The sequence below is a fragment of the Kitasatospora sp. NPDC059648 genome (genome assembly GCF_042734825.1).
Taxonomy (GTDB): Bacteria; Actinomycetota; Actinomycetes; order Streptomycetales; family Streptomycetaceae; genus Kitasatospora.
In genome coordinates, this window is the sequence record NZ_JBHWDU010000075.1 from 1 (window position 1) to 42,024 (window position 42,024).

General features: G+C 70.1%; 34 protein-coding genes and 7 pseudogenes. 23 read left to right on the forward strand and 18 right to left on the reverse strand.

Translation table 11 applies throughout. From position 1 onward, the window contains the following. Positions 1-187 precede the first annotated feature (187 nt). The 3 genes and pseudogenes from ACFV1W_RS31265 to ACFV1W_RS31275 form a co-directional block, all read left to right on the forward strand. The gene (locus ACFV1W_RS31265) at positions 188-718 is read left to right on the forward strand and encodes an RICIN domain-containing protein (protein WP_380420622.1); all 531 of its coding nucleotides are present in this window, start codon (positions 188-190) and stop codon (positions 716-718) included. Positions 719-932: 214 nt separating this feature from the next. Then, positions 933-1,247: a hypothetical protein gene (locus tag ACFV1W_RS31270; RefSeq protein WP_380420623.1), complete on the forward strand. Its 315-nt coding sequence runs from the start codon at positions 933-935 to the stop codon at positions 1,245-1,247. Positions 1,248-1,643: 396 nt separating this feature from the next. Next, a pseudogene (locus ACFV1W_RS31275) lies at positions 1,644-2,795 on the forward strand (IS1380 family transposase); the annotation flags it as partial. A 365-nt stretch (positions 2,796-3,160) separates the two neighbouring features. On the opposite strand, the gene ACFV1W_RS31280 reads toward ACFV1W_RS31275, so the two are convergent. Continuing rightward, positions 3,161-3,532, reverse strand: coding sequence for a hypothetical protein (locus ACFV1W_RS31280; protein WP_380420624.1), 372 nt, complete (start codon positions 3,530-3,532; stop codon positions 3,161-3,163). Positions 3,533-3,575: 43 nt separating this feature from the next. After that, positions 3,576-4,238, reverse strand: a complete 663-nt coding sequence (locus ACFV1W_RS31285; protein WP_380420625.1) for a restriction endonuclease fold toxin-2 domain-containing protein — start codon at positions 4,236-4,238, stop codon at positions 3,576-3,578. A 159-nt stretch (positions 4,239-4,397) separates the two neighbouring features. Between ACFV1W_RS31285 and ACFV1W_RS31290 the strand changes: the two genes are divergently transcribed. Further along, entirely contained in the window at positions 4,398-4,814 is a 417-nt protein-coding gene (locus tag ACFV1W_RS31290) for a hypothetical protein (RefSeq protein WP_380420626.1), read from the forward strand. Here the strand turns inward: ACFV1W_RS31290 and ACFV1W_RS31295 are convergent. Both ACFV1W_RS31295 and ACFV1W_RS31300 read right to left on the reverse strand, forming a co-directional pair. Next, positions 4,778-6,055: pseudogene (locus ACFV1W_RS31295) on the reverse strand (IS1380 family transposase). The gene ACFV1W_RS31290 and the pseudogene ACFV1W_RS31295 sit on opposite strands and share 37 nt — an antisense overlap. Positions 6,056-6,273: 218 nt before the next feature. Beyond that, positions 6,274-6,972 (reverse strand): DUF1062 domain-containing protein, encoded by a 699-nt coding sequence (locus tag ACFV1W_RS31300; RefSeq protein ID WP_380420627.1) that lies wholly within the window; start codon positions 6,970-6,972, stop codon positions 6,274-6,276. Between the two features lie 960 nt (positions 6,973-7,932). Between ACFV1W_RS31300 and ACFV1W_RS31305 the strand changes: the two genes are divergently transcribed. Then, positions 7,933-8,844: an aminoglycoside phosphotransferase family protein gene (locus ACFV1W_RS31305; protein ID WP_380420628.1), complete on the forward strand. Its 912-nt coding sequence runs from the start codon at positions 7,933-7,935 to the stop codon at positions 8,842-8,844. Between the two features lie 290 nt (positions 8,845-9,134). On the opposite strand, the gene ACFV1W_RS31310 is transcribed toward ACFV1W_RS31305, so the two are convergent. Next, complete coding sequence (locus ACFV1W_RS31310; RefSeq protein ID WP_380420629.1) at positions 9,135-9,728, reverse strand: hypothetical protein; 594 nt, start codon at positions 9,726-9,728, stop codon at positions 9,135-9,137. A gap of 814 nt (positions 9,729-10,542) precedes the next feature. Here ACFV1W_RS31310 and ACFV1W_RS31315 point away from each other — a divergent pair. Continuing rightward, complete coding sequence (locus ACFV1W_RS31315; RefSeq protein WP_380420630.1) at positions 10,543-11,070, forward strand: hypothetical protein; 528 nt, start codon at positions 10,543-10,545, stop codon at positions 11,068-11,070. A 185-nt stretch (positions 11,071-11,255) separates the two neighbouring features. Here ACFV1W_RS31315 and ACFV1W_RS31320 read toward each other — a convergent pair whose 3' ends face one another. Further along, on the reverse strand, positions 11,256-11,627 hold the full coding sequence (locus tag ACFV1W_RS31320) for a hypothetical protein (RefSeq protein WP_380420654.1): 372 nt from the start codon (positions 11,625-11,627) through the stop codon (positions 11,256-11,258). On the opposite strand from ACFV1W_RS31320, the pseudogene ACFV1W_RS31325 reads away from it, so the two are divergent. From ACFV1W_RS31325 to ACFV1W_RS31345, 5 genes and pseudogenes are all read left to right on the forward strand, one after another. Then, positions 11,608-11,748, forward strand: a pseudogene (locus tag ACFV1W_RS31325) (hypothetical protein); the annotation flags it as partial. The gene ACFV1W_RS31320 and the pseudogene ACFV1W_RS31325 sit on opposite strands and share 20 nt — an antisense overlap. Positions 11,749-11,815: 67 nt before the next feature. Then, positions 11,816-11,998, forward strand: a pseudogene (locus tag ACFV1W_RS31330) (helicase associated domain-containing protein); the annotation flags it as partial. Between the two features lie 25 nt (positions 11,999-12,023). Then, positions 12,024-12,404, forward strand: a complete 381-nt coding sequence (locus ACFV1W_RS31335; RefSeq protein WP_380420631.1) for an ArsR/SmtB family transcription factor — start codon at positions 12,024-12,026, stop codon at positions 12,402-12,404. 145 nt (positions 12,405-12,549) lie between these two features. Further along, positions 12,550-12,879: a trypco2 family protein gene (locus tag ACFV1W_RS31340; protein WP_380420632.1), complete on the forward strand. Its 330-nt coding sequence runs from the start codon at positions 12,550-12,552 to the stop codon at positions 12,877-12,879. A gap of 51 nt (positions 12,880-12,930) precedes the next feature. Then, positions 12,931-16,527 (forward strand): tetratricopeptide repeat protein, encoded by a 3,597-nt coding sequence (locus ACFV1W_RS31345; RefSeq protein ID WP_380420633.1) that lies wholly within the window; start codon positions 12,931-12,933, stop codon positions 16,525-16,527. Between the two features lie 37 nt (positions 16,528-16,564). Here the strand turns inward: ACFV1W_RS31345 and ACFV1W_RS31350 are convergent. Then, positions 16,565-16,765 (reverse strand): annotated as a pseudogene (locus ACFV1W_RS31350) (DUF4343 domain-containing protein); the annotation flags it as partial. Between the two features lie 423 nt (positions 16,766-17,188). Here ACFV1W_RS31350 and ACFV1W_RS31355 point away from each other — a divergent pair. After that, a complete protein-coding gene (locus ACFV1W_RS31355) occupies positions 17,189-17,605 on the forward strand; it encodes a hypothetical protein (RefSeq protein ID WP_380420634.1) in 417 nt (138 codons plus the stop codon). A gap of 3 nt (positions 17,606-17,608) precedes the next feature. Here ACFV1W_RS31355 and ACFV1W_RS31360 read toward each other — a convergent pair whose 3' ends face one another. Next, positions 17,609-17,995 (reverse strand): hypothetical protein, encoded by a 387-nt coding sequence (locus tag ACFV1W_RS31360; protein WP_380420635.1) that lies wholly within the window; start codon positions 17,993-17,995, stop codon positions 17,609-17,611. A gap of 463 nt (positions 17,996-18,458) precedes the next feature. Between ACFV1W_RS31360 and ACFV1W_RS31365 the strand changes: the two genes are divergently transcribed. After that, positions 18,459-18,686, forward strand: a complete 228-nt coding sequence (locus ACFV1W_RS31365; RefSeq protein WP_380420636.1) for a hypothetical protein — start codon at positions 18,459-18,461, stop codon at positions 18,684-18,686. A gap of 885 nt (positions 18,687-19,571) precedes the next feature. Continuing rightward, positions 19,572-20,099, forward strand: coding sequence for a hypothetical protein (locus ACFV1W_RS31370; protein ID WP_380420637.1), 528 nt, complete (start codon positions 19,572-19,574; stop codon positions 20,097-20,099). 690 nt (positions 20,100-20,789) lie between these two features. On the opposite strand, the gene ACFV1W_RS31375 is transcribed toward ACFV1W_RS31370, so the two are convergent. The 5 genes and pseudogenes from ACFV1W_RS31375 to ACFV1W_RS31395 form a co-directional block, all read right to left on the reverse strand. After that, positions 20,790-21,875 carry a hypothetical protein gene (locus tag ACFV1W_RS31375; RefSeq protein WP_380420638.1) on the reverse strand — a complete coding sequence of 362 codons (1,086 nt, stop codon included), beginning with the start codon at positions 21,873-21,875 and terminating at the stop codon, positions 20,790-20,792. Beyond that, positions 21,872-23,956: a hypothetical protein gene (locus ACFV1W_RS31380; RefSeq protein ID WP_380420639.1), complete on the reverse strand. Its 2,085-nt coding sequence runs from the start codon at positions 23,954-23,956 to the stop codon at positions 21,872-21,874. The genes ACFV1W_RS31375 and ACFV1W_RS31380 overlap by 4 nt, the downstream gene beginning before the upstream one ends. A gap of 15 nt (positions 23,957-23,971) precedes the next feature. Further along, the gene (locus ACFV1W_RS31385; protein WP_380420655.1) at positions 23,972-24,436 is read right to left on the reverse strand and encodes a hypothetical protein; all 465 of its coding nucleotides are present in this window, start codon (positions 24,434-24,436) and stop codon (positions 23,972-23,974) included. Positions 24,437-24,584: 148 nt separating this feature from the next. Continuing rightward, positions 24,585-25,163 (reverse strand): annotated as a pseudogene (locus ACFV1W_RS31390) (IS701 family transposase); the annotation flags it as partial. 165 nt (positions 25,164-25,328) lie between these two features. Then, complete coding sequence (locus ACFV1W_RS31395; protein ID WP_380420640.1) at positions 25,329-25,733, reverse strand: winged helix-turn-helix transcriptional regulator; 405 nt, start codon at positions 25,731-25,733, stop codon at positions 25,329-25,331. A gap of 144 nt (positions 25,734-25,877) precedes the next feature. On the opposite strand from ACFV1W_RS31395, the gene ACFV1W_RS31400 reads away from it, so the two are divergent. Then, complete coding sequence (locus tag ACFV1W_RS31400) at positions 25,878-26,750, forward strand: SDR family oxidoreductase (RefSeq protein ID WP_380420641.1); 873 nt, start codon at positions 25,878-25,880, stop codon at positions 26,748-26,750. A gap of 248 nt (positions 26,751-26,998) precedes the next feature. On the opposite strand, the gene ACFV1W_RS31405 is transcribed toward ACFV1W_RS31400, so the two are convergent. Beyond that, the gene (locus ACFV1W_RS31405; RefSeq protein ID WP_380420642.1) at positions 26,999-27,304 is read right to left on the reverse strand and encodes a hypothetical protein; all 306 of its coding nucleotides are present in this window, start codon (positions 27,302-27,304) and stop codon (positions 26,999-27,001) included. 303 nt (positions 27,305-27,607) lie between these two features. On the opposite strand from ACFV1W_RS31405, the pseudogene ACFV1W_RS31410 reads away from it, so the two are divergent. Next, a pseudogene (locus ACFV1W_RS31410) lies at positions 27,608-28,704 on the forward strand (integrase core domain-containing protein). Positions 28,705-28,815: 111 nt separating this feature from the next. Here ACFV1W_RS31410 and ACFV1W_RS31415 read toward each other — a convergent pair. Together ACFV1W_RS31415 and ACFV1W_RS31420 are read right to left on the reverse strand one after the other, a co-directional pair. Beyond that, positions 28,816-33,135, reverse strand: a complete 4,320-nt coding sequence (locus ACFV1W_RS31415) for an AAA family ATPase (RefSeq protein ID WP_380420643.1) — start codon at positions 33,133-33,135, stop codon at positions 28,816-28,818. A 134-nt stretch (positions 33,136-33,269) separates the two neighbouring features. Then, on the reverse strand, positions 33,270-33,665 hold the full coding sequence (locus ACFV1W_RS31420) for a hypothetical protein (RefSeq protein ID WP_380420644.1): 396 nt from the start codon (positions 33,663-33,665) through the stop codon (positions 33,270-33,272). Between the two features lie 489 nt (positions 33,666-34,154). Between ACFV1W_RS31420 and ACFV1W_RS31425 the strand changes: the two genes are divergently transcribed. The 6 genes from ACFV1W_RS31425 to ACFV1W_RS31450 all read left to right on the forward strand — a co-directional run bounded on the left by ACFV1W_RS31425 (position 34,155) and on the right by ACFV1W_RS31450 (position 38,083). Then, positions 34,155-34,604 (forward strand): hypothetical protein, encoded by a 450-nt coding sequence (locus ACFV1W_RS31425; RefSeq protein WP_380420645.1) that lies wholly within the window; start codon positions 34,155-34,157, stop codon positions 34,602-34,604. Between the two features lie 79 nt (positions 34,605-34,683). Next, complete coding sequence (locus ACFV1W_RS31430; protein WP_380420646.1) at positions 34,684-35,220, forward strand: hypothetical protein; 537 nt, start codon at positions 34,684-34,686, stop codon at positions 35,218-35,220. Between the two features lie 331 nt (positions 35,221-35,551). Then, positions 35,552-35,788 (forward strand): helicase associated domain-containing protein, encoded by a 237-nt coding sequence (locus ACFV1W_RS31435; RefSeq protein WP_380420647.1) that lies wholly within the window; start codon positions 35,552-35,554, stop codon positions 35,786-35,788. Positions 35,789-35,971: 183 nt separating this feature from the next. Beyond that, entirely contained in the window at positions 35,972-36,964 is a 993-nt protein-coding gene (locus tag ACFV1W_RS31440; RefSeq protein WP_380420648.1) for a hypothetical protein, read from the forward strand. Between the two features lie 112 nt (positions 36,965-37,076). Next, entirely contained in the window at positions 37,077-37,493 is a 417-nt protein-coding gene (locus ACFV1W_RS31445) for a hypothetical protein (protein ID WP_380420649.1), read from the forward strand. Between the two features lie 269 nt (positions 37,494-37,762). Next, positions 37,763-38,083 carry a hypothetical protein gene (locus tag ACFV1W_RS31450; RefSeq protein ID WP_380420650.1) on the forward strand — a complete coding sequence of 107 codons (321 nt, stop codon included), beginning with the start codon at positions 37,763-37,765 and terminating at the stop codon, positions 38,081-38,083. Positions 38,084-38,330: 247 nt separating this feature from the next. On the opposite strand, the gene ACFV1W_RS31455 is transcribed toward ACFV1W_RS31450, so the two are convergent. Both ACFV1W_RS31455 and ACFV1W_RS31460 read right to left on the reverse strand, forming a co-directional pair. Continuing rightward, entirely contained in the window at positions 38,331-39,179 is an 849-nt protein-coding gene (locus tag ACFV1W_RS31455; protein WP_380420651.1) for an inositol monophosphatase family protein, read from the reverse strand. A 427-nt stretch (positions 39,180-39,606) separates the two neighbouring features. After that, positions 39,607-40,578 (reverse strand): helix-turn-helix transcriptional regulator, encoded by a 972-nt coding sequence (locus ACFV1W_RS31460; RefSeq protein WP_380420652.1) that lies wholly within the window; start codon positions 40,576-40,578, stop codon positions 39,607-39,609. Positions 40,579-40,658: 80 nt separating this feature from the next. On the opposite strand from ACFV1W_RS31460, the gene ACFV1W_RS31465 reads away from it, so the two are divergent. After that, complete coding sequence (locus ACFV1W_RS31465) at positions 40,659-41,393, forward strand: alpha/beta fold hydrolase (protein ID WP_380420653.1); 735 nt, start codon at positions 40,659-40,661, stop codon at positions 41,391-41,393. The last annotated feature ends 631 nt before the right edge of the window (positions 41,394-42,024 follow it).

The following is a 42,024-nucleotide window of genomic DNA, read 5'->3' on the forward strand; positions in this document are numbered from 1 at the left end:
CGCCTACACCCGCTCGGACCCGGTCAGCATGGCATCCAACCTGATCGGCTACTACCACTACACGCTCTGACAGCAGGCCCTTTCAGGTTCCCGTGGCGCGCGCAGCATGGATACCTCAACGAGAACATCTACGGCCCCGCCGTCTGAATCCGCCCATTCAACACCCGATCAAAGGAACGCATACACGATGGCCAACCGTAAGCGCATAGCCGCACTGGCCACAGCAACCGCCCCCCTCCTCCTCGCCCTCACCGTCACCACCCCCGTCCACGCCGATGGCTACACCGAGATCAGGTTCAACGGTGGGTACTGCCTGGACGTCCAGAACGGGGACTTCTCTCCCGGCACTCCCGTGCAGATCTGGGGCTGCAACGACACCAACGCCCAGAACTGGTCGATCGAATCGGCAGACGCCACCCACTTCTACATCGTCGCCTCGCACTACTCGGGCGACAAGCAGCCGCTGTGCCTGAACAACTGGGAGGGCGGCGACAGCCAGGGCAACCACCTCAAGCTCTACTACTGCAACCAGTCCAACGCCGGTGACGTCCTGTGGAACAAGACGTACTACGGCGGGAAGGTCCAGCTCCAGCCGAAGGTGGCTTCCAACAACTGCCTGGACGCCTGGGGCGGCCTGTCCCAGGGGGCCGCGGCGCGCCTGTACGGCTGCACCGACGCCGCCGGAGAGAACGTCTGGTCCCCCACCGGCGCCTTCTAGCGCCCAGCCCCGATCAGCGACACGCACTCCAGAGCCCGGACGACGCCGCGCACCAGGCGGACGTCCGGGCGGCACGGCTGCGCATCGACAAACGCAGCCATGCCGATCGATCGACGACCTGCGTCGATTCCACCCATCACTGCTGGCTGTTCGCGCGCACAGCACCTGTCTATTGAAGAGGTACATGATGAAGCGATCCATCACTGCCATTGCCATGGCCGCTGGACTGGGTCTGGGCGCTCTCGCAGCCGCCACCGTCACCGCCACCCCGGCCTTCGCGGCGGACTCGTGCCCCTGGCCGTACGTGTGCTTCGAGGACGGGAACGGCAACATCCTCACCATGTACCGGGACCAGGGCTGGCAGAACACCAGCTCACTGACCCGGTCCGCCTCCTACGTCACCGACGCCCGCCACGACGACTGCGCCCAGCTGAAGTACTCCGACGGCTACATCGACCAGATCTACCCCGGACAGGGATGGACCGTGCACTCGCCGATCGTCGCGATCAACATCCTCAGCGGCTGCTGACCCACCACCGGACAACCTGGCGTCACCACGGATCAGGTCGGATGCCAACTGCATGACGGCCCCGCCCTGATCAAGCAAGTCCAGAAGCGCCTGACCAGCCTCCACACCGATGGCCTGGCGGAGTTCGTGACCCTGCCGCTCGGACGTCCAGACGCCGGACGCTGAGCAGCTCGCCGTCCGGCACGGACCGCGGAACACGGAGCAGATTGCGGGGCGGGCAACGGGCGGATTCAGCGGCCCGGGTGCTCGATGAGGGTGCGCAGCACGGCGAGGACGAACTCGACGGGCGTGTGGCGGTCGAAGCGCGCCCGGTGAGGTCGGTCCAGGGCGCCCTGCCGACGTTGCCGTCGGTGGGCTTCCCCGGACCGCCTCCCGAACCGGACGTGTCGTCCGGGCATCCGGCAGCGTACCGGGCTGTATCCGCGTGTCCGCGTCGAGGGCGGTGGTCGCGGGGTGGTCTCGCAATCCGGCGCCGTGCTGCTTGTCGAGACGGCCCGCAAGGCGGGGCTGGATGTCGCGTTGTCAGCGGCTCTCGCGCCGTGGCGCAAGGAGCGGGCGCTCCATGATCCCGGCAGGATCCTGCTGGACGTCGCGCTCGCCGTGGCCCTGGGCGGTGATTGCCTGGCCGATGTCGCGACACGGCGGGCCGAGCCCGCAGTGTTCGGCCCGGTCGCCTCCGCCCCGACCGTCTCCTGCCTGGTCGACACCCTGGCCGCGGCCGGACCCAAGGCGCTGACGGCGATCCGCCGGGCACGGGCCGAAGTCCGCGAACGGGTCTGGCGGTTGGCCCGCGAGGCGGCCCCGGACGCGGGCGGCGAGGTGATCGTGGACATCGACGGCGTGCTGGTCCTGGCGCACTCCGAGAAGGAGCACGCCGCCAAGACCTGGAAGAAGACGTTCGGCCATCACCCACTGTTCGCGTTCGTCGACCACGGCCGAGACGGATCCGGAGAGCCGGTCGCCGGCTTGCTGCGACCGGGGAGTGCGGGCAGCAACACCGCCGCCGACCACATCGAGGCCGCCCGCCTGGCCCTGGCCCAGCTACCCAACAAGTACCGGCGCGGACGCCGCACCCTGATCCGCACCGACTCCGGCGGCGGCGCCCACAAGTTCCTCAACAGGCTCACCGCACGCGGAAGGTGGCTTTCGTACTCGGTGGGGATGACCATCACGGACGCCATCCACGCCGCTGTGCTCCTCATCCCGGCCTCGGCCTGGACCCCAGCCGTCGAGCCGGGCGCCGAGGTCCGCGACGGCGCCTGGGTCGCCGAGCTTGCCGGGGAAGTCCTCAAGGGCTGGCCGAAGGGGATACGGCTGATCGTCCGCAAGGAACGGCCCCACCCTGGCGCCCAGTTGCGCTTCACCGACGCCGACGGCATGCGGCTGACCTGCTTTGCCACCAACGCCACCCGCACTCCGATCGCGCACTTGGAGCTGCGGCACCGCCAGCGGGCCCGCGCCGAGGATCGCATCCGCGCCGCCCGCGACACCGGCCTGCGCAACCTGCCCCTGCACGACGCCGCGCAGAACCAGATCTGGCTGGAGATCGCGTCCTGCAGCTGCCGGACGAGCATGGCGGCGTCAGCACGGCCGTTCCCGTGCCCGTTGCGGTGGGTGAGGACGGAGTGGACGTCCTGGTCGGCGCGGTGAAAGCGGCCTCCCTCGCCCTGGGGGTGGAGCGCGGTGCCTGGGGTCGGGACGACGTCCTGCTGGTGACCGGCGGCGAGCACCAGGGGCGGGCCGGGCTGGTGGACGTGCCGGTGTGGGAGCCGGACGACGACGCCCGGGACGTCGCACCGGGCCTGCCCCGAGCCTTCAGGTTCACCTGGACCGCAGCAGGCCGGTGGCGGTGCCAGCCGAGCATCTGCGGCCGGGCAGGTCTTCCCCAGGTCACGGACGGGGTCCAGGGCCATCTAGGCGAGTCCGCGGGTGAAGCCTTGCAGTCCGTCGTTCAGGTTCATCCGTGTCAGCTCTGCGTCGTAGTCGATCCACCGCACGACGGGCACCTCAGGTGCAAGGTCGCGCAGTACTTCGTAGATGACGGTCAGCGGCGCGGACAGCGGTTCCCGGTCCTCGAACGAGAAGGCGCGGTGCCGGTGGTTGAACGAGAGTTCCGCCCGCTGGCCGGGTGCGATCTCCGCTTCGATCTCCAGGAAGTCCTCGAACGCGCTGCTCATGATGGCGTCTGGCCAGTGGCGTCGGACGGACTCCTCCACCTGCTCGCCGGTGAAGGTCCACGGCCCGACGTGTTCCTGGTCGGCGGTGACGTAGAAGCTGGATCCCACGGGGTGCTCGTTTCTGTCGGTGGTGCGGGCTCGGCGTGCCTGGTCAGGGTTCGATGCGGACACGGCCGGTGACTTTCTGGGCCGTCATGAGGGCCTGGAAGTAGCTGCTGGTCTTGGCGTCGCTCGTGATGAGTTCGAGGTGGTTGACCTTGTTGCGGGGGTCCTTCAGGGCCGACGCGTACTTCTCCAGTTTCTTCGATTCCCCGGTCATGGTGTTCTCGTAGGCGAACTGGAAGATGCCGTCCTCGTTGTCCAGGCGGAACGGGGACTTGCAGCTCTTCTGCTGGCCGATGTACTTGGCGTCGATCGCCGCCCCGTCCTCCGGACGGACGCCGTCGGCGTCCATGCCCAGCTCGCTCCCGTCCTTCGGGTCCGTGACCGTGGTGTACAGGCGGTACTCCGTCGACCCCGCCACCCTCACCTGGTAGGCACGCCTGGCGTTGATCTTCGGATCGGGCTTCTCAGGAGACGCCGGCGCATGCGGGCCGTCGGCCGGGAACGTACGCCCGTCCTGTTCCATCTGCGCCATCCACGCCCGGATCGCGGCCTGCTGCGCCGCGGGAAGTACCGGGAAGGGGCTGGTCGGGTCGTGTGGCAGCGGCGGCATGCCGGGGGTGACGGTGAACGGCGGGGGCTTGGGGCCAGGTGCTGCCGCCGTGTCTCCCGCTCCCGCCAGCACGACGGCCGCGGTGGCCGTGACGGCCACTCCCGCTCCACGGGGACCACGCTCGCTGCCGCGCTGTCGACCACGGCCGCTGCCTCGGCCAGCACAGCGAGTTCCGCTCTGCCCTCCACCGTCGCAGCCCGGGACCGCACGCTGCGCCGGACCCAGCCGCGCTCGGCGTGGACGAGGAGGACCGAACCCGTGACCACGACCGATGAGACGCTGCGGTCCTGGCCGCCGTCGAGGCCGCGTGGCTGGGTGACACGGCCGGAAAGCCTGGCCGCTACCGCACCGGGCGAGCGTTCCCTGCCTGAGGCGATCGCCGCCTACGCCGACACCGCGATGCGGGAGCTGCTCGCCGCCTCCTACGGAATCCACGACGGCATGCCGGCCGACACCCTGGCGGCCGCCGCGCAGCGGATGCACGCCGATGTCGGCGCCCGCATGACGAAGATCTGGACCCAGACCCTCGCAGTGTGGGCCGTCGGCCCCACCGACCTGCGCACGATCGACGGCATATGCCACGCCCTGATCACCATCACCGCGGACGGCACCGCCGACGACGTCCTGCCTCTCCTCGTTCAGCTGCGCGCGGCCGCCCTGGCCGACGGGCTGTGATGGACGGCCGTTCGAAGGTGCGTGCGGCGGTCGCGCGCGGGCCCGTCCAGGGCGAGCACGGGCATCCAGGCGCAGCAGGTCGAGCGCGAGCTGGACGATCTCCAGCCAGACCTGGTTCTGGGCGGTGTCGTGCAGGGGCAGGTTGCGCAGGCCGGTGTCGTGGGCGGCGCGGATGCAGTCCTCGGCGCGGGCGCGCTGGCGGTGCCGCAGCTCCAAGTGCGCGATCGGAGTGCGGGTGGTGTTGGTGGCGAAGCAGGTCAGCCGCATGCCGTCGGCATCGGTGAAGCGCAACTGTGCTCCGGGGTGCGGCCGTTCCTTGCGCACATCAGCCGCATGCCCTTCGGCCAGTCCTTGAGGACGTCGCCGGCGAGCTCAGCGACCCAGGCACCGTCGCGGATCGCACCGTCGGTCTCCACAGCCGGAGTCCAGGCCGAGGCGGGCACCGGCAGCACGGCCTGGTGGATCGCCTCCGTGATGGTCATCCCGACCGAGTAGGACAGCCACCGGCCGCGCGCTGCGAGCCAGTTGAGGAACTCGTGGGTGCCGCCGCCGGAGTCGGTGCGGATAAGAGTGCGCCGCCCGCGCCGGTACTTCTTCGGCAGCTGGGCCAGGGCCAGGCGGGCGGCGGCGATGTGGTCGGCGGCGGTGTTGCTGCCCGCGTTCCCCGGCCGCAGCAGACCGGCGACCGGCTCTCCGGAGCCCTCGCTGCGGTGGTCGACGAACGCGAACAGCGGGTGGTGGCCGAACGTCTTCTTCCACGTCGAGGCCGCGTCCTGCTTCTCGGAGTGAGTCAGGACCAGCCCACCGTCGATATCCACGACCACGTCGCCGCCCGCGTCCGGTGCGGCCTGGCCGGCCAACCGCCAGACCCGCTCGCGGACTTCGGCCCGTGCCTGCCGGACGGCCGCCAGTGCCCTTGGGCCGGCCGCGGCAAGGGTGTCGGCCAGCCGGGAGACCGTCGGATCCGAGGCCACCGGCCCGAACACACCCGGCTCGGCCCGAAGCATCGCCACGTCCGCCAAGCAGTCCCCGCCCAGCGCCACGGCGAGCGCGAGATCCAGCAGGATCTTGCCGGGGTCGTGCACCGCTCTCGGCTTGCGCCACGGCGCGAGCGCCGCAGACAACGTGGAGGCCAGGCCGGTGCGGCGCGCTGTCAACAGAACCCCGCCGGCCTGCGAGACGACCCTGCTGCCGCCACCCGACACCCACACACGCGGGTACGACCCGACACGCTCACTCACCTGGGAAGTGCCTCCGACGGGCGCGGGAACAAGGGCCTAGACAATCATCATTCTCGCAGGTCAGAGGCATTTTCTGCTTTGCTGATCACCTACCGGACAGCCCGCTTCGTGAAAGCGCGAGGCTAGGCCGTTCCTGCCGGCGACGCGACCACATAGCCCCGGGAGAGGCTGTCCCCAAGCGGGACAGCCTCTCCATCAGCAAGATCTACATCAGGCTTCTACGCGTGCGCCGTGGCCCGGTGTGGGAGCTCCCGGCCGGGTGCGGGCGGCAGCCCGATCCGAGCCAGGCCGGGGTGGTCGGCGTCGGGCGCATCGAGGGACTTCGCGTGCTTGGCCACATCGACGAAACCGGGTCCGTGGATGGTGAGTTCGAAGTCCTGATGCGCCTTGGCGTCCGGAGCGAACGGCAGACGGATCCGCTCGTCCGCGATTAGACGGCGCACCTCGGCCCGGCTCAGGCCGAGGCCGAGCTGGAGCAGCCGCTCCACCCGGACCGGCGCGGGCAGCTCGAAGCGCACCTGCACCGAAAGCGGGTTCGGGTCGTCGAGCGCGTACAGCGGCGTGCGGGTCTCCAGCTCCCACGTCCCGGTCCAGTCGAGCCGGTACCGGTTCTTCGCCGCGAGCGACGCGCTCATCACCAACTCCCGTACCGCTGCCGGGTCGTTGTTCTCGTACGCCACCAGCCGAGCCGGCTCCAGCGTCGAGACGTGGACGCGTTCGTGGACGGGCACCTTCGAGGTCCGGTCGCACGTCGCGCAGCTCAGCAGCAGCCAGACGTCGAGCAGCTTGCCGTTCGCGTTGGCGCGGATCTTCCCCGAGGCGCGGTGCCGCATGCCGGGACAGTCCGGGCAGGACCGGACGACGGTGGGCAGGGCGGACTGACGCACGGCCCACAGGGCCTTGCGGTCGGTATTCATGTGTGTTGGATGCTTTCAGGACTCAGCAGGAGGGCATGCCGAACTCACTCGGCGGCTCCCGCTCTCTGACGGGTGCTCACGAGGGGCGCGACCCATCACCCCGGGGCCGGGTCTTCAGGCTCCGAGGTCGATCGCGCGACAGGTACGTACTACGTGGCAGTCATCAAAAGTCCATGGGGGTGATCATGATCGAGACGGCGGCCCGCGGCAACCGAATTTCCCCGTGCCCTCCGCCGGTGGTCGCGCGCCGCTCATCTCATGGAACTCCAGCCGCTGCCCGTCCATCCCGGTCGGACTCCCAGACGCTCTGCCGGGGGTTCGGCTCGTGGTTCGGCACGGGGGCCCGGGGCGGGTTCGGTCCGCGGTGCGGTTCGGCGCCCGACGCCGTCTCCGCTTACCACCTGTTTGCGCTGCTCATCGGGGTGACGGGCCGAACTCACCACCTCGACTTACCTTCCTTGGCCCCTGCCTGCTGGTTGTGGTGGGTGGGTTGGGGCGTTGGTCGGTGTGGCCGGGCGCTGCGCTGTGCTCTGGTTCTCGCGTCCGGCTGGTGCCGGCCGCTCGTGTGGGTGGGGTGAGGCGGGCGGCGGTGGCGGTCAGGCGGCCTCTGGGGGTGGTGGCCACAGGAGACGGACCTTGCCGTAACGGGCGCGGGCGGCGTCCGCGCTGAGTCCGAGCGCCTCGCCGATCGTGGCCCAGGTGACAGCGGAGACGGGAGAGCCCGACCCTGCAGGGTCCTGACACCCGAACTGTGGAGGGCTTACATGCCCACGGACCGTCCGCCGTGACGCGGCGGACCATCCCGGCGGGCATCGGGCTGGTCTGCGGCCCGCGCCGTCCCGGGTGCTGTGGCGTGCGGTGTGACCTCCGGCCGCCCGGTGTGCTGTTCGGCTGCCAGAACTGGCGGGCGAGGAAGGAGGAGGTCAGCTCACACTGGAGGCTGGACAAGGGGGGTACCTGTTGAACGACGTTCCAGAGCTTGGGCCCATGCCCCGGCGGGTCACCGTCAGTGCCGAGCAGGCAGGGCGGCTCGTGGCCGAACAGTTCCCGCAGTGGGCCGCGTTACCGGTGACGGCTGTGGAGAACGGCGGCTGGGACAACCGGACCTTCCGCCTGGGCGACACCATGGTGCTGCGCCTGCCCAGCGCGCAGGAGTACGCCTTGGCGGTGGAGAAGGAGCACCGTTGGCTGCCCGAGCTGGCACCGGCTCTCCCGCTGCCGATCCCGGTGCCGCTGGCGAAGGGGAGTCCTGGCGCGGCCTACCCGTTCGCGTGGTCGGTCTACGGGTGGATCGACGGCACGCCCGTGACGTTCGAGGCAGTCGTCGATCCGATCCGCTTCGCCGAGGGCCTGGCCGGCTTCGTCGCCGCGTTGCAGAGCGTCGACGCCTCGCAAGGGCCGCAGCCCGGCAAGCACAACTGGTTCCGTGGAGCGACGCTGCGGACCTATGAGGCGCAGGCGCTCGGTGCGCTGGACGGGCTGCGCGGCCACGTCGGCGTCGCGCCGGCACATGAGTTGTGGGCTCAGGCGCTCGAGGCGCGGTGGGACGGGACCGACGTCTGGTTCCACGGCGACCTTGCCAAGGGGAACCTGCTCCTTGAGGACGGGCAGCTCGCCGCCGTCATCGATTTCGGTACGTGTGGCGTGGGGGATCCCGCGTGCGACCTCGCGATCGCGTGGACCCTGCTCTCGGCCGACGGCCGCGACGTGTTCCGGCAGCGGCTGGGCGTCGACGACGCGACCTGGGCGCGCGGACGCGGCTGGGCGCTGTGGAAGACGCTCGTCTCGTGCGCCGACAGCCTGGGCCAGGACGGCGCTGACGCCCGTGACGCGCGACGCGTGCTCTCCGCAATCCTCACTGATCGAGGCTGAGGGTCGCCGGGGCGCGTGGACCCACACCTATCCGCTCCCGCGCGTCGGCGCCCTGGGCGCCGTCCCCGCCGCGCCCCTGGGTGTGACCTGCGTGAGATCGGCTTGGCATGCTTTGGATCTTTAGCCCGGCTTCGTTGGACCAATGTGGGCCGGTCCAGGTGTCGGGTTCCGCTCGTTTCGCCCGTGTCGGGTGGCGCCCGGTCGGGTTGCTCTGTGTGTTCGCCGTGGGCATGCCATGCGAGTGGGATGGAGGGCAGGGCTTCGGCGTAGTCGGATGGCGTCCGGTTCGCTCAGCCCGAGAGCGGTTGGGCGGCTGAGACAGTGACCCGGTCGCCGAAGCGGCCGCGCAGGTCTGCCTGGGCGCTGGACAGATTTCCGCTGACGCCGACCTCCACCACGCCGCGGGCGAAGCTCACCTCCGAACCGTCGCCCACCATGACGATGCTGTAGTCGCTCGTGTGCCCTATCAGTGCCGTTACCCGGTTTCGGGTGGCGGCCAGCTCGCTGATCGAGCGCGGCGCATCGCGCAGGTCCACGCGCACGCTTAGACCCAGGTGAGCGAGGGCGGCGTCGAAACCGCCACCGCCCGGCTTCCGGTAGACGATGACGCAACCGTCCGGAACGTCCACCGTCAGGCCCGCGAAGACATCCTGGTAGGAGCCGCTGAGGCGTGAGACCGCGTCCGCGGCCGTGTCCAGCTGCTGCTGGTCCGGTCGGCCCGAACTCGGCGGAGGGCTTGCGGTGACGCTCGGCGGAGGGCTTGCGGTGACGCTCGGCGTAGGGCTTACGGCGACGGCAGGCGCGGCGGCACTTGTCGGCACAGGAGCGGACGGCGCGACATTGGTCTGTCCAGCACAGGCTGCGCAAGCCAGCAGAGCGGTCAAGGCCACGGTGACAGCGGTCAGGTGTATCGGCGTTGGGGTACGGGGCATCGGTCCAGCCTCACTTCATCGGCGACGGCTGGTGATCGTACGCGGGCGCGAAGCGACGTGCGTGCAGAAGGCAGGCACGGCTTCCAAGATCACGGAGTTCTCTGCGCCCCGTGACCCGAGTGGAATCCCGTGCCTGCCGACGCATCATCCCCGATTCCGGCTGCCCTCGACCAGCTCCACGAGTAGCCCGAGGCGGCTGCTGGGGAGGTGCCTGGTCTGCTGGAGCGGTTAGCGCAGGTGCCGGACCCCCGTGATCCGCGTGGAGTGCGGCACGCGCTGGCCGTGGTCCTCGCTCTGACGGCTGTGCAGTGCTGGCCGGGGCGACCTCGCTGCTGGCGGTCGGCGAGTGGATCGCGGACGCCCCGCCGCACGTGCTGGAGCGGCTCGGAGTGCGTCCCGATCCGGTGCTGCCCAGGCGGCTGGTGCCGGCCGAGGCGACGGTCCGCCGGCTGCTCGCGCGCATCGACGCCGACGCCCTGGACCGGGGCGGTGGGCGGATGGCTCGCCGACCGCCGACCCGCGGGCTCCGGGCGGCCCACAGGGCCAGCCCGCCGCAGGCGCCGCAACCTTGCCGCACACGCCCACCCGCCACCCACCAAGACGGGAAGGGCGTCAGAAGAGGTTGTCAGGGGTCTTCGGGACGCTTGATAGGTGCTCTGACCTGCGCACGAAACTCCTGGCCGAGCACGGCCCGCTCCTGGACAACGACTCCTTCTACGTCACGATCGTCCCGTGAGCCGTACTCGCCAAGGCCGGAGGACAACCAGTGCCGATCCTGTTCGAGTTCTGCACCGAAGCCAGGCCCGACAACGGTCTCATCGAGGTGTACGACTCCGACGCCTACCTCACCAACTCCGAGGCCGTCAGGCAGAGCTGGGACACGGTGGTGGCGGGCACCGGTACCCAGATCTATCTCCGCAGCCTCCAGAGCATCGCACCTGCCGAGATCCTGGTACGGGTGTGGGACGGCCCTGCGCCGGCCGACAGCACCTGGATCGCCGACGGCGAGCGCTTGACAATGCTCGACAGCCCCACCGGCGAAGTGGTCATCCGCGCGTTTGCCCCGGACATCGCTGGTCACTTCCAACTGCCCCGCCCGGGCGTCTACGAAGGCCGCGTGTCCTGGAAGGGGCGACATGAGGCCGCCGCGCAGGAGGCGGGCCTTCACACCGCACTCGGCGCGGCGGAACCGCGGTCGCAGGCGGATACCGACGCGATCTGGGCAGCCCACCGGGATGTTTTGGAGAGCTACCGGATCGACCTGTGGTGGACCTCCGAGACCGTGCACTACTAAGACTAAGAATAGAAGCCCTGGTACCAACGCCACGGGTGTGGCACCGCCCTCACGGCGGTGCCACACCCGTTGGAACAGAACAACTTCCGCTTGCCGGGCGGTGTTCGCTAGGTTCAAGGCCCACACCGGCGGGCGCTGCGCCAGTCCTACCGGCAGGGCAGGGTGTCCTGGGTCATCATCCCGGTCTACCTCCCGACGCCGCTGGTCGGCGACGACGGCACGGCGGCCGCCGACCCGGCCGAGGTGAAGGACGCCGGCGCGGCGGTAAAGGCCGAGGCTGACGCCGAGATGGAGGCCTCCAGCTTCCGCACGATCTGGCGGGTCCTGCGCGCCCTGGCCGCGCACGACGCCCGGGTGGTCGGCCGGATCACCGAGCTGCGCGTCCACCGCGCCCAGTCCGCCCCGCTCACCACCGAGGCCTCGGCCGCCGACGGCGCGGCCGGGGCGGGTGAGCAGCAGCCGGCGGCGCCGGTGGAGTCGCCGGTGGACTGGTTGCGGATCGACGCCCGGCGGCACGCGGCGCGGATCCTCCAGACGGTGAAGCTGCGGGCGTTCAACCCGCGGGCGGTCGAGTGGCAGCGCATGCACGCCGTCGCCGCCGCCTTTCACCTCGAGCACGGCCACCTCGACCCCACCGACAAGACGGAGCAGGGCGAGCTGATCTCCTGGCTCGACCGGCAGCGCTACCTGAACGGCCAAAGCCCTGCTCGACCCGGCCCGGATCAGCGAGTTGGACGCGCTCGGCATGATCTGGTCCAAGCACGCCAACGCCTGGGAACGCGGCTACGCCTACGCCCGTGCCTGGGCCGCCCACCACGGCCACCTCGCGATCCCCGCGACCGAGAAGCTGGACGGCTACGCGGTCGGGGCGTGGATGCGCCGTCAGCGCAAGGCCGCGGGCCTCACTGGCGACCAGGTGGCGAAGCTGGAGGCGCTGGACGGGCTGTGGCGCCTTGAGCCGGACTGGAACCGCTCCTACCGGCGCCTGCTCGCCTACCTCGCCGCCGGCGGCACCCTCGACGGCCCCGCCAACCGCACCGGCCTGGGCGACGACCCGGCGTTCCGCCCCGGCACGTGGCTGCGCAAGCAGGACAAGGCCCGCACGGGCCGCCTCGTCCCACTCAGGCCAGGGTGGCCCGAGCGGCCCGCATACCACCGGCGAACTGGCCCGGGCCTGGGACCTGACACCCCCGGGAGTCTCCCGGCACCTCGCGCTGCTGCGCTGCACCGGTCTGCTGACCACCCGCCGGCACGGGCGGTACGTCAGCTACACGCTCGACCCGGCGTCGCTGACCATGCTGGGCAGTGACGTGCTGGCCGCGGTTCTGTGCTGACCCCGGCGGCGGCTCCATGCGGTCTGCCGGGCGCGACGCGGACCGCTCCACGACAGGATTCGCGGTTTGTTCCGCATGGCACCGGCTCTAGCTCCTAAGCTGCTCAGCGGCGATGTAACGCAGTGTCAGAGTCGGGGTGGGGTACATGGACATTCCTCTGGTGGACGCCGTAGCGGCAGTGCGTGACGAACTGCTGGCCGCAGCAGCGCAGGGTGTGGACCAGGAGATCCAGTTCGCGGTAGGGCCCGTCGAGATGGAGTTCCAGGTCGAGCTGCGTGCCGACGGCAAGGCAAAAGGCGGATTCCGCCTGTGGGCGGTCTCCGCAGAGACGGAGGCAGGGGTCTCCCGGGGGCGGACGCACCGGGTCGCGTTCACGCTGACGCCGAAGAGTGCGAGCGGAGCGGACCTGCTGATCAGCGGGCCCCTGGGAGCCGAGGACGGGCCGGGCGACACCAGTCGGCACATCCCGCACTGACGGTGCGTCGGGAGCAGGGAGTCGGTCGCCGAGAGGGCTGGGGGGTCAGTGGTGGACGAGGCGAGGCTGGTGGCGGTCACCGGGGCGGGCGGGCGGGGATCGGGGTACGCGGTCGGGCCGCGGCTCGTCCTGACCTCGGCGCACGTCGTGGCGCGGAAGGGCGCGCGGGTGAAGGTCTTCCACCCGGGCGGCAACCGGCAGTTCGTGGGCGAGAGCGTGTGGTGCGGGACACCGGGCGACATCGACGACGCCGCTCTGGTCGTGGTGACCGACGCCAGCTGGCGGCCGCCGTCGGGACCGGATGTGCGCTGGGGGCGACTCGCGACCACGCGGCCCGGCCAGGAATGCGAGACCTGGGGCGTGCCCGAGCTGATCCAGCGGCGCGGCACGGCGGTCGAGGCCAGTCAGCAGCGCGGTCTGCTCAACCCCGGCACTGGCTTCGTCAACAACCACTACGTCATGGACCTGCGTGCGCACCCGCCGAGCTGGCCGTCCGACGCCACCTCACCCTGGGGAGGGCTGTCGGGCGGTGCGATGTTCTGCGACCGGTTGCTGACCGGTGTGGTCCTCGCGGAGTCGGCGCACTCCGAACACGCTGCGCTGAAGGTCGTCCCTGCCTACGTGCTTCACCACGACGATTCGTTCCGTGCCGCCCTGGCCACCCACGGTGGGGGACGACCGCAACTGGAAGCAGTGGAGTTCCAGGACCTGGCCGCCGTGGAGCCCACCCTCAACAAGGGTCCGGCCTCACCGGCGGCGCTGCTCACGGCGGACCGGCAGACGGTCCCGTTCCGCGGCCGGGTCGAGCTGATGGACCAGTTGAGGGCCTGGTGCGACCTGGGCGGGTTCGGCGCCTGGCTGCTGCACGGGCCCGGCGGCCAAGGCAAGACCAGAATCGCCCGCCATCTTGCCGGCACCCTCGCCGAGGAGAAATGGGCCGTGCTGTGGCTGCGCGCCGGGGCCACCGCAGCAGAGCTCCGGGGCCTGAGACGCGCCGCCAAGCCGCTGCTGATCGTCGTCGACTACGCGGAGGCGCGCACCGACCAGATCGCCGGACTGGTGGAGGCCGCCGCCGAGCACGGCGGCGGCAGCCCGTTCAAGGTCCTGCTGCTGGCACGGACGGCCGGTGACTGGTGGAGCCGGGCGAAGAACCTCACCAGCATCACGGAGAGCTACCTGGAGGGCACCCCGGACGTCGCCCTCCCCCCGCTCGATCCCGACCCCCCGGACCGGTTGAAGGCCTACCAGGACGCGGCGAAGGCCTTCGCTGGCAGCCTCTCGCGGGTCAAGGGCTACGAGCACCACAACTGGCCGCGCGTGGCCGCCAAGCTCCCCGTTCCGCAGCTCACCCGAGAAGGCCTGGGAAATGCACTGACCCTGCAGATGACGGCCCTTGCCGACCTGCTCGACGAGGCCGATAGGCCCGGTTCCCTCACGACCGTGCCGCGCCCGAGCGTGGAAGAACGACTGCTCGGCCACGAGACCCGCTACTGGACGCGAACGGCCGGCTCCGAAGGCCTGACCGGGATGCTCGAGGCCACCCTGCACGACGCGGTCACCGCAGCCCTGCTCGTCGGTGCCTCCGACGGCGCGCAGGCGGAGGCCACCCTGCGGCGCTTGGCCCGGCTGGCCGAACTGCCGCGCGACCGACGGGAGGCCGTCGCGCTCTGGCTGGTGGCGATCTTCCCGTCGCTGGACTCCGGCCGTCTGTGGGGAAGCCTCTATCCCGACCGGCTGGCCGAGCGGTTCGTCGGGCTGCGGCTCGAGAAGGACCCGGAACTGGCGGAGGACCTGGTGCAGGGGGCGGACGACCTGCAGGCCGCACAGCTGCTGACCGTCTACAGCCGGGCCGCGGCTTACCCCGAGGTCCGCGGTCGCCTGGACGACCAGCTGACCGGTCTCTGCGTGCGGAACGGCACCAGGCTCGTTCCGCAACTCATCGACGTCGCCATCCAGACCGAGCACCCCGGCCCGCTGCTGGCGGCATTTGACCGCATCACCGGTGACCAGCTCGCGCTGGACGAACTGCGACGCCTTGTCGACTGGGTCCCGGAGTCCACCCAGCGCCTCGCGGCCTGGGTGGCGAAGGCCGCCACGCTGCTCACGAACCGCACGCGCAACATCCCCCCGGGCAACCCGAACCGGCTGCCGCTCCTTGCCAACGCCTTGATCGAGCAGTCCAACAGACTCAGCAACGTGGGACGGCACGAGGAGGCACTGGCCGCGGTGGAGGAGGCCGTCGAGGTCAGCCGAACGCTGGCCGTGAGCGACCCATCGCACCTGCGCGACTACGCCAAGGCCCTCAACAACCTGTCGAACCGCTACAGCGACTTCGGGCGGCACGAGGAGGCCCTCGCGGCGATCGAGACCTCGGTACGGATCCACAGCCAGCTCACCGGGGCGCTGTTCTCGGAGATCTTCCCCAACAACGCGGCGGTGGAGGACCTGTCCGCTCACCTCTCCCGGTCGGAGGAGGGCCGGCTCAGCACGGCGGAGCTGCTCCTCGAATCCTTCGACGGCCATGCGATGGCGCTTAACAACCTCTCGGCCCGACTGTCCGTTATGGGCCGGCATCGGGAGGCGCTGGAAGCGGTCGAGCAGTCGCTGTTCGACTATCGTCTTCTGGTGGATTCCGATCCCGAGAAGTACCTCCCCGAGCTTGCCAGGATCACGGCCAATCACGGGGCCAGACTCGCGGCGGTGGGACGGCGGCAGGAGTCGCTCGCCGCGCTGGAAAGCGCACTCGCCAGTCTCCGGCCGATGGCCGAGCGCCGCCCGGATGCCCACCTTCCGGACCTCGCGATGGTCCTCGGGAACATGGCCGTGGAGTTGGGGGCGCTCGGGAGGAACGAGGAGGCACTGGCTGCGGCCGAGGAGTGCGTTGCCACCTACCGGGTGCTGGACCAGGGCCACCCCCGCGGTACCTATCTGCCAGTCCTGGCGCGGTTCGTCTCCAACCTCTCGGCCAGGCTGACCGCCGTCGGGCGGATCCAAGAGGCACTGGCAGCCGCCGACGAGGCCGTCACGATGTTCGAGCGCTTGGCGGAGGACTACCCCGACGCCTACCAGGCGGAACTCGGGACCGCACTCGACCGGAGGTACATGCGGCTGACCGACCTGAACCAGCCGTACGATGCCCTGCAGACGGCGGTCCGCGCGGTCGACGTCTTCCGGGACCTGGCCGAGCGCTTCCCCGGCCGCCACCGAGCGGAACTCGCCCGGAACCTGCACCATCTCGCCCGTGCCCTCGCCACGCAGGGGCGGCGTCGGCCCAGTCTCGCCGCCATCGACGAATCCCTCGCTCTCCACCGCGCGCTTGCCGCAGCCGACCCCGGAGCTTACGAGGACCTGCTCGCCGCGTCGGAGGAACTGCGCGCCGGGATCGTCGCGTTGCCGGCTCGCAACGACGTGATCCTGGAGACCGTGGATCAGGTGAAGGCCATCATCGGCGAGCAACTCGGGATCGACCCGGACGACATAGGCCCGGACGAGGGACTCGTCGACGAGTTGGGCGCGGACGAGCTGGACATGGTGGAAATCGTCATGGCTGTGGAGAGCGCATTCGGCATGGACATCCCGGAGGAGCAAGCCCGGGAGATGGTTACGCCCCAGCACCTGGTCCGCGCCGTCCTGGCGCATCTGCTCTGACTGGTTTGCCTGCCTCGCCGGTGGCCCTGCACGTACGTCAGTGACGGACGAACGGGAGGTCGGCCGACCGGACGCGGTCGCGGGGGTCGGCCCCGCGCAGGACCACCTTCAGGGCGCGGGCCGGGTCGGCGGCGTGGGCGTGGGAAAACCAGGCCATGTTGGCCTCCACGACGGCCCAGCGGTGGCCCGGGAGGTAGGGGACGACGAGACTGCCGACGTCCAGGACGACGGCGCTTGGGAGGGATGGGTGGCCGGCTCTCCCGGCCTCGGAGTACTACGGCGGCTCCGCCCCGTCCCCAACCGATCGGCGGTTGATGCGCCCACCCGAACTACCCCGTCACCTGTCAAGCCGGGATACTCCGCGAGAACGACGGATTCCTGGTTGCGCAAGGCCATCAGTTGCTGGTCGCCCCGGCACATGCTGGAGTGGAAGGAGGCACAAAATGAGCCTCGCACCCCTGACCTGAAGAAAGTCGGATCCGTTGCGCCCCGTTCAGCCAGCGGCGAGATCCGGCCTTGACGCGCGGCCTGCCGCTGCACCATCCGCGGAATCCGGATCTGGAGCGCCCGGCAACAGTCGGACCGGCGCCCGGCGATTCAGGCGCGACAGCCGTCCTGGAACTTCGGTGCAGGCCCGGAGACGGAACGAAAGGACCCGGTCGTGAAGATCGAGAAGATTGACAACTCCCGACTCGCGACGACAGGAAAGGAGTTGCGCGACATAGCGGCTAGCGACGCCGACTGGATCGTCCGTAGCGCGGACGACTTGAGGCAACTTCGCGCGGCCGGCGGCAACGCTTTGGCTAAGCTTCCCGTAACGGACTTCGAAGCGTTTCTCGGGACCCTTAAATTCGCCAATGGGGGTGTCGCCGGTGGATGCTACAAGCCGTTGATGTCAACTCTCATGTTGTCGGAAATCTTTGAAGTGTTCGCCCACTTCGGTATCAGTGCCGGATTGCTGGCGCATCAAACCGACAGCTCGGACTCCTGTCAGGAATGCACTTGCGACGATGCCTTTGAGTGCAGTTTCGATTTCTGGTCTTTCTGCAGCAGTCTGTGTGAATCCGGAGGCCAGTGATAATCAATCCCAGACTCTGTACTGACTTCGGCTCACCAGACCGCGTTTGAGAACTCCAGCGCCGTAGATCATGATCACGGATGCCGAGGCTGCTCGTCGGTAGCCGCGTATGGCTGAGACCTGGGACGAAGTGCGGCTGATCGCGGACGGATTCGAGCGTGTGTACGTTGAGTTTGGAGTGTGGCCGTCGGGGACGACGGCGTTCTCGATGCACTTCGCGCCGGTGGGGTCGTCGTCGTTCACGGTGCAGTGGTTGAGCTTGCCGAAGCGCACCGAAAACCGGGTACCGCCGACATCGGCGAGGCTGTGCGCGGCCCGCTGCCCCACGGCCCGCTGATCGACCGATGCCAGCCCTCCCGCCGCGCCAACAGCGTCATTGCCCCCGAGCACCTGCCGATCTGGCAGGCCGAACAGGCCTTCCTTACACGGCTGCGAACACCCCGGCATCGCCCCCGGCCGGCGAGCCCACCTGGACGCCCAGCTCCACGAGGTCGGCCTCGTGATCCGGAGCACCGACCAGTGACCGTCACGGGCGGACCGAGCTGGCCCTGCGGGAGGTTCCGACTCGCGAGGACGGCGAGCCGGTCGATGCGCGCCAGTGCCTGGTGCGCATCAGCGGGGTCGACCGCTTCGCGGAGCGCGGTGGCGGTGTGTCGGGCCAGGGCGGCGTCGGCCTCCGTGAGGTTCCGTGTCCCGTCGGCGAGTTGGGCCTGAGCCTCGTGGACGACCCGCTCGTCTTCCCCGGTCATGGTCGCGACCGACTGGGCGACCGAGGTGGAGTTCACGCTGCCTGGCGGCCGGCGCATGGTGTGCCCGGACGCGGTGCTCCAGGCCCCGGGGGATCGGGGTGCCGGTGCGGGTGGTCGAGGTCGAGTACTCCGCCATGGCGCCGGAGCGGGTGGCGGCGAAGTTCACCGCCTACCGCGAGCTGTTCCGCACCAATACCAAGGACAGCGACCCGGCCCTTGCTGACCAGGACCCGGCCGACCGTACGGTGTACTGGTGGCGCCGCCCCTGGCCGGGCCGCACCGGCCCGGGTACCGGCCGGTCGCCCTGGTCGTCACCGGTGCCGGACCGGTAGCGCTGGGGTCTGGCAGCATGCGGTGGGAGGGATGACGCCTACACGCTTACGGTCTGCCCACGGTTTCCCCGCCAGAACGCGGTCACTCTAGGTCAGCCAGGCCGCTCTCGGTCAGAAGAAGTCGTGTGAAGTGACGTTGTGGCCGCAGCCGTGCCTTGCGCAGTCGAATCCTCTCGTCACAGTTCTTGGAAATTCGAAGTCCGGACACCTGTGGCAGACGTGGCAGGGGAAGACGTCGGGGCCAGGATCGGAGTCACCGTCCGACAGCAGGGATCGTGCCTCGCCATGGAGCGACTGGAGCCGCTCTCTGACTTGACCGAGGTCGCCCGCAATCCGCTCCAGGGCCTTCTTCTGGGAATCTGTCAGGTCGTCGGCAGAACGCATCGCCACACTCCGTTGCCGTTGACGGCCTCTCAATGGCCGCCAGGGATGCCCTTATGGTGACTCCAGATACGCATGTGTGCACTTTGAATCACCACGAGACATGCGTGACAAAGGTTGTTACAGTCCGGCAGGACCTGCCCTCCTGCAACTGTGGGAAAAGCACATGAAGGCGAAGTTCCCGGACACCTTCGCGGTCGAGAAGCCGCAGGCGAAGACCTGGTGCAGGGCCTGGTGACCCGGTGGCAACCGCGCGGCGCCCTGGTCTCCCGCCCCGGCTGTGGTGTCGCCGGAGCCGGCCGCCTCGGTCGCTCCGGTCGCTGCGCCCCGCCAGGCGGCCCCGCGGCTGGTCCGGCGGCCGCGCCGCACCGCGCGTCGTCGTCGCGTCCGGCGACGTCCTCGCGGGCCCGGAAGGCGGCGGCGAAGAAGCCGGCTGCGGCGGAGGGGCCGTCCGACTGGGAGCAGGCCGCGGCCGCGCGCCTCCCGGCAGGTCCCCTCGCGGTGGTGGAGGTCGCGCCGTCCGGCCGGGCGTTGGTGGCCTACCTCGCCGACGGCACCCAGGCGCCGACCGCGCCGTCCGGGCGCACGCTGGTCGACGTCGTGGAGTGGGCGCTCGAGGTGAAGCTCGGCTCGCCCCGGCTGCACCGGCACGGCAAGGACGGCGACGCCCTGGTGGTGCTCACCGACGCCGCCCTGGCCGAGCTCGGTCTGCCGCCGATGGGCCGGGACGAGAAGAAGGAGTTCGTCCAGCGCCTGGGCCAGTTGCCGAAGACGCACAAGGCCGTCAAGCAGGTGGAGAAGGCCGGCTGGCTGCTCACCCAGCGCGGCCTCGGGCCGTGGGCGCGGGTCTACCGCACACCCGAGGACGGCAAGCGCCAGTGCGTGCAGCTGTGCATCCCCGGCTGGGGCGCGCTCGCCTCCGGTGGCTGGCAGATCCGCGACGGCCTGGACGCCGCCGGCCTAGCCCCAACGCCGTGTAGCGGCCTCGACGTGGAGCTCAACGACATCGCGTGGATGGGCGTCGAGCTGTAGACCCGGGGCCTCGCACCCGATCGCTCTGCCCCCGGCGGCGAGGAACTGCTTCCAGGCCTCGTCGAGGTTGGGGAACAGCCCCACGTCGACGGGCACGAGAACCGGAAATAGGTGGGCCTGCCCTGGCACGTCACCACCGCCTCGCGGTTGGACGAAGCGCTGAATTCCGTCCATCGGGACCGGCCGAACCCGGCGTAGGTGTCCTCGTTGACCTCCGGTGCCCGGAGCCGAGGGTCGGTCCCGATGGCGAACCGGATCGGGAAGTCCCCGCCGTCGGTGATCGAGCAGACCCACACCGGGTCGAACGCGGTTGTCGCCCGTTCCCGGAAGCACCCGCCGGACGCGCCGGGCGCCGTGAACCCGGGCAGGCCGCAGGCTGCTGGCAGGACGACCTTGCCGCATCCTCGCCGTGTCGCAATGCCGTTGGCCGCCGCTGTGGCGAACCGCGCCATCGTCTCGGCCTTGGGCTCGGTCCCGTCGTACGTCGTGACCGCGACCCGAAGACCCCTGCCGCACTCGCCCGGAAGCAGCGCCCATGCCAGCGCGACCACCTCGATTCCGTGGCCTGGCGCCAGCCGTTTCGCGAATCGCGCAGCAGGGCGACCGCTCCGGGGATCGCTATCGAGGTCGGCCATCGCTCGATCCGTCCGTCGAGGGGCCGTCACAGAGTCGGCTCCTCGACGGAGGCGATCAGAGAATCGGCTCGCAGCCGATTGCCTTGCCCCCGGCAGCAAGGAACTGTCGTACGAGGTCCTTTTGGTCGGGGAACAGAAAGGGCTTTTCGAGGTCGTTCGCGTAGCCGCCGTTGACGGTGAAGAAGACGTCCTTGCCCTGGCAGGTGGCGACGAGTGTCCCACCCGCGACCCAGCGGGCCCGTCCGACATCGGACGACTCCTTGCCGTCCTTCTGAGGCAGGGCGGTGGTCCGCGGCTCGGTCGTGATCGCGAAGACCTGTGCCCGGCTGTCGTACCTCGGGTTACCGCCGATCGTGCAGGACCAGATCGGGCCGAACGCGGTGGTGACCTGTTGCGGCATGTGCCACTGGGCCTCGGGGTTCTTTGCGGGTGCGAACCCGGGCAGGCCGCAGAGGTTGGCCCAGTCCGGGTCCGTCTCGGCCCCCTTCGCCGACAGGCTCTTCGGTGGCGACAGCTTCCGGCCTCCGCACGAGCGCGCCTTGGCCACCCCGTTGGCGAAGGTCACGGCCAGGGCGGCCCTGGCCTCGTCATGGCCCTTCTCGCTGGTGTACACCTCGGTGCGTACGCCCTTCTGGCACCCCTCGGGGAGCACAGCCCACGCGGCGTCAGGGGTCACCGAGCCGGCCGTCTCGCCGGAGAACAATCGGGCATCCGATGCGGCCAATGTGCCCGGGCCGTCGCCGGTGTTGAGGAGGATGTCGAACTGTACGACCTTCTCGGAAGTCTCGAACAGGCCGGATCGGACCGTGGCGGAGCAGCTGTTCCCGGTAAAGTCCGCCGTTGGCGAGTAGCCTCGCTTGTCCTCGGTGATCCTCCCCGGCCCCAGCAGGTCGTGCACCTGGTCGGCGGTGGCGGCGCCGTCGCAGACGCTGTCCGGGCCTCCGAGGTTCGTCATTCGGTACAGCACGAAGCCCACCGCTCCGACCGGGACGAGGGAGAATGCCAACAGCACCACCGCCAGCCGAATCCGCAGCCTCCGCGTGGTGAACCCGCGCCGATTCAGCGCGGCACCGACCTTGCTGGCCGGTCCTGCGTTGTCGTCGGGAGGCCCGCTCTTGTTTCCAGTTCCCACGGTGCTCACGACCTGCCGAAGACGGTGCGATAGGTGTTGTTGATCCCGACGTCGTAGGCGGTACCCGCGTTCGCCTGCAGCTGCTGGGGGATGCCGCCGTCGAGGTCCAGGGTCTTGCGGTCGTATCCGGACATGATCATCTTGTAGTTGATCATCGCGTCCCCGGTGTCGATCTTCGACTTGACGCCGTCCGCGTACGCGGCGGTCCCGATGTCGACGTAGCGCTGCGCGACGTCGCCCACTCCCGGAATCAGGTTCGCTGGTGTGCCGAGCAGGTGGTAGTTCATCTTCGCCTGCCAGTCCGCGGTTGATTTCTCGGCGTCCGCGTGGTCGACGGCGGCGTCGGCGTACACCGCGTCGAGTGCGCCGAGGGTGGCGGCGGAGTTGTGGATGAGGGCTTCCAGCTCGGGCTTCGCATGGCCTGTCGCATCGGGCGTCATGACGTCCCGGCCGAGCCCGTCCAGGCGGCGGGCGATCTCCCGGGTCTCCGCGTGCTGGATGACGGCGAAGGACGCCGGGTCCTCGGCGGAACCGCGGATGAGACGTAGGAGTTGGCCCTGGGTGACGGTGAGACCGCTGGGTTCGGAAGGGCCGTGCAGCGGCTTGCCGAGGATCTCGTGCATGTCAGCGGCGTAGTCGGCGATCATGTCGGCCATCGGCCGGCGGAGTCCGGCCGGAAGGGACGTCTTGTCCCCCTGACCGGTGCCAGCGAAGGACTTCATCGTCTCGTCCATGATCTGCGACATGACCTTGTCGTGGGGGCGGACGACCGGTTGGTCGCTGTGCGGGTCCCGACCGGTCGTGGCCGCCTCCAGAGCGTAGCCGAACGCAGTACGTGAGGGCGTGAAGTCGGCGACGGCGTTCTGGTCGCTTCCTTGGGCGGGCCACTTCCGCTCGTGCAGCAGGTAGTCCAGGTTCTTGCTCTTCGCCGGGTCGAAGAAGTCCTTCGACGCCCCGGGGTTGTGGCTGAACGCGTTCATCAGACCGCCCATCGGGTCGGACTGGTTGGTCCCGCCGTTCCACTTCGGGCCCCAGAGGTCTTCGCCCTTGGCCTTGCTGGTGCGCTCGAAGTCGACCAGGTCGTTTCCGGCTTTGAGCAGGAACGCCTTGTCGAACCTCCCGCCCGCACCCAGCAGCGAGGTGAGCGCCGGGTAGTTGTCGTTCCAGCCTGCCGCCGAGTCTCCGGGCCGGCGTGCGGCCTTCAGGAGGCCGTCCTCCCAGTCCTTGCCCATGCCGCCGTCGCGGGTGGCCGTGGCGAGGACCGTCGACAGGTTGCCGTAGACGTCCTGGTAGCCCTTGGCGTTGTGGTTGCCGTGGGCGAGGTCGCCGTAGACCTTGGAGTACTCCAGCAGGGCGTCCGGGCCGGTCTTGCCGCCGTAGTTGAGGCTGTTGAGGAGGGTGGTGGAGAAGTCCTTGTTCTCCGCGTTGGCGGCCATGATGTCCTGCAGCTGCTTCAGCTCCGGATCGCTGAGGCTGCCGGCCTTGGACATCAGGTCCTTGGCCCGGTTGGCGTCAGCGATCGGGCCAGCGCCGTACGGCTTCGGGTTGAATGAGGTGGTGCTGGTGCCGATGTCGCTCTGGAGGGCGGTGGCGGCCCTCTGATCGGCGGCGGTGGCCCGGTCGACGGCCTTGCCGAGGCGGGTGGAGATCGCGTCGGCCTTGGCCCGCATCTCGGTGTTGTACTTCTTGGCGGCCTCGACCCCGTCGGGGTCGTTCCGCGAGCCGGGCAGCGGGGCCCAGCAGACCTCGCCATCGGGGGTGACGGTCAGCTCCTCGGTCTTCGCGTCGTAGATCGCGGTGAGGAGGTCGTTGTGGGCCGCGCGGAACTCCTCGGCGGCGGTGGTGATGATCGCGGCGAGGGCGGTCGCGACTGCCGACGCCTGTTTGAAGTCGGTGTCCACCCCCTCCAGCGCCGAGTTCGCGTTGGCCGCCGCCACGCCCTTCCAACCGGCCCGCTGCGCCGTGCCGGTGAGGTCCTTGCGGACCCGGCCGTCCAGGGTGGTGAGGGTCTTGGCGACGCTGGACCAGGCTTCGGACGCCTCCGTGACCGCGTCCGGACGGGCTTCGTATAACTGCTTGAAGGACACCATGTGCCCGCTTCCCCCTTAGTGAACTGCCGTGCCGAACAGCTGGGCGTTCTTGACCTCGTTGGCCGTGTACGTCCGCTGAGTGGTGTCGAGGTTGGTGGCGATCCCGTCGATCCGGTCGTGCAGGGCTGTGCACTGCTTCAGCCACCGTTCGGTGCAGCTGGTGACGGCGCTGCTGAAGGCGAAACCGCAGGTACCCGCCGACGCGGCGCTCATGTACTCACTGAGGCCCAGCGTGAGGGGCCCGCTGTTGCTGTTGGCCTGGATGAGCTCGGTGGCGATCTGCCGGGCTATCCCGGCCGAGGCGGCGAGTTCGTGCGGGGAGTCCAGTTGGGTGGTCGCCATGCCGGGGGGCGCGGCTTTCCAGGGCGCTGTGTCGGCGCTCTTGGCGGGGTTGGCGTACGGCGAGGTGCTGGGCGGCGTGCCGGGTGTCGATGCCGTTGCCGGGGCGACCGGGCCGGTGGTGAAGTCGGGTTCTCCCATGGGTGTGTAGCTCTCCCTCCCTCTGTGTGGGGGCAGTTTGCTCTGCGCCACGCTGACCGTGTCGTGCCCCACTGTCGGTATACTGACGCACCCTCCGCAGCGGCGGTTGCACGCGGGGTGGGGGAGACAGGCCGGGGCGGGGAGGTCCTGTCACCCACGCGAACGGCACCCCGGCGTCGATCGCACGCTGCAGCATCCACCGGAAGTGCTCGTTCTTCGTCGCGAACGGCACCTCATCAGGCACACCGGCCGCCCGGCAGCGCTCGCGGTCGTCCGTCCACGATGCCGGCAGGTACAGCTCCCGGTCGATCAACGCGCGGCCCTTGGCCGAGGCGTAAGCCAGGAACGTGCCGATCTGGGAGTTCTCCGTCCTGCCCGCCGTCCCGGTGTACTGCCGCTGCACACCCGCCGACCGCGAGCCCTTCTTCAGGAAGCCGGTGTCGTCGCCGATCAGGATGCCGTCCTCGGCGCCGATGGTCTCCACGACGAAGTCCCGCACGTCGTCGCGCACACCGTCCGCATCCCAGTCCGCCTCACCCAGCAGCCGCTGCATCCCGATCGGATGCCCCTCGCCCGCCCGCTCCGCCAGCGTCCACCCGTTCTTCCGCTCCAGCGGCGCAATCAACCCCGCCATATACGCCAGGGCCCGCGCACGCGGCTCCGACCTGGAAAAACGCCCAGCGAACCGCTCATGCAGCCCAGACAGCGTCTCCTGCCAGGCCCCGATCTGCCCCACCCCGAGATCCACAGACACGACAGAACACAACCACAGTCACTGGCAGAACTCGCAACTGCCCTACCAGTAACTGTGATTGCAGTATTAGGTGGGTCTGATTGTCGGGCCGGTCTCGGCGAGGCGGCCGTCTATGACCGGACCGCTGGCCGCCGCTGATTACGTGGTGCGCCCAGTGCGGTCGTCGTACTCTTCGCGGGCGGCGATGACTTCTTCGATGTGCAGCACGGACCACTCCGTGAGCGCCTTCAGCGGTTCCCGTAGCGTCTGGCCGAGCGCGGTCAGCTCATACTCCACGTGCGGCGGCACCTCTGGGTAGACGGTCCGGCTGACCAGCCCGTCGCGTTCGAGGGTGCGCAGCGTCTGGGTGAGCATCTTCTCGCTCACGCCCGCCAGCGCCTGCCGGAGATGACCGAACCGGGAGGTCCCGTTCCGGCCGAGTTCGCCCAGCACGAGGACCGCCCACTTGCTGCCGATCTGGTCGAGCAGGTCCCGCGACGGGCAGCCGCGCTCGTATGGATCGAATGACGGCATGGGCCCGGTCACATTCTCGACAGCAGCCATACGGCTCACCTCAATGCTTTCGCTGTGGTAAGTACCGTACCAAGAAGTGGCTACTCCCCAACAGAGAGTGTGCAGGTCATTCTTTGTTCCATCCCGCGGCGGACGGACCGCGGCAGGCGTGCGAGGCACGCGCGGAAGGAAGGAATGACCATCATGCCGATCGTCGTCACCGGAGCCACCGGCCAGCTGGGCAGGCTCACCGTCGAGGCACTGCTGCGGCGCGGGATCCCAGCCACGGACATCATCGCGACCGGCCGGGACATCGCCGGGATCAAGGATTTGGCCGACCGAGGCATCACGGTACGCCGCGCCGACTTCGCGGACACCGACGGCTTGGCCGAGGCATTCGCGGGGGCGGAAAGGCTGCTGCTGATCTCGGCCTCGGTCCCCGTGGGCGAGCGGGTCGCCAACCACCGCCGCGTGATCGATGCCGCGGCATCCGCAGGCGTGTCGCTAGTGGCGTACACGAGCACGACGCACGCGGACACGGCCACCACCGTCATCGGTGCCACGCACAGCGAGACCGAGGCGTATCTGCGGGACCGCGGAATCCCCAGCGTGCTGCTGCGCAACGGCTGGTACCTGGAGAACTACACCAGCCAACTGCCGCAGATCCTGCAGAACGGCGCGGTCGTCGGCGCCGCAGGCGAGGGGCGGATCAGCGCCGCGTCCCGCGCCGACTACGCCGAGGCCGCAGCGGTCGTCCTCACCGCTGAAGGTCACACCGGCGCCGTGTACGAGCTCGGCGGCGACGAATCCTTCACCCTGACTGAGCTCGCGGCCGCGATCTCCGCTGCGGCCGGAACGCAGGTTACCTACGCTGACCTCCCGGTGGCCGACTTCGCCCAGGTACTGGCCTCCGCGGGCCTGCCCGCCGAGCTGGCAGAGGTCCTCGCTGACGCTGACCGCGGTATGAACCGCGGCGAGATGTACACCGACTCTGGCGACTTGCGCCGCCTGATCGGCCGCCCGCCCGTGACCCTGGCTGAGGCACTCGCGGCCGCCCTGCGTTACTGAGGTTGAACTCGTGATGTGGCCGGGTGCTCAGGTGGGTCTGATTGCCCGGCCGGTCTCGGCGAGGCAGCCGTCTATGCAGAGGACGTCCCTACGGTCCCCGGTATGACGAACCACCTTGCTTTTCCACGTCTGCTCCGGTCGGGCCCTGTTGGACTGGTGGTCGGGTTGCTGATCAGGCCGGTAGCGGGCGGCGTCGAAGAGATGGGTGAACGTGTGCTGCCAGGGCCAGCGATAGGGCAAATGGAGCGTCAGCCGACCGGGCCGAGCGGGCGATTCGGGATCGGACGCGAATCAGGGGGGCGCGCAAGATCCCGGTGGTGGCCGTCCCGTGGAAGGTCCCGGCGAACTCCAGCGGCCCGTAGTAGGTTTTGGGTGATGGCCCCCAGGGCCAGCAACGTGTTGTTCGCCTGGAAATTGCGGGAAGGCAGGCTGTGCGACACCTGCGCCCACATCACCCGCTGCGCACCCGTCAGGCCGAGGCCCGCGCCGCCGCTCAGGACGTCACCGAGACCGCCGCCCGTCTCCTGGCCGACGAGCAGCTGGTCGTCCTCCATGTCGAGTACACCCCGGGCGAGCCCACCGCTGCCGGAACGCCCCGCCCGCCGGCCGCCGCCCGCCTCACCGCGCTCGACCGCACCGGTGCCTCTACGACCGCGCGGTACGCCTGACCGGCCCCCGCGCCCCCGGCGCCCCCGCCCACGCCATCAACCCCGCCCCCACCCTGGACTACCTCACCAACCTGCTCACCGAGCGAACCGTCCTCATCTGGCCCCCCGGCGACCTCGACCCTGAGCCTGCCGAGAATGTCATCCATGCAGCTCAAGGACTTGCTCGGGGCTGCGGCAGGATGATCACTCGTGTTCCTCCGTCTGGCATACCTGACCGTTACCAACGCGTTCGCTGCCTTGAGGCTGCTGCCGATGAGCGACCGGGACAAGGATGTGGAAATCCTCTCCCTGCGCCACCAGCTCACCGTCCTTGAGCGCCAGCTCCGCGCAGACAGGGTGAAGTTCGCTCCGGAAGACCGCGCTTTGCTCGCCGCGCTCCTCGTTCCGCTGCCGCGCGAGGTCCTGCGTCGCCTGCGACTGCTGGTCCACCCAGACACCGTGCTGCGCTGGCACCGCGACCTGATGAAGCGGCGCCACGCCCGCCTCAGCCGGCCGAAGCGGCCGGGCCGCCCGCCCACCGCCCGCTCGATCCGCGTCCTGATCCTGCGCCTGGTGCAGGAGAACCCGTCATGGGGCTACAGGCGTGTGGATGGAGAACTCGCCACCCTGGGCATCAGGGTCGCCGCCTCCACCGTCTGGGAGATCCTCAAAGCCGAAGGCATTGACCCCGCGCCCGACCGCCGCACCACCCCCTGGGCTGACTTCCTGCGCTCCCAGGCCGACGCCATCCTGGCGTGCGACTTCGTCGAGACCATCACCCTGACCGGCCAACGCCAGTACATCCTCGCGGCCATCGAGCACGCCTGCCGCCGCATCCGCATCCTGGGCACCACCGCCCACCCCACCGCCCACTGGGTCAGCCAGGCCGCCAGGAATCCGGTCATGGACCTCGAGGACACCGGGGCCGCCGTCAACTACCTGATCCGCGACCGGGACGCGAAGTTCCCAGCTCGCTTCGACCAGATCCTCGGCCACGCCGGCATCCAGGTCGTGCTCTCCGGCATCCGCATGCCGCGCATGAACGCCATCATGGAGCGGTGGGTGCAGACCTGCCGCCACGAACTCCTGGACCGGTCCCTGATCTGGAACGAGCGCGCCTGCGCCACGCCCAGCGCGAGTTCGAGTACCACTACAACGCGCACCGGCCCCACCAGGCCATGAACCAGGCGGCGCCCCTACGCGTGGTGCCCGAGCCGATCATTGATCCCGGACGAAGCTCTCGCCTGGACATACGCCGACATGACCGGCTCGGCGGAGTGATCCACGAGTACCGCAACGCCGCTTGACCTGGCTGGATGAGATATTCGGCAGGCGCACGCCTGTACACGGCGCCGAAACGCCCTTCGACCCACATCTGTTGCCGGACACGCCACTGGCGGCGCTGGCCGCCGGGTGGCTCAGGGGCAGGGCTTCTGGTACGGCGTACCGCCGGGGACGTACCGCTCCCACTGATCTTTCGTGATGGTGTCGCCCACGGACCCGCAGATGGCCTCAAGGGTGTCGGGCTGGTCCGTGCCCCAGATGTCCACGGTCGCGCCGACCGTCGCGATGAGCTTCCCGTCGGGACTCACCGAGATCTCGGAAGACCGGACCACGCCCGTCCGACCCGTGGCAACCACGGCCTGGAGCGTCGGGACCCGCCAGTTGCTGATATCCCAGAGCTCGATATGCGGGTCCCTCGGGCCGACGGCGGCGAAGCTGTCTCCCGTGCCCGTCATAGCAAGGGTATGGCCGTCCGGGCTGAAGGAGATCCCGGGGCCGGTCCCGGGCGCTTGCACGACCACCGGCTCCGCGTCGCTCAGCCGGTCGCCATTGACCTCCCACAGCCTGGTCGCGCCCGTGGAGTCGGACACCGCCAGCAGGCGGCCGTCCGGGCTGAAGGCCGGCTCGGACACGCCCGCACCGGCGGTGAGCGGCTTCGGCGGCAGGGTGGCTGGCTGCCGGAGGTCGGTGGTGTCCCAGAGCTGCAGCGAGTCCGCGCCGCCACCGGCCAGCAGACGATGGTCGGGGGAGAAGGCCAGGCGCCAGACCTTGCTCGGCAGTACGGCGATCCGTCGGGGATGCGTACGGTCCGCCAGATCGTACAGCTTCACCGTCGGAGTGACCCGGCCGTCCAGGGCGTTATTCGTGTCGGACACCGCCAGCGTGCGGCCGTCGGACGCGAAGGCGAGGGCACCGGCGGAGTTGTCGAGGTCGTCGATGGTGGACAGCACGGCCGCGTCCGGCTGCTCGGTGCTGCGCAGGCGGACCACGGACTTCCCGTTCTGGTCCAGCTCGCCGGTGGCCAGGATGCGGCCGTCGGAGCTGAAGGCGATGCCGCCCGCGCCCAGTTGGCCGCTGCCGGGCAGGGCGGCGAGCCGGTGGTGCAGTGAGTCGCCGCTCAGATCCCAGAGTGCCCCGTCGCTGTCTCCTTCCCAGGCGAGCAGCCGCCGCGGGCCGGAACTGAACGCCACCGGCACGACGAACCCGCTCGGCGCCCGGCCCAGGCTGGCCGCTGCGCCGGACTGAAAGGGGTTGGTCACATCGGTCAGGTGCACCCCCCGTCCGGTGGCGGTGAGCAGCAGGCTCTTCACGGACTCGGCCAACAGCGGGTTGCCCGCGGGTATGAACAGGGCGGGGCCGGCGGTGTTGCTGGCTTCGTCGACGATGGGCTCGTCCATCGCGTTGATGTCGGCGACGTCGAGCGGATCGTGGCTCACCTGCCACAGCACCGCGGAGTGCTCGCAGGCGGTGGCGAGCAGGTGCCCGTCCGGGCTGAACGCGGCCGATATCAGGCGCGTTCGGCAGTCTGGCACGGCGGCGCGGTCCGCGGTCTTCGCCATGTGCGGCTGGGCCTGGTTCCGCACGTCCCAGAGCCGGAGCGCGTTGCCGTCGCCGTCCCCGGGTCCGGCCAGCAGGTGCCCGTCCGGGCTGAACGCCAACCGGTGCAGCGGCTTGTGCTGGAGATCGTCGGTGAGCGGGCCGCCGTCCAGCTTCGGCAGAGCGACCGGCCGGGCGGGCACGGCGAGATCCCAGAGGTGCACCGACTTGTCGGCGCCGGCACTGGCCAGCGTGCGCCCCGACGGGGCGAAAGTGAGCGAGTCGACCACTCCGGTGTGGCCGGTCAGCGCCGGGAGGGGCTTCGGCGCGGCCGGCTCGGACAGGTCCAGGAGCCGGACCGCCCCGCCGTTCGTACCGGCGGCGAGCAGGTGTCCGTCCGGGCTGAAGGCGAGTGACGTGACGCCCGGCTGGTCGGCCGCCGGGGGTATCGCGCGTTCCTTGGGGTGGGCGGGATCGCCAATGTCCCACAGCCGCACCGTCTGCTTTCCCTGCTGACCGGCGGCCGCGGCGACCAGCCGTCCGTCCGGGCTCAGGGCGACCGGACCGACGCCCGGAAGCTGGATACGTCCTTCGCTGAAGCCCGCCGTGCTCCAGAGCGCGACCGAGTTCCCGGTCGAGATGGCCAGGCGGCGCCCGTCGGCGCTCTGGGCCAGGTCCGCCACCCGGTCCTGGCCGTCGAAGACGCCGTCCGTCCCCACTGCGGCGAACAGCGCGGCCTTGTTTGCCTGCGGGTCGAGCCGGTACGCCGTCACAGCAAGCTGCTTGGCCAAGCCGGGCTGGCTGTTGCGCAGGTCGACGGCTTCGGCTGCGACCAGCTGGGCCACCGCGTGCTGCTGCTGGGCGCGGGATTCTTGCTGGAAAGCGAGTGCCAGACCGCCGCCGCTCACCGACAGCAGGGTCAGCACCACCAGGGACGCGATCGCCGCCCTCCCGCGCCGGACCCGGCGCTGCTCGTACTGCTTCGAGCGGTCGAGGAACTCCGCCAGCCGTGGCGGGAGTTCCTCCGCCCGGCCGGCCTCGGCAGCACTCTCGCGGGCGGCCGTCAGCCGGGTTCCGCGATACAGCAGCGAAGGGTCCTGTCCGGCCTCCCACCAGGCCTCGGCGTCGGAGGCGAGCCGCTGACGTGTGCGCAGCCAGTCGCGGTCCGCGTCCACCCACTCGCGCAGACGCAGCCAGCCGCGCAGGAGGGCGTCATGGCTCAGCGCGACGGTCTGCTCGTCCAGGACGAGCAGCCGGGCCTCGGCGAACCGGTGCAGGGCCCGCTCAGCCGCCGCGGGGTCGGGCAGCCCGTGCACCAGGCCGGCGCGATCGACCCGTTGGGCGGTGTCCACGCTCCGGTCGTCGACCCGGACCAGGCGGGGCAGCATCCGGCGGAGGGCACTGCGGCCCGCCTCGTCCAGCCGGTCGTAGGTGTCATCGGCGGTGTGGGCGATCGCCTGGGTGATCCCGCCGGTGGCCCGCAGCCCGGCCACGGTCAGCCGGGCGCCGTGGCGTTGCCGCCAGATGGCCCACAGGGTATGGGAGAGCATCGGCAGCGTGCCCGGCTCCGGGCCGGTGAGCTGGGTGGCGCCCAGTTCGTGCAGCAGGAGGTCGGCCAGGCCCTCATCGAGCGTCAGTCCCGCCAGCTCGGCCGGCCGCTCGATCGCCGCGCGCAATTCCTCCGGCCGCATCGCCACGGCCTGCACCTGGTGGTCACGCAGGGCCCCCGCCAGTTCCGGGAAGACCAGAGCCTGACCGTAGAAGTCGGCCCGCAGAGCCAGTACCACCAGGGCCGGGGCGTCGGCGGCGAGGGCCGCCAGCGCGGCCAGGAAGGCCCTCCGGTCCGCCTGACTCCGGCAGACGGTGAACAACTCCTCCAGCTGGTCGACCACCAGCACCAGCCGCTCGGCGGACCGTTCCGCCAGTGCGCCGCGGACCAGCGCCGCCGCCGAACCCGGGTCCGCACGCAGGGGTTCGGCTCCAGCGGTACCGTCCGGGTGCAGCGCAGCGGCTAGGGCGTGCAATGGCTGCGCCCCGGGGGTGAGCAGCACGCTGGGCCAGCCGGCCGAGCCGGGTAACTCCGGTACGCCCCGGCCCAGGGCGGCGACCAGCCCGGCGTGCAGAACCGAGGTCTTCCCCGCGCCGGAGGGCCCGACCACGATCATCGGCTGCCGCCCGGCCAGCGCCTTGCCGCAGGCCCGCACCAGCTCTGCGACCAGCCGCTCCCGCCCGTGGAAGAACTCCGCGTCGTCCACGGCGAAGGATTCCAGGCCCGGGTACGGGCAGCGGCCCGGGGACGGCTCCTCCCCGACCGGGCCCACCGGCTCGGGCTGGGCCGGGTTGACGGCGAGCACCAGCCCGCCCGAACGGTCACCGGCCTGGCGGCGGGGCAACGGGCCCTGCTGGGCACGGAGGGTGCGGAACAGATAGTCGTACGCCGCGTCCAGGGTCAGCAGCCGCGGGCCGCGCGGATCACCCTCGTCGAACAGCTTGATCAGCGCCCCAGTGAAGGCGGTGTACTGCGCGTCCTCGGGTGCCAGGGCGAGCTGCTCGGCCGAGCCGAGCAGATACATGCCGTGGGCGGGCGGGAGCGTGAACTGCTGGGGCGAGCGGTTCGCGAGCTTGGCGCGCCCGGAGAAGCAGCAGTCGAGGACCACCACGACCGAGGGGGCCCTGCAGGCGCTCAGCGCCTCCCGCAAGTCGGCCAGTCGCAGCGCCTGATGGGCAGCCAGACCGGGCGTCAGCTGGTCGGTGCTGCTGGCCGCGAGGTACAGCTCGTCGCCAGGGCCGATGAGGCCGTGCCCGAGGTAGTAGACCAGCAGTGTGGTCTGGGCTTGCTGCGCCTCTTCGGCGACGGCCGTGGCCATGTCCCGGGCGGTCGCCGGGTCGGCCAGTAGACGAACCTGATCGGCGGGCACGCCGCACCGGCTGATCATCCGATCCCGTAGGGCTTCAAGGGTCCGGAAGACCGCGGGAACGGAAGTCAGCGTCGGACCCGCGTGCGTTGCCGTGCCGATCAGCAACACTCGGACGCCCGCCCCCGACAGATCCGTCATCGCGGGCCCTCGACCTCGCCCGTGTCCTCCGCCGCTTCCAGTACGCGGGTCGCGTCCGCCAGAAGCGCCCGGATCGTGCGGTCGTCCAGACCCTGGACGCGCTTGCCCGAGAACTCGACCGAGGCCCCGTCCGGCCGGCTGATCGTGAGGGTCACCTCACCGCGACGCTGGCGGATCCAGGACAAGACCGCAGTGGTCAGCGCTGTCGCGACGCCGCCCGGCCCGAGCGCCACGGCCAGTGCGTCGAGGACCGGGCCGAGCGTGCCCGGGGCAGGCGGACTCTCCACCGAGGTGATCCGGCCGCGCAGTTCGTCGACGTCGGCGAGCCAGGTGCGCAGCGAGCGCAGCTCGTCCGCCTCCTGACCGCCTGCAGCGGTGAGCGTTACGTCCAAGGCACTCCCCTTGCCGGGTAGGTCACTTGACGTCAACGGTACAAGCGGAGGAGCCCCTGTGGGGCTGATTATGACAATGCATGAACGTGGACGCCGACGGTGTTGATCCGATGCTGTACCGGTGGCCACGTCCCACAGGCGCGCCGTGTGTCCGTCGGGGCTGAATGCCAGGTCGACTTCGACCCCCATGGCCACCTCTCGGAGGCCCTCGGCATCCCGGAGACCCTCGACGACCGCGGCCTGTGCGGCACTTGTAGAACCAGGACTCGGACACGCCAAGGGCCCGGCAGGCGATCGTGTGCGGGACGCCGTGCGCGGTCCTCTGGTCGGCGATGAAGCCCGCAACCGTCACTTCGTCGCCTCCTTCACCCACAGGACCACCGATCGCTTGAGGACATCGCGCTCCATCCCGAGCCGCTGTCGCGAGCTTGCGAAGCATGGTGTTATCCCTCCCCGGCGGCCCCAACGGCCGCCTACGAACATCCATCCATGCTTCGCATAACTGTGTTGGACGCCGCTGCCCAGCAGCTTGCCGCCGCGCGGTGGGGCATCAAGCCGGCCGCCAAGCCCGGCCACGACGTCGCGGACGACTACAGCGACTACGACAACCCGCAGTGCGGCACCGCCTGGCTGTCCGGCAACGCGGTGGGCAACCTCAGCGTCGACATCTCCCCCGGATTCACCCTCAACCCCAACCAGCGGGCGATCTTCTACTACTGGGAGGTCGGCCTGTCCGACTCCGGCGGCGTCAGCCACCAGCACCGGGGCCCCTCCGGCCTGCTGGAGCGCCAGAGCTGGAAGGGCGACAAGCACGTCCCCGGCCTGTCGCCCAGCAACGGCATGGCCTGGATCGAGAGCACCAGCTACGCCACGCTCGACGACGGGTCGAGCTGCTACCCGGCACCGGGCGCGGTGATCGTCCACTACGCCATCTTCTGATCCGGCCAAGCGCCAACGGCATGGGGCTTGTCCTGACAGGCTGCCAGGGCAAGCCCCATGCCGACAGGAAGGACAGCGCGTGTTCCGCATCCCGCCGGGAGCCGACCAGCCCAGGCGCGCCGTTCCCACCCACGACGAGAAGGCGCGCGAGTTCGGCCGACCCATCGCAGCCCTGGCCCGCCCGGAACCCGGGTGGAAGATCTTGCTCGGCCGCGAAGGAATCGACGGCTACCTGACTGACGTCGACGTCCAGTACGCCCACCAGCGCTCCTACCGCGTCCGCGTGCGCACCACTCGGCCAGCGCCGGAGCACTTCAGGGTCAAACCGCGCACCCGCTTGGAGGATGTCCTCGACAATACGATCTCCAACTTCGACGAAGGCGAACTTGACCCCCGCGCATCAGCCGAGACACTGCTGAATCTTGCCCTCGCCATAACCGGGGAGGCGGTGCTGCGCCTCGACGGCCAGGAGCACACTGTCCGTACCGCGATCCGGGGTGGCTTCTTCGCGGCCATGCTCGAGCTCGGCGACCAGACCATCGCCGTGGCAGCACCAGAGTCGCTGCGCGACGTTGCCCTCGACCTGACCTGGATTCAGCCCGGCCAGACCCTGTAGGCAAAACCTGCTCAGGGCATGGGCTGCCACCCTGGCCGGAGACTCCCACCACAGGTCAGGGCGGTGAGTCTTTGCCCGAAATGGTCCGGTCGAGTGTTGGCGAGGCGCGGGGAGACGGCGGGTCTGCGAACACTGCCTCGCCACCTGATCAAGCAAATCGGCGAACCTATGAAGCCACGGCACCAGCGCCTTCCGGAGTGGGCGACGCGACCACCCAGGCGCTGGGGATGCTGATGGGGCCCGTTACGCGGTGGGGGCGTGGATGCGCCGCCAGCGCAAGGCCGAGGCTCTCAGCGCGGACTAGGCGGCGAAGCTGGACGCGCTGGATGATTTGTGGCGCCTGGAGCCGGACTGGAACCGCTCCTACCGCCGTCTGCTCGCCTACCTCGCCGCCGGCGGCACCCTGGACGGCCCCGCCAACCGCGCCGGCCTGGGCGATGACCCGGCGTTTAGGCCCGGTGCGTGGCTGCGCAAGCAGGACAAGGCGCGTAGCGACGGGAAGCTGACCGAGCAGCAGTCCGCCCTCCTGGACGCGCTCACCCGGCACGCCATGACCGTGACCGGCTGACCCGTCGCACCTCACCGTCCCGGCCAGCTCCGGTCAAGGCCCTGGGTACCAGCCGGTCGCCCGGGTCGTCACCGACGCCGGACCCCTCGCCCTGTACCTGGCCGAGGTGACTGGCGCCTGCCTCGCGGCCGACGACGGCTGATGACCCCGTTTCCCGACCCCGACTCCCTGCGGTCCCACGCGATGACCGACATCACCCGTCCCGACCCGAACCCCACCGCGTCCGAGCTCCTGGAGCTGGCATCGCACAGCAGCCGGCCCGCGCCCGCCGACCGGGACCTGGGCCGGGCAATTCTCGACTCGCCGCTGGTGCGCGGTTCGGTGTGGCTGCGCTGGACCCGGCACGACGGCATCCGAACGCTGCACCACGGCGCCGGGCTCGCCCGCGGCTGGACCGAGAAGGACGTCGACGGCCTCGACGGCTGGGTGGCCCTGGTGGAGGGCCGGATCGTCGTCGGACAAGGCCCGGACGGCCGGCCGGAGCCTGTCGTGCACGAAGAGGCTTGGCAGGCCGGCGCGACGCTGCACGCAGCCCTCGCCCAGCACCCCGCCCACCCCGACCACACCCAAGACGAAGACCAGCCCGACGACCAGGAGCAGCCGCTGCTCGGCGACGTCCCCCACCAGGTCCGCCGCCAGGCGGCCGGAATGACCCTGGAGAACATCCAGCACGCCCTGGAACAGGCCCAGTTCGAGGAACGCTGCGCCGACCGGCACACCGACGCCGGCCACGAAACCGCCTACACCACCGCCGCCGACACCCTCGCCGAATGGCAGCGCATCCACGACCGCACCGCCACCACCCGCGCCGAACACTACGACCCCGACCACGACACCGCCCTCCAGCACACGCTGCGCCGCGAGCACCACCGCCAGGACGTGGCCGACCGGGTCCGCGAGGCCGCCTACCAGGCCCGGCAGACCACCGACGTCGCCCACCGCCGCCTCGCCGGCACCGCAGCCCAGCCCCTCTACACCGCCCTCGAACGCGCCGGCCTCCACACCCTCACCGACGACGACCACCAGGCCGTCCGCGACCTCACCCGCACCCTCGACCCCGCCACACTGCGCCAGGTCACGAGCTGGCTTGAGCGCACCCGCACCGCCGCCGCTGCGCTGCGCGGCCCCGAGCAGGAGCGGCCCGGGCGGCCCGTCGTACGACGCAACCGGTTCTGACAGGTCGTTCCCTGGTGAAAGGTGTTGACCTTGCCGTTCGGCGGGCGTTGGATGGCGCTCCCGGGCCGGTCCCCACAAACCCGCCCGTCGCACAGGAAGGAACGGGTGCCCTGTGACCGACCCCCACGCCGATCGCCCCAACATCCTCCGGCGCCTCGACTGCGAGGACTGCCACGCCGAACCGGACCGCGAGAACATCCGCATCACCGCAATCGAGCGCGACCTGAGCCTCAGCGAGACCTGGCACACCGAGCAGTGCCCCGCCTACACGGTCGAGATGATCCTCATGGAGGCCGGCGCCGCGAAGGTCAGGGAACAGGACGCGTGGGCCAAGGAAGCCTTCCCCGCCGCCCACAGCCGGCTACAGGAGGCCGCCGAGGCGCTCCCGCCCGGAACCGCCGCGGACCCGTTCATCGCGGCCCTGCTGGAACTCGTCCAGGCCCAGGCCGACGACACCGACCTCTTCGTCACCCTGCCCATGTGGACCGGGATCCTTCAGCGGCACTTCCCGCCGAAGGACCCGGCCTGACGCGCAAGACCCGTTCGCCTGGCCGGGTGAAGACGTCCCCGGCCGGGCGACACGCCTGCTCCGCTCGTCCTACAACCTGTCACAGGACATCCCTACCGTCCCCGGTATGACGAACCACCCGCGCACCACCACGCCGACCACACCCATCTCCCCGCTGCTCCCCGCCAGCCAGGCCCGCAGCAGAACCACCAACGGGCGGTGGACGGCATGAGCCTGACCTCCGGCCTCAGCTGCCCCGCACACCGCTGCGCCGTTTCCTGGACCGGGAGATGTCGGCGGGCCCCACGCCGCTGCGGGAGAACTTCCGCACCCGGTACGCCACCGAGCCCGTCCTGGTGCCACCCGAAGGAGTAGGCACCGAGGCTGGCACGGTCGGGACCGCGATCGACCAGCGCCTGCGCCTGGCTTTCACCGCCGCCGAACCCGTCGACCTGGCCACCAACCTGGGAATCGACATCAGCCGGGGCATGGGCGGCCCCCAGGCCGGTGAGCGCATGGGCGTCGTCGGCGAACAGCTCCTCCGGCGCCTGGCCGAGCCCGTACACGCCCTGGACCCGGACAACCGGCACCTGCCGCTGGACCGCTCCTGAAGAGGAACAAGACCTCGCACGGCTCCTACTCGCCGCGGCCTGGTACCAGGTCGCCTCCCGCAACCCTTACGGCTTCACCTACACCCTGCTGTTCCTGGCCGCCGTCGAAGCCCCCAAGGACTTCACTTTGAAGCGCCTCGAGTTCGAAGGGTTCTTGGTCGGCGGTGCAGTTGAGGGCACGTCGCAGACTTGCCTGCCGGCGTGTGCACGAGCCTCTCCAGCCCGCGCTGCGGCGCTGGTCGGCGGGCTACTCGCCATCGTCGAGAGCTCGATAGTCGCGGCTGTGCGGCAAGCCGGTCACCAGTTGCAGGAACTCCTCGTGCAGTCGGCCGTTGGTGACCAGCACCGACATGTCGCCTTCCAGTACGGACGCGCCGTCTAGGTCGGTCACCCGGCCGCCCGCCTCCGTGACGATGACCGGCATCGGAGCGACGTCCTCGTAGCCCATCGGCGGACCGGCAATGACGCCGGCGTCGGCTCGGCCCGTCACCAGGGCCGCGATCATGCCGGTCGAGGGCACCAGGAGGACTCGGCGGTGGAGAGCGCAAAGGAGTTCCTCTGGCCAACCGGCCGGGTTGTGCATCAGCGTCCTTGCCCCGCCCAGGCGGGTCCGTTCCGTGACCTGGGCGCGGCGGCCCGATTGCAGGTCCGGGTCCGGACCCGGCAGCACCCAGCAGCCCAGGCCACGACCCGCCGCGATCATCTGCTGGCTCAGGGGCATGTTGATCACGCCGATAGCGGGTCCGTGTTCGTCCTCGTAGGCGAGATCGTTCGAGAACAGCGGCACTCGGTGGGTGAAGTACGTCGTGCCGTTGATGGGATCGATGATCCATCGCCGTCCTGATAACCCGCTGGTCGCACCGCCCTCCTCTCCGAAGATTCCGTCGTCCGGCACCCGCTGGCTCAGCTCCTTCCTGATCAGCTCTTCAACTGCCACGTCGATCTCGGTGACCTCGGTGCCGTCCTCCTTGAGACGGCTGTGCCAGTCATCGCTGAAGAAGCCTTGCGCCGACATCTGCCCGGCGCGACCGGCCAGGCGAACAGCGAAGTCCAGAAGCTCCCGGTCGACGGGAGGGGCATCGAACGCGTAATCCATCCGTCGAGCCTTTCACGGCTCACTGACCGCGGGTGGGGCCAGATCAACTTCGTACGTTGTGGAGCCACTTCTAAGCCGTGCCTTGGAGCCCAATGAGGTGCTTACAAACAGAGGCTCGTCGGCGGGAGGCGGCTACCACGGCTGGGCTGGTGAACCGTCAGCCTCCAGACCGAACCGCTCCAGCCGTTCCGCACCTGCCGTGTTCCCCGCGCGCTTGTAGAGCCCGGCCATGCCCTCCAAGGCAGAGGCGTCTCCGCCGTCGGCGGCCCGAAGCCACAGCCGTTCCGCGCCTGCCGTGTCGCCCGCCCGCTCGCGCAGCCCGGCCAGGCTCGTCAGAGCCCAGGGGGCTCCGGCGTCGGCGGCCTGCTGGGCGAATCGTTCCGCGCTTGCCGTGTCGCCCGCTTGCTCGCGCAGTTCGGTGACGTTGCTATCGCAGTTCCGGCGATGTCCGTTCGGCTGCTTCCGCGAGCTTGGCGGCCAGATCCTTGAGGGCTGGTCGGAGTTCGTCAGGGTGGTGGATGGTGAAGGGCCATTCAAGGGAGGCGAGCATGTGTGCCATGCCGTCGAGGCGCTCTGCCCGGGCGTGCATCAGGACGCCAGTGGGCTGGGGGGTGAGCGTGACGGCGGTGTTCGGCAGCCTGCGGGCGATCTCGTCGAGGGGGCCGTGGATCGTTACCTCGACCTGCCAGCGGTAGGGCCCTTGAGCGAGGGTTGAGGTCAGGTGGGCGACGGGGTCGAAGTCGTCGGGTGTGGTGAAGGTCTGCCGGCGGGGGTGGACGGAGGTGATGCGGTCGATGCGGAAGGTCCGCAGGTCGTCGCGGAGATGGTCGTGGCCGATGAGATACCAGCGACCGGTGTGGAAGACCACGCCGTAGGGGTCGATGTCGCGCTCGGTCAGGTCCTGTCGCCAAGACTGGTACGTGATGCCGACAGTCGTTGTGGCGCGGGAGGCCTGGGCCAGTGCCAGCAGGACTCCGCTCCCGGGTGCCTGGGCGCTCACGGGGTTCGCGGTGAAGAACAGGGTTTCCCGCATGGCGGTGAGCGGCTCTCGCAGGGCGTTCGGAAGCACTCTCTCGATCTTGGCCCGGGCGCCCGCGCCGGCCAGCGCGGTCGTGCCCATCCCGAGCCGCTCGGCGGCGAGGAGTCCGAGGACGACGGCGAGGGCCTCGTCGTTGGTGAGTACCAGGGGCGGCATCCGGTAGCCGCGCGCCAGTCGGTAGCCCCCGTAACGGCCGCGCTCGGCCTCCACGGGGATGCCCAGGTCGCGCAGGTGAGCGATGTACCGGCGGACCGTGCGGACATCGGTGTCCAGCCGGTCGGCCAGCTCGGTCCCGGTGAGCCCGGCGTTCGACTGGAGCAGTTCCAGCAAGGTCAGCACGCGGGTCAGGGGATGCGACATGGATCACTCGATATTTCAGGGCTGATTCTGTCCTGTATCGACTCTACGCTCCCCGCAGCACCTCACTTCAGGGAGATCACATGGCCACCTTCGTACTCGTTCCCGGCGCCTGGCTCGGCGCGTGGGCCTGGGAGGACACCGCCCGCTTCCTGCGCGAGCACGGCCACACGGCGCTGCCGCTGACACTGACCGGCCTGGCCGAGCGCGCGGAGGATGGCGGCCCCGAGACGGACCTGGACACGCACATCGCGGACATCACCGAATTCGTCGAGAAGAACGATCTGCGCGAGGTCACCCTGGTCGCCCACAGCTACGCGGCCGCCCCGATCACCGGGGCAGCCGGGGGCCTCGGCGACCGGCTTGAGCGCGTGGTCTACGTGGACAGCGCCCCGTTCGCCGCGGGCATGCGCATGCTGGACCTCATGCCACCGAAGGCCGCGGACCAGCTGAGCCAGCAGGTCTCGGCCCACGGCGACGGCTGGCGGCTGCCGATGCCGCAGTTCGAGGCCCTGGGCCTGTCCAGCAGCCTCGACGGCCTCGATGAGGACCGGCGGAACGTGCTGAGCGCGCGTGCCACCCCTCAACCGTTCGGCACCTACACCCAGCGCCTCGCCGGCCCGGCCGAATTTGGCCCCGGCGTGGACCGTGTCCTGATCTCCTGCCGCGACTTCCAGGGCCTGCTGGACAGTGGGGTGCCTATGCTGGCCTTCCTCAACCACGCGCCATGGCGTCGCTTCGACCTGCCTACCGGGCATTGGCCGATGCTGTCGGTGCCCGCCGAGCTCGCCGACATTCTCCACACGGCCGTCTCCTGACCGAGACCGACCCAACGAGACACGATGACAGTGCCCGACGACGAGTGCGTTCGTGAACTGCGGGCCCGCGGGCAGGCCTTGGCCGGCGGGGTTCGGGAGCCTCTGCCGCAGCGGTCGTCAGCCGGATCTTCGCCATCCAGGCCCAGGACACCACAGCCGCGTGACCGCAGCGTGTTGCAGGCCCCGGGGCCACGCCCGCATGGCCCAGCCACGCCCCCGGCGGCCTGCGCGCCCAGCGCGTGGCTGTTCGGTCAGGCTGTCGCCGACACCCGCCGTTCTCCTGCTTCGGCCGTATTCGGTCGTTGAGCCGGATGAGCGTCTCCATTGGAGGTGCGTGGTGGATGCCCTGCTCGCACTGCTGCCCGGCTCGTACAGCCCGCACAGCTGCGCCCGCCGCGACTGGGAGCGGCGGGTACGCCCGGGGCCACCGCGCCGCTGTACCGCAAGGCGTGGTCCCGTGGATTCCCGTGTCGCGCCCGGCGTGGCCGTTACCTGGGAACGCTGGGTATCAAAGACCTTCGCGGGCGTGTCACCTGAGAAGCGATTCCCAAACCGAAGGTAGGGTCACGTTTTCGCAGGTGAGGTGTGTGGCCGTCGCTCGGTAGGCATGCTCGGACCGTCGTGTTGGTGC

Bases quoted from the DNA above. Each gene is read 5' to 3' on its own strand.
- ACFV1W_RS31265 (WP_380420622.1), top strand. From the start codon at position 188: ATGGCCAACCGTAAGCGCATAGCCGCACTGGCCACAGCAACCGCCCCC.
- ACFV1W_RS31270 (WP_380420623.1), top strand. From the start codon at position 933: ATGGCCGCTGGACTGGGTCTGGGCGCTCTCGCAGCCGCCACCGTCACC.
- ACFV1W_RS31300 (WP_380420627.1), bottom strand. From the start codon at position 6,972: ATGAATACCGACCGCAAGGCCCTGTGGGCCGTGCGTCAGTCCGCCCTG.
- ACFV1W_RS31340 (WP_380420632.1), top strand. From the start codon at position 12,550: ATGGACATTCCTCTGGTGGACGCCGTAGCGGCAGTGCGTGACGAACTG.
- ACFV1W_RS31380 (WP_380420639.1), bottom strand. From the start codon at position 23,956: ATGGTGTCCTTCAAGCAGTTATACGAAGCCCGTCCGGACGCGGTCACG.
- ACFV1W_RS31385 (WP_380420655.1), bottom strand. From the start codon at position 24,436: ATGGGAGAACCCGACTTCACCACCGGCCCGGTCGCCCCGGCAACGGCA.
- ACFV1W_RS31395 (WP_380420640.1), bottom strand. From the start codon at position 25,733: ATGGCTGCTGTCGAGAATGTGACCGGGCCCATGCCGTCATTCGATCCA.
- ACFV1W_RS31400 (WP_380420641.1), top strand. From the start codon at position 25,878: ATGACCATCATGCCGATCGTCGTCACCGGAGCCACCGGCCAGCTGGGC.
- ACFV1W_RS31405 (WP_380420642.1), bottom strand. From the start codon at position 27,304: ATGGAGGACGACCAGCTGCTCGTCGGCCAGGAGACGGGCGGCGGTCTC.
- ACFV1W_RS31425 (WP_380420645.1), top strand. From the start codon at position 34,155: ATGCTTCGCATAACTGTGTTGGACGCCGCTGCCCAGCAGCTTGCCGCC.
- ACFV1W_RS31440 (WP_380420648.1), top strand. From the start codon at position 35,972: ATGACCGACATCACCCGTCCCGACCCGAACCCCACCGCGTCCGAGCTC.
- ACFV1W_RS31450 (WP_380420650.1), top strand. From the start codon at position 37,763: ATGTCGGCGGGCCCCACGCCGCTGCGGGAGAACTTCCGCACCCGGTAC.
- ACFV1W_RS31455 (WP_380420651.1), bottom strand. From the start codon at position 39,179: ATGGATTACGCGTTCGATGCCCCTCCCGTCGACCGGGAGCTTCTGGAC.
- ACFV1W_RS31460 (WP_380420652.1), bottom strand. From the start codon at position 40,578: ATGTCGCATCCCCTGACCCGCGTGCTGACCTTGCTGGAACTGCTCCAG.
- ACFV1W_RS31465 (WP_380420653.1), top strand. From the start codon at position 40,659: ATGGCCACCTTCGTACTCGTTCCCGGCGCCTGGCTCGGCGCGTGGGCC.